This is a genomic window from Roseomonas elaeocarpi, from assembly GCF_042433915.1.
Lineage (GTDB): Bacteria > Pseudomonadota > Alphaproteobacteria > Acetobacterales > Acetobacteraceae > Roseomonas > Roseomonas elaeocarpi.
In genome coordinates, this window is sequence record NZ_JBHLUN010000002.1 from 1 (window position 1) to 55,919 (window position 55,919).

52 protein-coding genes, 1 tRNA gene and 1 pseudogene (1 of these 54 running past the window's edge) are annotated in these 55,919 nt (G+C 68.9%); 20 read left to right on the top strand and 34 right to left on the bottom strand.

All coding sequences use genetic code 11. From position 1 onward, the window contains the following. The 4 genes and pseudogenes from ACFFGY_RS01770 to ACFFGY_RS01785 form a co-directional block, all read right to left on the bottom strand. A pseudogene (locus tag ACFFGY_RS01770) lies at window positions 1-315 on the bottom strand (UDP-N-acetylglucosamine 1-carboxyvinyltransferase); the annotation flags it as partial. 17 nt (window positions 316-332) lie between these two features. Next, on the bottom strand, window positions 333-887 hold the full coding sequence (gene dcd / locus ACFFGY_RS01775; RefSeq protein ID WP_377042652.1) for a dCTP deaminase: 555 nt from the start codon (window positions 885-887) through the stop codon (window positions 333-335). A gap of 89 nt (window positions 888-976) precedes the next feature. Then, window positions 977-1,213, bottom strand: coding sequence for a hypothetical protein (locus tag ACFFGY_RS01780; RefSeq protein WP_377042653.1), 237 nt, complete (start codon window positions 1,211-1,213; stop codon window positions 977-979). Window positions 1,214-1,396: 183 nt separating this feature from the next. Then, window positions 1,397-2,008 carry a hypothetical protein gene (locus ACFFGY_RS01785; protein WP_377042654.1) on the bottom strand — a complete coding sequence of 204 codons (612 nt, stop codon included), beginning with the start codon at window positions 2,006-2,008 and terminating at the stop codon, window positions 1,397-1,399. Between the two features lie 86 nt (window positions 2,009-2,094). Here ACFFGY_RS01785 and ACFFGY_RS01790 point away from each other — a divergent pair, with 86 nt between their 5' ends. Next, window positions 2,095-2,367 (top strand): hypothetical protein, encoded by a 273-nt coding sequence (locus ACFFGY_RS01790; protein ID WP_377042655.1) that lies wholly within the window; start codon window positions 2,095-2,097, stop codon window positions 2,365-2,367. Window positions 2,368-2,376: 9 nt separating this feature from the next. Here ACFFGY_RS01790 and ACFFGY_RS01795 read toward each other — a convergent pair. Further along, window positions 2,377-2,451 (bottom strand) — tRNA-Thr (locus ACFFGY_RS01795). Between the two features lie 308 nt (window positions 2,452-2,759). Between ACFFGY_RS01795 and ACFFGY_RS01800 the strand changes: the two genes are divergently transcribed. Then, window positions 2,760-3,665 (top strand): aspartyl protease family protein, encoded by a 906-nt coding sequence (locus ACFFGY_RS01800; RefSeq protein ID WP_377042656.1) that lies wholly within the window; start codon window positions 2,760-2,762, stop codon window positions 3,663-3,665. A gap of 8 nt (window positions 3,666-3,673) precedes the next feature. Here the strand turns inward: ACFFGY_RS01800 and ACFFGY_RS01805 are convergent, their stop codons facing one another. Beyond that, the gene (locus ACFFGY_RS01805) at window positions 3,674-4,297 is read right to left on the bottom strand and encodes a CatB-related O-acetyltransferase (RefSeq protein ID WP_377042657.1); all 624 of its coding nucleotides are present in this window, start codon (window positions 4,295-4,297) and stop codon (window positions 3,674-3,676) included. A 302-nt stretch (window positions 4,298-4,599) separates the two neighbouring features. Between ACFFGY_RS01805 and ACFFGY_RS01810 the strand changes: the two genes are divergently transcribed. After that, window positions 4,600-5,439, top strand: coding sequence for a TrmH family RNA methyltransferase (locus ACFFGY_RS01810; RefSeq protein ID WP_377042658.1), 840 nt, complete (start codon window positions 4,600-4,602; stop codon window positions 5,437-5,439). A gap of 81 nt (window positions 5,440-5,520) precedes the next feature. On the opposite strand, the gene ACFFGY_RS01815 is transcribed toward ACFFGY_RS01810, so the two are convergent. The 8 genes from ACFFGY_RS01815 to ACFFGY_RS01850 all read right to left on the bottom strand — a co-directional run bounded on the left by ACFFGY_RS01815 (window position 5,521) and on the right by ACFFGY_RS01850 (window position 14,410). Then, window positions 5,521-6,402: a hypothetical protein gene (locus ACFFGY_RS01815; protein ID WP_377042659.1), complete on the bottom strand. Its 882-nt coding sequence runs from the start codon at window positions 6,400-6,402 to the stop codon at window positions 5,521-5,523. 13 nt (window positions 6,403-6,415) lie between these two features. Beyond that, entirely contained in the window at window positions 6,416-7,966 is a 1,551-nt protein-coding gene (locus ACFFGY_RS01820) for an acetolactate synthase large subunit (RefSeq protein ID WP_377042660.1), read from the bottom strand. A 1-nt stretch (window position 7,967) separates the two neighbouring features. Next, a complete protein-coding gene (locus ACFFGY_RS01825; RefSeq protein ID WP_377042661.1) occupies window positions 7,968-8,828 on the bottom strand; it encodes an HpcH/HpaI aldolase family protein in 861 nt (286 codons plus the stop codon). 97 nt (window positions 8,829-8,925) lie between these two features. After that, a complete protein-coding gene (locus ACFFGY_RS01830) occupies window positions 8,926-9,924 on the bottom strand; it encodes a VOC family protein (protein ID WP_377042662.1) in 999 nt (332 codons plus the stop codon). 20 nt (window positions 9,925-9,944) lie between these two features. Then, window positions 9,945-11,303: an MFS transporter gene (locus tag ACFFGY_RS01835; protein ID WP_377042663.1), complete on the bottom strand. Its 1,359-nt coding sequence runs from the start codon at window positions 11,301-11,303 to the stop codon at window positions 9,945-9,947. 12 nt (window positions 11,304-11,315) lie between these two features. Beyond that, window positions 11,316-12,170 (bottom strand): amidohydrolase family protein, encoded by an 855-nt coding sequence (locus ACFFGY_RS01840; protein ID WP_377042664.1) that lies wholly within the window; start codon window positions 12,168-12,170, stop codon window positions 11,316-11,318. Window positions 12,171-12,282: 112 nt separating this feature from the next. Then, window positions 12,283-13,308 (bottom strand): amidohydrolase family protein, encoded by a 1,026-nt coding sequence (locus ACFFGY_RS01845; RefSeq protein ID WP_377042665.1) that lies wholly within the window; start codon window positions 13,306-13,308, stop codon window positions 12,283-12,285. 115 nt (window positions 13,309-13,423) lie between these two features. Continuing rightward, the gene (locus ACFFGY_RS01850; protein WP_377042666.1) at window positions 13,424-14,410 is read right to left on the bottom strand and encodes an ABC transporter substrate-binding protein; all 987 of its coding nucleotides are present in this window, start codon (window positions 14,408-14,410) and stop codon (window positions 13,424-13,426) included. 500 nt (window positions 14,411-14,910) lie between these two features. Between ACFFGY_RS01850 and ACFFGY_RS01855 the strand changes: the two genes are divergently transcribed. After that, entirely contained in the window at window positions 14,911-16,149 is a 1,239-nt protein-coding gene (locus ACFFGY_RS01855; RefSeq protein ID WP_377042667.1) for a LysR family transcriptional regulator, read from the top strand. Between the two features lie 315 nt (window positions 16,150-16,464). Here the strand turns inward: ACFFGY_RS01855 and ACFFGY_RS01860 are convergent, their stop codons facing one another. Beyond that, window positions 16,465-17,202, bottom strand: coding sequence for a class I SAM-dependent methyltransferase (locus ACFFGY_RS01860; protein ID WP_377042668.1), 738 nt, complete (start codon window positions 17,200-17,202; stop codon window positions 16,465-16,467). 68 nt (window positions 17,203-17,270) lie between these two features. Here ACFFGY_RS01860 and mutM point away from each other — a divergent pair, with 68 nt between their 5' ends. From mutM to gyrB, 7 genes are all read left to right on the top strand, one after another. Continuing rightward, window positions 17,271-18,383 (top strand): bifunctional DNA-formamidopyrimidine glycosylase/DNA-(apurinic or apyrimidinic site) lyase, encoded by a 1,113-nt coding sequence (mutM, locus tag ACFFGY_RS01865; protein ID WP_456316140.1) that lies wholly within the window; start codon window positions 17,271-17,273, stop codon window positions 18,381-18,383. A 219-nt stretch (window positions 18,384-18,602) separates the two neighbouring features. Next, window positions 18,603-19,415 carry an enoyl-CoA hydratase gene (locus ACFFGY_RS01870; RefSeq protein WP_377042669.1) on the top strand — a complete coding sequence of 271 codons (813 nt, stop codon included), beginning with the start codon at window positions 18,603-18,605 and terminating at the stop codon, window positions 19,413-19,415. A 255-nt stretch (window positions 19,416-19,670) separates the two neighbouring features. After that, window positions 19,671-19,946: a 30S ribosomal protein S20 gene (gene rpsT, locus ACFFGY_RS01875; RefSeq protein WP_377042670.1), complete on the top strand. Its 276-nt coding sequence runs from the start codon at window positions 19,671-19,673 to the stop codon at window positions 19,944-19,946. A 426-nt stretch (window positions 19,947-20,372) separates the two neighbouring features. Beyond that, window positions 20,373-21,905, top strand: coding sequence for a chromosomal replication initiator protein DnaA (dnaA, locus tag ACFFGY_RS01880; protein WP_377042671.1), 1,533 nt, complete (start codon window positions 20,373-20,375; stop codon window positions 21,903-21,905). Window positions 21,906-22,064: 159 nt separating this feature from the next. Continuing rightward, window positions 22,065-23,204: a DNA polymerase III subunit beta gene (dnaN, locus tag ACFFGY_RS01885; protein WP_377042672.1), complete on the top strand. Its 1,140-nt coding sequence runs from the start codon at window positions 22,065-22,067 to the stop codon at window positions 23,202-23,204. 554 nt (window positions 23,205-23,758) lie between these two features. Further along, entirely contained in the window at window positions 23,759-24,925 is a 1,167-nt protein-coding gene (recF, locus tag ACFFGY_RS01890; protein WP_377043190.1) for a DNA replication/repair protein RecF, read from the top strand. A 54-nt stretch (window positions 24,926-24,979) separates the two neighbouring features. Then, window positions 24,980-27,451, top strand: a complete 2,472-nt coding sequence (gyrB, locus tag ACFFGY_RS01895) for a DNA topoisomerase (ATP-hydrolyzing) subunit B (protein ID WP_377042673.1) — start codon at window positions 24,980-24,982, stop codon at window positions 27,449-27,451. 218 nt (window positions 27,452-27,669) lie between these two features. Here the strand turns inward: gyrB and ACFFGY_RS01900 are convergent, their stop codons facing one another. The 8 genes from ACFFGY_RS01900 to ACFFGY_RS01935 form a co-directional block, all read right to left on the bottom strand. After that, entirely contained in the window at window positions 27,670-28,161 is a 492-nt protein-coding gene (locus ACFFGY_RS01900) for a hypothetical protein (RefSeq protein WP_377042675.1), read from the bottom strand. Between the two features lie 194 nt (window positions 28,162-28,355). After that, window positions 28,356-28,577, bottom strand: coding sequence for a hypothetical protein (locus tag ACFFGY_RS01905; protein WP_377042676.1), 222 nt, complete (start codon window positions 28,575-28,577; stop codon window positions 28,356-28,358). Between the two features lie 390 nt (window positions 28,578-28,967). Beyond that, entirely contained in the window at window positions 28,968-29,582 is a 615-nt protein-coding gene (locus ACFFGY_RS01910) for a YitT family protein (RefSeq protein WP_377042677.1), read from the bottom strand. A gap of 644 nt (window positions 29,583-30,226) precedes the next feature. Continuing rightward, window positions 30,227-32,095: an AAA family ATPase gene (locus ACFFGY_RS01915; protein WP_377042678.1), complete on the bottom strand. Its 1,869-nt coding sequence runs from the start codon at window positions 32,093-32,095 to the stop codon at window positions 30,227-30,229. Between the two features lie 238 nt (window positions 32,096-32,333). After that, window positions 32,334-32,960, bottom strand: a complete 627-nt coding sequence (locus ACFFGY_RS01920) for a class I SAM-dependent methyltransferase (RefSeq protein ID WP_377042679.1) — start codon at window positions 32,958-32,960, stop codon at window positions 32,334-32,336. A gap of 31 nt (window positions 32,961-32,991) precedes the next feature. Beyond that, window positions 32,992-33,882, bottom strand: coding sequence for an NYN domain-containing protein (locus tag ACFFGY_RS01925; protein ID WP_377042680.1), 891 nt, complete (start codon window positions 33,880-33,882; stop codon window positions 32,992-32,994). A 338-nt stretch (window positions 33,883-34,220) separates the two neighbouring features. Then, window positions 34,221-34,760: a GNAT family N-acetyltransferase gene (locus ACFFGY_RS01930; protein WP_377042681.1), complete on the bottom strand. Its 540-nt coding sequence runs from the start codon at window positions 34,758-34,760 to the stop codon at window positions 34,221-34,223. 390 nt (window positions 34,761-35,150) lie between these two features. After that, window positions 35,151-35,471, bottom strand: a complete 321-nt coding sequence (locus ACFFGY_RS01935; protein ID WP_377042682.1) for a hypothetical protein — start codon at window positions 35,469-35,471, stop codon at window positions 35,151-35,153. Window positions 35,472-35,705: 234 nt separating this feature from the next. Between ACFFGY_RS01935 and ACFFGY_RS01940 the strand changes: the two genes are divergently transcribed. Further along, window positions 35,706-36,242, top strand: coding sequence for a 2'-5' RNA ligase family protein (locus ACFFGY_RS01940; RefSeq protein WP_377042683.1), 537 nt, complete (start codon window positions 35,706-35,708; stop codon window positions 36,240-36,242). A 131-nt stretch (window positions 36,243-36,373) separates the two neighbouring features. Here ACFFGY_RS01940 and ACFFGY_RS01945 read toward each other — a convergent pair whose 3' ends face one another. Together ACFFGY_RS01945 and ACFFGY_RS01950 are read right to left on the bottom strand one after the other, a co-directional pair. Continuing rightward, a complete protein-coding gene (locus ACFFGY_RS01945; protein ID WP_377042684.1) occupies window positions 36,374-36,961 on the bottom strand; it encodes a GDSL-type esterase/lipase family protein in 588 nt (195 codons plus the stop codon). Between the two features lie 304 nt (window positions 36,962-37,265). Continuing rightward, window positions 37,266-38,159 (bottom strand): LysR family transcriptional regulator, encoded by an 894-nt coding sequence (locus tag ACFFGY_RS01950; protein ID WP_377042685.1) that lies wholly within the window; start codon window positions 38,157-38,159, stop codon window positions 37,266-37,268. A gap of 155 nt (window positions 38,160-38,314) precedes the next feature. On the opposite strand from ACFFGY_RS01950, the gene ACFFGY_RS01955 reads away from it, so the two are divergent. Beyond that, complete coding sequence (locus ACFFGY_RS01955) at window positions 38,315-39,187, top strand: isocitrate lyase/PEP mutase family protein (RefSeq protein ID WP_377042686.1); 873 nt, start codon at window positions 38,315-38,317, stop codon at window positions 39,185-39,187. Window positions 39,188-39,218: 31 nt separating this feature from the next. Further along, window positions 39,219-40,208 (top strand): quinone oxidoreductase family protein, encoded by a 990-nt coding sequence (locus ACFFGY_RS01960; protein WP_377042687.1) that lies wholly within the window; start codon window positions 39,219-39,221, stop codon window positions 40,206-40,208. 582 nt (window positions 40,209-40,790) lie between these two features. On the opposite strand, the gene phnF is transcribed toward ACFFGY_RS01960, so the two are convergent. After that, a complete protein-coding gene (gene phnF / locus ACFFGY_RS01965; protein ID WP_377042688.1) occupies window positions 40,791-41,531 on the bottom strand; it encodes a phosphonate metabolism transcriptional regulator PhnF in 741 nt (246 codons plus the stop codon). Between the two features lie 94 nt (window positions 41,532-41,625). On the opposite strand from phnF, the gene ACFFGY_RS01970 reads away from it, so the two are divergent. Together ACFFGY_RS01970 and ACFFGY_RS01975 are read left to right on the top strand one after the other, a co-directional pair. Beyond that, window positions 41,626-42,657, top strand: a complete 1,032-nt coding sequence (locus tag ACFFGY_RS01970) for a M14 family metallopeptidase (RefSeq protein WP_377042689.1) — start codon at window positions 41,626-41,628, stop codon at window positions 42,655-42,657. A gap of 440 nt (window positions 42,658-43,097) precedes the next feature. After that, window positions 43,098-44,261, top strand: a complete 1,164-nt coding sequence (locus tag ACFFGY_RS01975; RefSeq protein WP_377042690.1) for an MFS transporter — start codon at window positions 43,098-43,100, stop codon at window positions 44,259-44,261. Window positions 44,262-44,413: 152 nt separating this feature from the next. Here the strand turns inward: ACFFGY_RS01975 and ACFFGY_RS01980 are convergent, their stop codons facing one another. After that, complete coding sequence (locus tag ACFFGY_RS01980; protein WP_377042691.1) at window positions 44,414-44,620, bottom strand: hypothetical protein; 207 nt, start codon at window positions 44,618-44,620, stop codon at window positions 44,414-44,416. A 152-nt stretch (window positions 44,621-44,772) separates the two neighbouring features. Between ACFFGY_RS01980 and ACFFGY_RS01985 the strand changes: the two genes are divergently transcribed. Then, window positions 44,773-46,017 carry a DUF2325 domain-containing protein gene (locus ACFFGY_RS01985; RefSeq protein WP_377042692.1) on the top strand — a complete coding sequence of 415 codons (1,245 nt, stop codon included), beginning with the start codon at window positions 44,773-44,775 and terminating at the stop codon, window positions 46,015-46,017. 210 nt (window positions 46,018-46,227) lie between these two features. On the opposite strand, the gene ACFFGY_RS01990 is transcribed toward ACFFGY_RS01985, so the two are convergent. From ACFFGY_RS01990 to ACFFGY_RS02020, 7 genes are all read right to left on the bottom strand, one after another. After that, window positions 46,228-47,019, bottom strand: a complete 792-nt coding sequence (locus tag ACFFGY_RS01990) for an ABC transporter ATP-binding protein (protein WP_377042693.1) — start codon at window positions 47,017-47,019, stop codon at window positions 46,228-46,230. Then, window positions 47,016-48,029: a FecCD family ABC transporter permease gene (locus ACFFGY_RS01995; RefSeq protein WP_377042694.1), complete on the bottom strand. Its 1,014-nt coding sequence runs from the start codon at window positions 48,027-48,029 to the stop codon at window positions 47,016-47,018. The genes ACFFGY_RS01990 and ACFFGY_RS01995 overlap by 4 nt, the downstream gene beginning before the upstream one ends. A gap of 19 nt (window positions 48,030-48,048) precedes the next feature. Continuing rightward, on the bottom strand, window positions 48,049-49,122 hold the full coding sequence (locus tag ACFFGY_RS02000) for an ABC transporter substrate-binding protein (protein ID WP_377042695.1): 1,074 nt from the start codon (window positions 49,120-49,122) through the stop codon (window positions 48,049-48,051). Between the two features lie 77 nt (window positions 49,123-49,199). Further along, window positions 49,200-50,243 (bottom strand): ABC transporter substrate-binding protein, encoded by a 1,044-nt coding sequence (locus tag ACFFGY_RS02005; RefSeq protein ID WP_377042696.1) that lies wholly within the window; start codon window positions 50,241-50,243, stop codon window positions 49,200-49,202. Then, window positions 50,243-50,440, bottom strand: coding sequence for a TOBE domain-containing protein (locus ACFFGY_RS02010; RefSeq protein ID WP_377042697.1), 198 nt, complete (start codon window positions 50,438-50,440; stop codon window positions 50,243-50,245). The genes ACFFGY_RS02005 and ACFFGY_RS02010 overlap by 1 nt, the downstream gene beginning before the upstream one ends. Window positions 50,441-50,508: 68 nt before the next feature. Further along, window positions 50,509-51,273 (bottom strand): molybdate ABC transporter substrate-binding protein, encoded by a 765-nt coding sequence (locus ACFFGY_RS02015; RefSeq protein ID WP_377042698.1) that lies wholly within the window; start codon window positions 51,271-51,273, stop codon window positions 50,509-50,511. Between the two features lie 14 nt (window positions 51,274-51,287). After that, a complete protein-coding gene (locus ACFFGY_RS02020; protein ID WP_377042699.1) occupies window positions 51,288-51,461 on the bottom strand; it encodes a hypothetical protein in 174 nt (57 codons plus the stop codon). 914 nt (window positions 51,462-52,375) lie between these two features. Between ACFFGY_RS02020 and ACFFGY_RS02025 the strand changes: the two genes are divergently transcribed. The 3 genes in view from ACFFGY_RS02025 to ACFFGY_RS02035 are tightly spaced (at most 36 nt apart) and all read left to right on the top strand, a layout consistent with a single transcriptional unit that may run on beyond the window. Further along, entirely contained in the window at window positions 52,376-53,326 is a 951-nt protein-coding gene (locus tag ACFFGY_RS02025; RefSeq protein ID WP_377042700.1) for a LysR family transcriptional regulator, read from the top strand. Next, the gene (locus tag ACFFGY_RS02030) at window positions 53,323-54,765 is read left to right on the top strand and encodes an NAD(P)-binding domain-containing protein (protein ID WP_377042701.1); all 1,443 of its coding nucleotides are present in this window, start codon (window positions 53,323-53,325) and stop codon (window positions 54,763-54,765) included. Before ACFFGY_RS02025 ends, ACFFGY_RS02030 begins: the two co-directional genes overlap by 4 nt. A 36-nt stretch (window positions 54,766-54,801) precedes the next feature. After that, window positions 54,802-55,919, top strand: partial view of an ABC transporter substrate-binding protein gene (locus tag ACFFGY_RS02035; protein ID WP_377042702.1) — the 5' portion only. Its footprint extends 481 nt past the window's final position; only the first 1,118 of its 1,599 coding nucleotides appear in the window; the start codon lies at window positions 54,802-54,804; its stop codon lies off the right edge, out of view.

Genomic DNA, 55,919 nt, shown 5'->3' on the forward strand with positions numbered 1-55,919 from the left:
GCGCGCCACCAGCGGCCCCAGCACCAGCACCGAGGCGCGCATCTTGCGCACCAGGTCATAGGGCGCCTCGAGGTTGCTCGCCTCGCCACCCATGGTGAGGGTGCGCGCGCGCGTGTCGTGCTCCACGCTCAGCCCGTGCTGGGCCAGCAGCCGCGCCATGGTGCGCACGTCCTCCAGCGCAGGCGCGTTTTCCAGCACCAGCGGCGCCTCGCCCAGCAGGGATGCCGCCATCAGCGGCAGCGCCGCGTTCTTCGCACCCCCCACCGCAATCGTGCCGCGCAAAACGCGGCCACCCGTCAAACGTATCCGGTCCATGTGTCCAGCCCTTCCCGTCAGAGCCGCGGCAGCGCGACGCCGCGCTGGCGCATGTATTTCCCGGCGCGGTCGCGGTAGCTGACCTCCGGCGCGCCGGCGCCCTGGAGGAACAGGAACTGGCAGATGCCCTCGTTGGCGTAGATGCGTGCGGGCAGCGGCGTGGTGTTGCTGATCTCGATCGTCACCTGCCCTTCCCACTCTGGCTCCAGCGGGGTGACGTTCACGATCAGGCCGCAGCGGGCATAGGTGCTCTTGCCCAGGCAGATCACCAGCACGTCGCGGGGGATGCGGAAGTATTCCACCGTGTGCGCCAGGGCGAAGGAATTGGGCGGGATGATGCAGGTCGGCCCACGGCGGGTGACGAAGCTGTCCTCGGCGAAGTTCTTGGGGTCCACCAGAGCGTTGTCGACGTTGGTGAAGACCTTGAACTCATCCGCCACGCGGGCGTCGTAGCCGTAGGACGAAAGACCGAAGGAGATCACGCCCTCGCGCCGCTGCGCTTCCACGAAGGGCTCGATCATGCCCTGCTCGGCCGCCATGCGGCGGATCCAGGTGTCGGGCATGATGGGCATGGGCGGGGGCGGTCCGTTCGGGTCAGGCTTGTTCGGGCCGCCGGATTAGCCCGCCGGGCACCACCCCGTCCACCGCCGGCGCGCGGCGGTCAGCCCTGCTCATCCTTGGCGGGCTCGCCGGCGGCCGCCGCGTCCTCGCGCGCCCGGCCCTGCGCCTTGCGGCGGCGAAGGTTCTCGCGCAGCGCCCGGGCCAGCCGCGTTTCGCGCTCGGCGGCGGCGCGCTGCGCGGGGGTGGGCTGAGCGCGGGCGGGCGGCGGATCGGGGTCGTCGGGGCGCTGGGTCATGCGGTCGGGCAAGGGGAGGCAGGAACGGACGAAGCGGGGCATGACCGCGTTCGCCTTACTATCTTACCACCTTACTATCTTACTTCCTCGCCAGCCAATGCCGGCGGTGAGAGGGCGCCGGTGGCACCCGCCATCATGCCCGCGGAACTGAGCAATTTTCAAGCAAAATCAGCTTTCTGCAACCATCCCAGCGCAGGCGGCGCAGGGTTCCGCCGGCAGCACCGGTCAGGTGTTGGGCCTCAGCGCGGGCGCCGGGTCAGGCGCCGGCGCGGCCCCGCTCCCCGGAACGCCCTGCCCCGTTCCCCCGCTTCCGGGCTGGCCAGGCCTGGGCAGGCTGTTCAGCAGATCCAGCCCGGGAAGAAAGGGCGAGTCCGCGATGCCCTCGCAGGCGGCCCGCCCGTGGCCGGCGAATTCCTGCACGGCAGCCCCCTGCGCCCCCGCCGCGACGCCGCTGGCGAAGCTGAAGGCGCGCTCGACGAGGTCGCTCCGCCCGGCCGCCACGGACATCGCCTGCACCCGCCCCATCAGGATGACGTGGAACATGACCCGGGCGCGCCATTCCTCGCTCCGCAGGCCGCAGCTGACCGCCAGGGTCAGGACCCGCACCGCCGCGCCGGTGCCCTGCGTCCGGCCCACCATGGCGGCGGCGACGCGCACCGTGTCCGGATCGATCGGCCGCAGCGTGCCCGGCGGTTGGGCTGGGGCTTGGGCCGGGGGTTGGGCCGGGTCGGGGGCGGAGGGCCCGAGTGCCGCGCCGCGCGTGGGCGCCGTCGCCTCCGGTCCGGAGGCGCAGCCCAGCAGCGACATCAGAACCGTTGCGAGAACCAGCCAGCGCATGGCGGTGCCCTCCGTGGCAGGATTGTCATGCTGCATAGCGAGGGCGCGGCGGCCGGGGCAAGGTTCGGGGCGGCGCTCGGCGGATCGTGAAGGATGCGCAACGGCGGTGGCGGGCGCATCCGCGCACCCTGTTCGGGGAAGACGAGCCGGCAGAACACGCCGGGTGGTGGTCGCCAGGGGAACTGTCCGAGGAAGTTGCAGGCTTTCTCGGAAACACGGTCGCCATGGTGGAGAAGGTCTACGCCCACCACCATCCCGACTACCTCAGGAAGGCCGCGGACGCCTTGGTAGGTGTGGATAACTCGAAATCCTCGTCCATTGGACGAGAAATGCCGTTGTGGCGCTCACCGGAAACCTAACGAAAACAATGGTGCTGCTGGAGAGATTTGAACTCTCGACCTCTCCCTTACCAAGGGAGTGCTCTACCCCTGAGCTACAGCAGCGTGCTTGTCCCGGAGCGAGGCGGTTCCTAGCCCCTGCCCTTCCGGGTGGCAAGCCCCCTGCGCGCAGGCGATGCATCGTCTCGTGCGGAATGGCTGGGAGGGTGGCTCCGGGCCAGGGTCTGCGGCCTGCCCACGACCCGCTGCGCTGGCCCCGCCGGGAAAGGCGAGGGCCGGGATGCTTTTAAAACTTCGACCCTTAAGCTGCCGGCATGGTTCCCTTGCGCCGGCGGATTCGCGTCGCTTTCCTTTGCCTGCTTCCCGCCGCCTGCGCGGGCCCGGCGCCCTGCGGGCCGGAACAGGGCACGGTGGTGCCGGTCACCCTGAACGGCAGGACGCCGCTGGTGACCGTGCAGGTCGACGGCAAGCCGGCGGTGATGGTGCTCGAGACGGGTGCGGAGAGCACCGCCCTGACGGTTTCCGGTGCGCAGCGGCTCGGCATCGTGGCGGACCCGACGCGCACCTCCTTGTCGGGTGGGATCAGCGGACTGACGCGCGTGCCCACGGCGGCGGTCGGTCCGATTGCGCTGGGGCCGCTGTCGCTGGCTGAGAGCCGCCGCTTGGTGCTCGCGCTCCCCACCCTGGAAGCGCTGCGTCCTACCCCGGGCGACGGGCTGCTCGGCATCGACCTGCTGAGCCAGGCCGACGTCGACCTCGACCTGCCGCACGGGCGCATGACGCTTTATCCCGTGGGCCTGTGCCGAGCGGGGCTGCCGAACTGGAAGCGTCCCTACGCGGCCCTGCCGACCTGGCAAGCAACGAATCTGTGGCTGGGCACGCAGGTCGAGCTGGACGGGCGCAGCTTCCAGGCACTGCTCGACACGGGGTCCGCGGGCACCCTGATCGACAAGCGGGCCACGGCGCTGCTGGACCTGCCGGAGCCGCCGGCGAACATACGGCGCACGCAGGCCCACGGCATCGGGGACACGCCGCACGATATCTATCCCTACCGCTTTCGCGAGATGCGGATCGGCCCGACACGCTTCCCGAATCCCGTTCTGGGCGTGATCGACCGGCCGGGATACGGTTTCCAGGCGGCGCCGTTCCTGCTCGGCGCGCAATACACCAACACCCAGCACCTCTGGCTGAGCTACGCCGCGCGGCGGATCTTCGTGGAGCGTGCCGCTGCCCCGCCCTCGCCAAACAATCCTGCCCCAGGCAAGGCCGCCACGAACAGCGCCGCCCCGGGCGATGCAGCGCGCTCCGTAGCGCCGTAGCGCATTTCCTAGTGTCCGCCGGAACGCCGGAAAAAGCGCGGGAGCCAGCCATCGCCCTTCGCCCGGGCCGGCACCGCGTCCGGCGCGGGCCGGTCGCCGTCCGGGTTGCGGTACAGGTAGGCCACGCGCGCCCGCACCTCCTCCACCGGCCAGTTCCACCAGGCCTCGGCGAGGAGGCGCTCGATCGTGTCGGGGCGGAAGCGCAGGCGATGGACGCGGGCGGGGTTGCCCACCGCCACGGCGTAGGGCGGGATGCGCCCCGCCACCACGGCGCGCGCGCCGATCACTGCGCCGTGGCCGATCTCGGCGCCGGCCAGCACCACCGCCCCGGCGCCGAGCCACACGTCGTGGCCGATGCGCGTCGGGCGCGACGGCGCGGGATCGGGGCCCTCACCTTCCGCGAAGCCCAGGCCCACCAGCGGAAAGGTCGTGGCGCGGTCGAGCCGGTGGTTGCCGCCACCGTGGATCACCACGTCCTTGGCGATGGAGCAGTAGCGGCCGATCTCCACGCGCTCATCCTCGCGCCACAGGTTGAGCTCGATGCGCTGGTCGAAATAGGTCCATTCGCCGACCGTGACGCGCGGGTCGGTGTTGCACTCGCGCAGCCAGCGGGTCGGACCGGTGATCTCCATGGGAGGCGCTTGTGGGCGGCCGGCGCATCGCGGGCAAGGGCGGGCGCGGCGGGACGGGCCTGCCCGGAGCGGCCCGGAGCGGCGATGACGCGCCCGGCGCCGCCCGCTTCGCAAACGGTGCGGCAAGCCCCGGTCCCAGCCGGATGGCCTGACGCGCCCCGCCCTCGCCGTCGCGGCTCCGACGCCCTGGTCCCGCGCCTTCTGGTTCCGCGCCTCCTGGCCGCGCCGCGTCGGCCCTGCCCTCCCGGCCCCGGCACCCGTCGCTGGCCAGCGCCGCCGCAGGCTCTAGGATGGTGCCCGAGATGACACACGATCCGTTTCAGGCCGGCGCCACCCCAGGAACCACCCCGGCGGCCACGATCACCAGCGCCGCCAACGGGCGGATCAAGGCGCTGCGGCTGCTGCGCGAGCGCAAGGGGCGCGCGGCCACGGGGCTGTTCCTGGCAGAGGGCGAGGATGCGCTGCGCATGGCGCTGGACGCCGGGCGGACGGTGGCGAGCCTGGTGTTCGACCCGGGGCGCGCCGGCGCGGCGCTGCAGGCCATGGCGGAGCGCTGCGCCGCCGGGGGCGCGGAGATGATCCCGGCCGGCCCCGCGGTGCTGGCGGCGCTGTCGGGGCGCGACAACCCGCCGCGCGTGGTGGCCGCGCTGCCCCAGCCCTGGGTGGCGCTCGACGCGCTGCCGGTGGTGCGGCCCGCCGCCTTCGCGGTGCTGGAAGCGCCGCGCGACCCGCGCAACCTCGGCGCCGTGGCGCGCTCGGCCGAGGCGGCCGGCGTGGCCGGGCTGATCCTGCTGGGCGAGAGTTGCGACCCCTGGGGGCCGGACGCGGTGGCGGCCTCGGCCGGGGCGCTGCTGGTGCTGCCGGTGGCGCGCGCCGGGCTGGAGGAGTTCGCGCGGTGGCGGGCGCGGCACGGCGTGGCGCTGGCGGGCACGAGCCTGGCCGCCGAACTGGATTACCGGAGGGCGCCCTACGGCGAGGCGGTGGCGGTGGCGATGGGCACCGAGACGACGGGGCTGTCCGAGGAGCTGGCGGGTGCCTGCGACCTCCTGGTGAAGATCCCGATGCGCGGGCGGGTGGACAGCCTCAACCTCGCGGTGGCGGCGGGGCTGATGATCTTCGCGGTGACGGAAGCGCAGCGCTGAGGCGGCGGCCGGCGGAGGCCCCTGCCCCCGCCGCCCGCGTCGTTCAAGCGCGGAGGCTCCGGCCGCCGCCGGCCGTGCCGTTCAGGCGCCGAGGCTGGCCGTGGTCTCGTCGAACAGGGAGTCGACGCTCATCCGGTGCGGGATGATTTTCTGCTCGAGCGCCCAGTCGATCGCGAGCTGGATGCCCTTGCGGTTCGCCTCCATGCCGATCGGCGGGAAAGGCTCGGGCACGCCGCCCTCGGTCATCTCGCGGCTTTCCACCAGCATGCGGTAGATCTCGCGCACCACCTCGGGCTTGCTGCGCGAGATCTCCTCGTGGACCACGAAGACGTGGTTGATCGGCACCACGCCCTCGCGCGCGTACCAGGCCTTGGCGGCCGCGTGCGGGTCGGGGATCAGGCGCTTCACGCGCGGGTCCTTGGGCAGGTCGACGCCCTGCAGCGTCGCCACCAGCTCACCGTCCAGCATCATCTTGCCGATGTCGGAGCCCTTGGGCAGGCGCTCGCAGTTCGGCGGGTCGGAATACTCGGCGAGATGCCCCTCGCCCGTGGTGCACCAGGTGACCTTGTCGAGGTCGACGCCGAATTCGTGCTTGAGGATGCCGCGCACCCAGAGGCCGGTGGTCTGCGCGTAGGTGCGCACGCCGACGCGCTTGCCCTCGATGTCCTTGGGATGCAGGTCGAAGAGTTCGCCGTTGAAGCCGGCGCAATGGTGCTGGAAGCGGCCCGAGACCGGCACCGGCAGCATCACGTAGGGCTTGTTGTAGGCCTTGGCCTGCAGAAGCGTTACGATCGCGAGCTCGCCGCAGTCGTAGGCGTTCTCGCGCAGCATCGCCTTGAAGCCGTTATGCGCCTGCTCCGGCCCGCAGATGTCGAGCGTGACCGTGTCGGACCGCACGCGGCCGTCGCGGATCGCCTTGGTGACGGGATAGTCGGCGAGGTTGGTCTTGAGCGTGGTGGTCATCGGCTCCTGCTTCTCAGTACAGCTTCACTTCGATCAGCGACGGGCCGGGTTCCTGCGCGGAGCGCACCAGCGCGTCGTGGAACCCTTCCGCCGTGTCGACCTGCACGCCCGGCACGCCCATCGACTTCGCCATGGCGACCCAGTCGATCGTCGGGCGGTCGATGTCGATCATCGCCATGGCCTGCGGGCCCGGCGTGGTGCCGGCGCCCATGTTGGCGTACTCGGCCTTGAGGATGGCGTACTGGTTGTTGGCGAAGATCACGGTGGTGACCGGCAGGCCTTCGCGCGCCTGCGTCCAGAGCGACTGGATCGTGTACATGGCCGATCCGTCGCCCACCATGCAGATGGTCCGCCGGTCCGGACAGGCCAGCGCGGCGCCGGTGGCCACCGGCGTGCCGTAGCCGATCGAGCCGCCCAGGTTGTTGATCAGGTCGTGCGGCCGCGCGCCCATGGTGTAGCCCATGGTTTCGCGGCCGGTGGTCAGGGATTCGTCGACCACGATCGCGTTTTCCGGCGTCGCGGCGGCCAGCGCGTGGGCGATGCTGAGCGGGTTGAGCGCGCCGGTGGGACGCGGCGTCTCGATGCGTTCCTGCAGGCGCGGCGCGGTGCGGCGCAGGCCCAGGGCATCGGCCAGCATTTCCAGCGCGGCCTCGGCATCCTCCTCCATCTCGGCCAGCGCGTGGACCTGCGTGCCCGACGGCTTCAGCAGGCTCGGCTTGTCGGGATAGCTGAAGAAGGCCACCGGCTCCTTGGTTTGGAGCGTGACGAGGTGGCGGAAGGGGGCCAGGAAGGCGCTGCCCTGCGCCACGGCGTAGGGGATGCGCTCGATCGGCACGCGGCCCGCGCCGCGCTCGATGCGGGCGGTGAAGAACTGCGAGCCGAGGCGGCAGCCGGTGCCGGCGGCGATGCGTCCGGCGAGTTCCAGCGCGCGGCCGCGCGTGGCCTTGTTGGCCAGGATGATCAGCGCGGGCTCGCCCGAGCGCAGGACCTTCGCGATGGCCTCGATCCGGGCCGCGTCGGGCGTTTTGCGCGTGGGGGCCACGGCGGGGGGCAGGATCGCCTCGCCGGCATCCATCCAGGCGGTGTCGCCCGGCAGGATCAGCGTGGCGATCTGGCCCGGCAGCTCACGCGCCTTGGCCACGGCGGTCGCGGTGTCCCAGCCGATCGTGGCCGCGGATTCCGCGCGGCGCACCCAGTGCGACAGCGGCCGCGCCAGGCCCTCGATGTCGCTGGTGAGCGGCGGGTCGTATCGCAGGTGGCTGGCCGAATGCTCGCCGACGATGTTGACCATCCCCGACGAGGCGCGCTTGGCGTTGTGGATGTTGGCCAGCCCGTTCGCCAGCCCCGGCCCCAGGTGCAGCAGGGTCGAGGCCGGGGTGTCGCGCATGCGGTACCAGCCGTCCGCGGCGCCGGTGCAGACGCCCTCGAACAGGCACAGGACGCTGCGCATCCTGGGATTCTCGAGCGCCGACAGGAAGTGCATCTCGGACGTGCCGGGGTTGGCGAAGCAGACCTCCACCCCCCGGTCGACCAGCGTTGAAACGAGGCTGCCGGCGCCGTTCACCTCAGTAGCCCGCCAGCTCGCGGCCCTGGCCCACCACGCCGTAGCTGCGCGAGGGCGCGGCCATCAGGAAGGAGTAGCCTTCCTTGAGCAGGCGATCGACATTCTTGGCATTGGTGTGCGGGTTGCCGACGCGGACCTTGTGCTTGTGGCAGGTCTCGACGATGCGGCGCATGGCGTCGAGAACCTCGGGGTGCTCGTACTGGCGGGGGAAGCCCAGCGCCTGGCTGAGGTCGCCCTCGCCGATCAGGCAGAAGCCGATGCCGGGCACGTTGGCCAGCATGTCGTCGAGGTTCTCGATGGCCTCGGGGCTCTCGATCATCAGGCCCACCAGGATCTCGCCCTGGGGGGCCAGCGGCCAGACATCGGCCTTGGCGTAGTATTCCGCCTGGGTCAGGCCCCAGTAGCGCGCGGCGGTGGCCGGGCCGTCACCGCGGGCACCCTTGGGCTCGTACAGGGCGGCGCCCTTGGGGCGGGCGTAGCGGCAGGCGGCGACGGCGTTGTAGGCCTGCTCAACGGTCGCGACGTGCGGGGTGATCACGCCGTAAACGCCGCGGTCGAGCACCTGCTTGGCGAAGGACTGGTTCATCTCGATGCCGTTGGCCGGCACGCGCGCCAGCGGCGTCACCGACGGCGCCACGGAGCCAGAGCTCGCGATGGTCTTGCGGTTGAGCATGTATTGCAGCGCGTCGCCCAGCGCCGACACGTCGTAGGGGTTGTGCTCCATCTCGAAGACGACGCCGTCGTAGGGCGCGTCGCTCATCTCCTGCGCGGTCAGCTTGTCGACCTTGGCGAAGCAGGTGAAGGCGGGCTTGTTCTGTTCCCAGGCGCGGATGATGCCGTTGAGGCGGGTGCTGCCGGACATGGTGATTTCCCCTTGCTGCGTGATGGACTGCGTCGTGGTGGATGCTGCGTGGCCGGCGCGCCCAGAACGGATGCCGGGCCCGGGCGCGCGGCGGGCCTCAGCCCGTCTTGTTGGTGAGCGAGGTCCAGCGCGCGAGCGGCCCGCCGCCCGGCTCGATCCCGGCGAAGTGGGTCATCTCCTCGCGCCAGCGCTGCGGCGGGCCCGAGCCCCAGGGCACCAGCGACACGCTGTCGGTGGAGTTCCAGGTGTTGGGCATGTCCTCCGGGTCCATGAACTGCATGGGCGGCAGGATGAACTCGATGCGGTTGCCGTCGGGATCGCGGAAGTAGATGAAGATGCCGTTCGGCGGGCCGTGGCGGCCGGGCCCGTGCTCCACGTCGCGGCCCCAGCCGAGATTGGCGGCGATGTCGGCGGCGCGGATGATCGCCTGCAGGTCCGACACCACGAAGGCCACGTGATGCAGGCGGGGGCCGGCGGCCTGCGCCAGCACGATGTCGTGCGGGTTGTTCTTGCGGGTGAGGAAGATCGACAGCACCTGCCCGCTGTCGACGTCGGTGGTGTATTTCGACGGGCGGAAGCCCAGGCCGAGGAAGCGGTTCACCGCGGTGGGCAGGTCGGGCACCACGCACTGGTAGTGGTCGAGGCGCAGCACGCGGCCGCCCTTCTGCGCCGGGAAGTTGTTGAGCAGGCGCGGCAGCACCGGCATGGAGGAACACAGCTCGATCGGCGGCGTGCCGGGCGCCATTGTCGTCAGCAGCGTCGGGCCCTGGTGCGGACGCTCGATGAACTCGGCGCTGCCGCCGGTGGCGGTGATGTGCTCACGCGCGCGGTGCAGGTCGTCCTCGGAGGCGACGCGCATGCCGATGCACTCGGCGACGCGGCCGCCCTCGTCGGACTGGATCAGCACGACGCTGTGGTGGCAGGCCTCCTCGATGCCGCGAAGGTAGGCGACGCCCCCCTCGCGGTCGCTCAGCACGAAGCCCAGAACCTCGGTGTAGAAGACGAGGCTCCGATCGAGGTCCTTCACGCGGTAGCGGACGTGGCTGGCGCGGGTGATGTTGAAGGGGGGATTTTTCTCGACGTTCGGAACGAACACGTTTGCCTCCTGTGCCACGCTCAAGCCTCCGTCTCGACGACGCGGGGCGCCCATTGCGGCCGCAGCACCAGCGCTGTCGTGAAGGCGCCGATGATCAGGAACACGAAGATCACCTGCATGGGGAGGTTGTAGCTGCCGCTGACCTGGAGCAGCCAGCCCGACAGGATGGGTGCCACGATGCCGGCCAGCGCGGTGGCGACCTGCTGGAAGCCGGTGACCAGGCCCACGATCGACTTCGGGATCAGCGTCAGGCGGCACAGCGCGAGGTGGTTCGCGGTGGTCAGGCCCAGGCCCGAAAGCGAGGCGACGTTCCAGAACAGCGCCTCGTTCACCGTGTCGGCAAAGGCGCCCAGCACCACGGTCGAGGCGAACAGGAAGCCCGCGATGGTGAAGACCTTGCGCACCAGGATCGGGTCGTAGCCGCGCTCGATCAGCCGGTCCGCGACCCAGCCTGCCGCCAGCGCCACGATGGCGATGCCGATGAAGCTGAAGAAGGAGTAGAGCCCCATCTGCTGCAGCGGCAGTCCCCGCTGCTCGACCAGGTAGGACGGCATCCAGGTCATGCAGTAGAAGGTGAAGTAGTTGTAGCAGAAGTTCGTCACCATGCTGCCCCAGACCATGGGGCTGGCCAGGATCACGCGGACCTGCTTGCCCGAGGCCATGGGCGGGGCGGCCGCGGCCTTTTCCGCGCGCCCCGGCTCCACGCGCCCTGGCTCCACACGCCCTGGCTCCACACGCTTGGGCAGGTCGTTCTTCACCAGCAGGTTCCAGGGGATCAGCCACAGCAGGCCGACGATGCCCAGGAGCACGAACATCGCGCGCCAGTCGAAGGCGACGATCAGCCAGGCGGCGACCGGCGCGCCGATGGCAGGCCCCACCTTGGTGCCCAGCATGTAGATGCCCACCGCCGTGCCGCTCTGGTCCTCGCGGAAGTTGCGGCGGATCCAGGCCCAGCTGGCCGGCACCACGATGGCCTCCGCCGCCCCCACGATCAGCCGCATGACGATCAGCGCGGACAGCGTCGTCGTCAGCCCCGTCAGCGCCGTCGCCACGCACCAGACGAAGAAGCAGACCGTATAGGGCCGCTTCACGCCGTAGCGGTCGGTGGCCCAGCCCAGCGGCACCTGCAGCACGGCGTAGGACCAGAAGAAGGCCGAGTTGACCCAGCCGCGATCGATGTCGGACAGCTGGAAATGCGCCTTGAACGACGGCACCGTGAGGGCCGCCGAGATGCTGGTGCGATCCACGAAGGACACCAGCGCGCCGAGGGCCAGCAGCCCCAGGATGACCCATTGCAGGGTCGAGGTGGCGACCACGGGCGCCGCCGGAGCCGCCGGCTTCTCCATGACGGCGAGGTCGGCGCTCTTGCTCATCGGCATGGCGGCGTGCCCTCAGTCCGCCAGCCGGCGGTAGAGCTTCTGCGCGGTCTTGCCGAAGACCCACTCGCGATCCGCTTCCGACAGGCTGGCCAGGCGCTTCTCGGCGGTGGCCTTGATCTCGGCCAGCGTGCCGGGCGAGGTCGGGAAGTTCGAGCCCCAGGCCATGCGCTGCGCCCCGAATTCCGCCGCCAGCTTCGGGAAGAAGGTTTCCGGCGTGGCGGCGCCCTTGGTGCTGTCGCTCATGATGCGGGGCGACAGCTTCAGGTAGATCGAGGGGTACGCCGCCAGGGCGAAGAGCGACTTCGCCGCGGCGTAGGGCGGGCCGTCGGTCACGTCCGGGCGGGCCAGGTGATCGAGGATGATCGGCACCTGCGGGAAGCGCTTGGCCAGCGAGGTCACCGCGTCGAGGCCCACCGCCCCGGTCTGGATGCACATCGGCTGGCCCAGCTCGCCCAGCAGTTCCCAGGCCGGGTAGGCGCGGGGGTCGTCGAGCTCGCTGGCGTCGAATTCCTTGGTGGAGCCGCCGGTGAAGACGCGCAGGCCCGCCAGGCCCTTGCCCACCCATTCGCGGATCGTGCCGACCGCGTCGGGATCCAGCACGTCCACCGAGCCGACCGGCACCAGGCGGTCGGGATACGCGTTGCAGGCATCCACCACGTAGCTGTTGTCGAAGCCGTAGGTGGTGGAGGAATGCACCACCGCCGCCTTGGCCACCCCGGCCTCGTCCATGGCCGCGATCAGCGTCTCGACGGTGCAGGGACGTTCCTGCGACCAGTCGGAGCGCTTGCCGAACAGCGGTGCCGGCGGGTAGCGGCCCTCGTCGTCGGAGATGACGTGCGGGTGGATGTCGATAAAGCGCAGAACCATCAGATCTTTCCTCTCCGGCAAGGGATCGAGCGTCCCCATTTCCCGTATCGATCGCCTTCCCCGCGCCCGGGCACCAGTTCAATCCATGCGCGGGGTTATAACTTCCGCCGCCTCAGAGGCCCTTCGCCTTGAGCCGCGCGTCGAGGCGCGGATAAACGCGGCGGGCATTGCCCTCGTAGATCTTGTGGCGGTCTTCCGCGCTCAGATCCGGCAGGGCGTCGACGTAGCGCTTGGTGTCATCGAAGTAATGCCCGGTGCGCGGATCGACGCCGCGCACCGCGCCGATCATTTCCGAGCCGAACATCACGTTGTCGACCGGCACGACCTCGGCCAGCAGCGCGACGCCGGGGCGGTGGTACACGCAGGTGTCGAAGAAGATGTTCGACATCAGCTCTTCCAGCGGACGCCCGGCGATCTCCAGCGACATGCCGCGGTAGCGGCCCCAGTGATAGGGCACCGCGCCGCCGCCGTGCGGGATCACGAAGCGCAGCGTGGGGAAGTCCTTGAACAGGTCGGACTGCAGCACCTGCATGAACACCGAGGTGTCGGCGTTGAGGTAGTGCGCGCCGGTGCCGTGGAAGTTCGGGTTGCAGGAGGCCGCGACGTGGATCATCGCCGGCACGTCGAGCTCGCACAGCGCCTCGTAGAACGGGTACCACTCGCGGTCGGTCACGGGCTTGCCGGTCCAGTAGCCGCCGGTCGGGTCCGGGTTCAGGTTGCAACCGACGAAGCCCAGCTCCTCGACGCAGCGGCGCAGCTCGGGGATGGAGTTCGCGATCGGCGCGCCGGGCGACTGCGGCAGCATGCAGACCGGCGCGAAGTTGTCCGGGTACATCTCGGTGACGCGGTGCACGAGGTCGTTGGACACGCGCGCCCATTCGAGGCTGGTGCGCTCGTTGCCGAGGTGATGGCTCATCAGCCCGGCGATGGGCGAGAACAGCGTGAGGTCGCTGCCGCGCTCGCGCTGGAGCTTGAGCTGGCCGCCCTCGATGCCCTCGCGGATCTGGTCGTCGGAAACATGGGCGCCGTCGACGGAGGGTGCGTTGGCGGGATCGTTGGCCGCCTCGACCTGCTTCGCGCGCCAGTCGCGGAAGTTCTTGGGAACGGTGGTGTAGTGGCCGTGGCAGTCGATGATCATCACGTAGCTCCAGGATACTCGGCGCCCGTGCCGCGACGGGGGGGCCTCGACGAGGGGACCTCGACGGGGGGCGACGGCTCCGGCGGGGCGGCGAAACCCCGCCGGGCGGGGCGGATCAGGCGGGCTGCGACACCTTGGCCGGGTCGACGAAGAGCTCGTCGAGGCGCATCCGCCGCGGCGTCAGGCCCTGCTCGAAGGCCGTCTTTTCCAGCGCCTCGATGGTGGGCAGGTTTTCCTGGATGCCGTAGGGCAGCGGATCGCGGCCGACGATGTCGCGCAGCTTGGCGTACTTCGCCTCGGTGGGGTTCTTCGGCCCCTCGGCCTCCAGCTTCGCCAGCCACTCGTTCTTGGCGCGCTCGAAGGCGTCGAAGATCGACTTCGCGACCCAGGGGTGCTCGCGCAGCACGGAGTCCTTGACCACGATCGTGCCGTGCATCGGGTACACGCCGGTGCGGCGGAAGTAGTCCGCTTCGAGCTCCGCGGCATTGGGCAGCAGGTCGGGGTAGTTGGCCTCGACCTCCTGCCAGCCGCCCGTGGGGGCGCCGGTGCGGCCGATGCCGGCGGCACCCTCGACGCCCGCCGCGAGCTCGCCATCGGCCATCATGTCGGCGAGCGAGCGGCCCTCGGGCGCGTGGATGACGTTGGCGGGCAGCTTGAGCTGCTGCACGTGTTCCTCGTCATCCACCACCCAGGTCACCTTGGAGGCGTCGAGGCCGCAATCGTCCATCAGCGCCTGACGCAGCCACACGCCGGTGGTGACGGAGTAGGCGCGCACGCCGACCTTCTTGCCTTCCAGGTCCTTGACCGTGGTGATCCCGCTGTCGGGGCGCACCAGCAGGCCGGAATGGTGGAAGCGGCGCACCACGAAGATCGGCAGCGCCACGAAAGGGGCGCCGTAGGCGCGCGCGATGATGTAGGTGGTCGGCGCCAGCTCGCACACGTCGAACTCCACGTCGCGCACCATGCGACGGAAGGCGCCGATCTGCGGCTTGACGGTGATGATCTCGGGCTCGACGCCCTCGATCGGGATCGAGCCGTTGCGGATCGCCGAGGTGTGCGGGTGCTCCGCGATCGCCATCTTCAGCCGCAGTTTCTCGCCCACGTTTTCTCTCCTGCCGCGCATCGTCCGGTTGTTCCGCCCCCGAAGGTCGGTCCGCTGGGTTGGCTCAGCGGGGTCGACCCGGAGGCGATGACGTGACGGGAGGAAGCGGCGGCAGGGTGGGGGGTGTCAACGCGAGGGCGACCGAACCGTGCGCCCGAAGCGGATTACTTATACCCCCGTGGTGGACCGGGCGGCGCGGCGCAGGTGTCGGGTGCGGCCCGATAAGAATGTTGTTGCGTGACCCTGCCCCACGGCGATCGGGGCGGCGCGTCGACTTTTCCCGCTGCCCTGCCCTTCCCAGTGGTGCCGTGCTGCGAAGAAGCCCATCGCCGGCACGGGGCGCGGCCCGCTCCGTACGGGCACCCGGATGTTACCGGGCTGTTTCAGCTTGCCTTTTCATTGCCGTTGCGGGATGGAGAACGGCAGCGTGGGCAACCGGAGATTTTGTCCGCCGCGCGATAAGAACCGTGGCCCGGGCGGCCACTGGAGGATGATAAGAAATGAGCGGCTCGAGGGGGGCGGAGAGGGCCTCCGCCATCAGCTTCCGGCAGCTGCGGCTGTTCACCATGGTGGGCGATCTGCGCAGCGCCCGGCGCGCGTCCGAGGAATGCGGCCTGTCGCAGCCGGCGGTGACCCAGGCGCTGAGCAAGTTCGAGCAGCAGGTCGGCGCCAGGCTGATCGACCGCCGGGCCAGCGGCAGCTACCTCAACGAGCTCGGCAGCATCTTCCATGCCCGTGCGGTGCGCTGCTTCGCCCAGATCGAGCAGGCGCTGGCCGAGAGCGGGGCGGCGGCGTCGCGCGAGGCCGCGCGGAGCGTCAGCAACCGCCTCACGCGCACGCAGCTGCGCGTGCTGATCGGCGTGGTCGAGCACGGCTCCTTCGAGCGCGCGGCGGAAGCGCTGGACCTGTCGGTGTCCTCGCTGCACCGCGCGGCGCGCGGGCTGGAAAGCAATCTGCGCGTGTCGCTCTTCTACCGCACCGCGGCCGGGATGCTGGTCAGCCCCGCGGGCGCGGTGTTCGGGCGGCGGATGAAGCTGGCGCTGCAGGAGATCGAGCTGGGCATCGACGAGGTGGAGGTGGCCGGCGGCGGCACGAGCCGGCCCATCGTCATCGGCGCCATGCCCTTCGGCGGCAGCGTGCTGCTGGCCTCCGCGCTCGACAACCTGCTGGCGCTCCATCCCAGGGCCGATATCCGCATCATCAACGATACCGCGCCGGCCATGGGGCGGAGCCTACGCGACGGCAATGTCGACCTCGTGGTGGGCCTGCTGCACGAGCGGGAAGAGGACGAGGAGGTGGTCGCCCTGCCGCTGGCGCCGACGCCCTATTCCGTGGTGGCGCGGCGCGGCCACGCGCTGATGCGCCGGGGCAAGGTCGAGCTGGCCGATCTCGCCGGCTGCGACTGGGTGGTGGGCACCCGGGGGTCGAGCCGCAGGGCCTGCTTCGAGCAGATGTTCCCCCATGGCGCGAAGCCCAGGACGCAGATCGAGACCTGCGCGCTCACGGTTCTCCATCACCTGCTGCGGAGCAGCGACCGACTGACGCTGATGACCTCCTACGAGCTGGAGCACAGCGACGACGCGCTGCGCGCCATCCCTTTCGGGCCGATCTCGCCGGTGCCCTCGATCGGGATCACCATGCGCGCCGGCTGGCTGCCGACCAGGCTCCATGCCGACTTCATCGAGATCGTCCGGACCAAGGCCGCCGCCGCGGCCGCGCCGATGCGCCAGGCCGGCTGAGCGCTGCGGCGGCGCGTCGCCGGTCCGGGGCGGCGCGACGGGGTTCGGGGTGACCAGCCGGCGATCGGGCTGTTGCGGACGGCGACTGGTACGGGACGGCCCGCCGGGTTTCGAGGCGCCCTGCTGACGGCCGGGCGGCCTTGCGGGCGGCAGAGTACCCGGCCGGCGGCCGCCATGCCCGGATGGCGGCAGGATTGCCTTGCCGGCGGCCGACACGCCCCGCCGGGGCAGCCGGGACCGGCGGCAAGGGGCCGGGACAGGAACGCTCCGGGGTTCCTCCCGAGCGGTTCCCGGCCCGCGCGCCTCAGCCCGGAGTCAGAGGCGCCAGCCGGTGTGGATCGCCACGATGCCGCCCGACAGGTTCTGGTGGCGCACCCGCTCCAGCCCGGCGTCGCGGAACATCCCTTCCAGCGTTTCCTGGTCGGGGAACTGGCGGATGCTTTCGGCCAGGTACTGGTAGCTGTCGGCATCGCCCGCCACCTTGGCGCCGATCGCGGGCAGGGCCCGGAAGCTCCAGGCGTCGTAGAGGCCGCGCAGGGCGTCGATGCGCAGGCGCGAGAATTCCAGCACGTGGAAGCGGCCGCCCGGGCGCAGCACGCGCCGTGCCTCGCGGATCACGGCGTCCTTGTCGGTGCAGTTGCGCAGCCCGAAGGCCATCGACACCTTTTCCACGCTGCGGTCGGGCAGCGGGATGTGCTCGGCGTCCGAGCAGACGTAGGAGAGCCCCTCGGTCAGCCCGCGGTTGAGCGCCCGCCCCTGCCCCACCGACAGCATGGCGGCATTGATGTCGCTCAGGATCACCCGCCCCGCGCCGCGCTCCTTGGCCAGGAAGGCCACGTCGCCGGTGCCGGCCGCGAGGTCGAGCAGGGTTTCGCGCGGGGACGCGCCGATGGCGGCCACGAAGGCGCGCTTCCACAGCCGGTGGATGCCCAGCGACATCAGGTCGTTCATCACGTCGTAGCGCGGGGCCACGCTATCGAAGACCTCGCGCACCAGGGCGGCCTTCTGGTTGCGGGGAACCTGGCGGAACCCGAAATCGGTCTGATCGGACATGCGACCCTATCTAATGCAAGCGCGCGCGGTCGGGTAGGAACCGGCCGCTCGCTTTACGGAGATGTAGAGTGCCGGAACTTCCCGAGGTCGAAACCGTGATGCGGGGCCTGTCGGCGGTGCTGACGGGGCAGGTGATCGCCCGGGCCGAGACGCGCCGCGCCGGGCTGCGCTGGCCCTTTCCCGACAACCTGGCCGAGCGGCTGCAGGGCAACAGGGTGGAGGGCTTCCGCCGGCGGGGCAAGTACATGCTGATGCGGCTGAGCTCGGGCCAGTCGATGCTGATCCACCTCGGCATGTCGGGGCGGATGGTGGCGCGGATGGCGGAAGCGGCGCCGGGCGAGGCGCTGGTGCTGGATGCCACGGAGGGCGTGCTGGCTGGCGGCGGGGTGGGTGCCGCGGGTGACGCGCCAGCGGGCCATGGCGCGAACGGGCAGGCCGTTCCCCAGGCCGGCGGGGGTGGGGACAGCGAGGATTCGACCGGAATGGCGGAGGCCGGCGGTCTGGCCAGGGGCGGCGCGGGCGGGCTGCCCGCCGATCCCGCGGGTGACGCCGCGGCGGGCGGGAGCCTCGGGCCGCAGGGCCGCGCCTCCGACGCGCGCGGTTCCACGGGCGAGAAGCACGAGCACCTGATCCTCGAGACCGGGGATGGCTGGCGCGTCGGCTTCTGCGACCCGCGCCGCTTCGGGGTGGTGGACCTGGTGCCGACCGAGGCGGAGGACCGGCACCGGCTGCTCGCCGGCATGGGGCCGGAGCCTCTGGAGGATGACTTTACGCCCGCGGTGCTGTCGGCGGCGCTCCGGGGGCGCAACACGCCGATCAAGGCGGCGCTGCTCGACCAGAAGGTGGTGGCGGGCCTGGGCAACATCTACGTGGCCGAGGCGCTGTTCCGCGCCGGGATCTCGCCGGAGCGGCTGGCCGCCACCGTGGTGGGTGCCAGGGCGAAGCGGCTGGTGCCGGCGATCAAGGCGGTGCTGCTCGACTCGATCGAGGCGGGCGGGTCCTCCCTGCGCGACTACGTGCGGGCGGATGGGGAGGTCGGGTTCTTCCAGGATCGCTTCGGCGTGTACGACCGCGAGGGGGTGGCCTGCCCCGCCTGCCCGGGGCCGCCGAAATGCTCAGGGGTCGCGCGCATCGTGCAGGCGGGGCGCTCGACCTTCTTCTGCCCTCGGACGCAGCGCTAGCCGGGAGACAGCAGCCCAAGGGGATACCAGCGCGGCGGTGGGGCGACCGCGCTGCCGCGAACGGGAGGAACCGGCCTCGGCGCGGAGGCGGCCGGCGCCTCACGCCGGAGCCGGGCAGCGCCGCCCGGTCGGGTATCGCCGCACGATCGCGGGGATGCGGGCTCACCCGGGGCAGGAAATCGCCTAGCCTGACGTCTCCCTGGATACGGAGGCACGCGCATGGCGCCGGAAATGATCGTGGTGGAGCGGCACGGGGCGGTGGGGCTGATCCGACTGAACCGGCCCAAGGCGCTCAACGCCCTGTGCGACGCGATGATGGCGGAGTTGGCCGAGGCGCTGCGCGACTTCGACCGCGACCCGGAGGTGGGCGCCGTCGTGCTGACCGGCAGCGAGCGTGCCTTCGCCGCCGGGGCCGATATCCGCGAGATGCAGGACCGGCGCTTCCCGGACACGGCGCTGGCGGACTTCATCGCGCCCTGGGAGGCGGTGCTGACGGTCCGCAAGCCGGTGATCGCCGCGGTGGCGGGCTTCGCGCTGGGCGGGGGCTGCGAGCTGGCGATGATGTGCGACACCATCGTGGCGGCCGAGACGGCGAAGTTCGGGCAGCCGGAGATCAACCTCGGCATCATTCCCGGCGCCGGCGGCTCGCAGCGGCTGGCGCGCGCCGTGGGCAAGGCGGTAGCGATGGACATGATCCTGACCGGCCGCAACATGGACGCGGCCGAGGCCCTGCGCGCCGGGCTGGTGTCGCGCGTGGTGCCGGCGGAGCGCCTCCTGGAGGAAGCGCTGGCGATGGGGGCGAAGATCGCCGAGCTCTCGCCCGCCGCCGTCGCCATGGCCAAGGCCGCGGTGAACGCCGCCTTCGAGACCACGCTGCGCGAGGGCGTCCGGCTGGAGCGCACCATGTTCCTGAGCCTGTTCGGCACGGCGGGGCAGCGGGAAGGCATGGCGGCCTTCGTGGAGAAGCGGCCGGCCCGCTTCCCGGACGCGGCGGGCGGGGTGAAGGCAGCGGGAGACAGGGGCGAGGGTTGAGGGGAAGCGGCCCGGCGAACGGGGCGGTTCACCCGGTCGTGCCACCCATGGCTGACCGCCGCGGCTCGCTCTTGCGGACAGGCGGCGGCGGCTCGGAGCCCCCGGTGGCCGGGGCGTCGCCCCGCCGCCGCGCGGCCGTGGCGGGCGCTTCTCGGTTGACTCGTCCGGAAGGGCGGCGCTAGAAGCCCCGACCTACCTGCTGCGCCCCTGGGGGTGGCGGCATCCCACAGACATGATCGGCAGTTAGTTCAAGCCATGGCGAACACGGATTCCGCGCGCAAGCGCATCCGCCAGAACGAGAAGCGCAACGCGCGCAACACCGCCCGCCGTTCGCGCGTGCGCACCTTCATGCGCAAGCTCGAGGACGCGCTGACGGGTGGCGACAAGGCCCAGGCCCAGGCCGCCTTCCAGGCCCTGCAGCCCGAGATGCAGAGCGCCGTGACCAAGGGCGTTCTGCACGCCAACACCGTGGCTCGCAAGCTGTCGCGCATGTCCGCGCGCGTGAAGTCGCTGGGCAGCGCCCAGGCTTGACCCGGGGCTCCGCACGGAGCCTCGATCACGCTTGCTTGAGTGTTCTTGCGCGGCCCGGATCGCTTGGTTCGGGCCTTATTTTTTCCAATGTTTTCAATACCTCTGCCGAGCGTCGCTCAAGTGGCATCCCAATGCCGCAACGCAAATCGCGACTTCGTGGCAACAGTGTGACTCCGGAGTCGAATCGATCCACGGACTCCGCTTGATTCGGGATCGCCCTTCGCGCTCATGTCTGGCCCACGAGCCCGGCCTGACTCATGCGAGGCAGCCGTCGCGGGCCACGCCGGAGCTGGCGATGCCAGCCTGGCCGGTCCCGGATCTGTCGGGGCTGGCCCGCCCGCCGGAGCGTGGACGTGGCGCACCGCTTCCGGGTGGTGCTGTGGCAGGGAGAGCGGCGCTCGATCGCCGGCAGGGGAGAGGATGCGGATGCTGATGCAGGAAGAGCGTGGTGCATTTCCGGCCCTTCCCGCCAACGGCTCCGACTCCGCTGGCGTGACGGAGAACCGCGTCCTGGAAGCCTGGGCGCGGATCCGCGGCCGCCTGCGCGAGGAAGTGGGCGAGGTCGAGTACCGCACCTGGATGCGCCAGATGACGCTGGCCGCGGTCGAGGGCGAGGAAGCGGTGGTGCTGGTGCCCACGCGCTTCCTGCGCGACTGGGTCCGGGGCCAGTACGGCGACCGCTTGCGCGCGCTTTGGCAGAACGAGAACCTTGGCGTGCGCCGGGTGGACATCCGCGTGGCCGCGAGCGCGGCGCCCGCCGACGGGGCTCCCGACGGCGAGGCGCGTCGCGAGGGCGGACTGGCGGAGCCGCTGGCCGGCCGCATGGCCGCCGAGGCGCGTGACGCGGAGCGCGGCGCCCCCGACCGTAACAGCCTCGACCGCACGGGCACGGACCGGAGCGGTTCCGACCGGAACGCCCCGGACAGGAATGATTGGGCGGCGCCGCTCGACCCGCGCTTCACCTTCGACAGCTTCGTGGTGGGCAAGCCCAACGAGTTCGCCCATGCCTGCGCGCGCCGCGTGTCGGAAAAGCCGGCGAGCCCGGGCTTCAACCCCTTGTTCCTGTACGGCGGCGTCGGGCTGGGCAAGACGCACCTGATGCACTCGATCGCCTGGGCGCTGCGCGAGCCGGGGCTCGACCGCTCGGTGGCCTACATGTCGGCCGAGAAGTTCATGTACCGCTTCATCGCGGCGCTGCGCTCGCAGTCGACGATGGAGTTCAAGGAATCCTTGCGCTCCGTCGACGTGCTGATGATCGACGACCTGCAGTTCCTGATCGGCAAGGACAACACGCAGGAAGAGTTCTTCCACACCTTCAACGCGCTGGTGGATGCCGGCAAGCAGATCGTGGTGTCGGCCGACAAGAGCCCGTCCGACCTGTCGGGGCTGGAGGACCGGCTTCGCACGCGTCTGGGCTGCGGCATGGTGGCCGATATCCACGCCACGACCTACGAGCTGCGGATCTCGATCCTGGAAGCCAAGGCGCAGGTGGCGGGCATTCCGGTGCCGGCGCGGGTGCTGGAATACCTGGCGCACAAGATCACCTCCAACGTGCGCGAGCTGGAAGGCGCGCTGAACCGGCTGATCGCCCATTCCGGCCTGTTCGGCCGCCCGGTGACGCTGGAGAGCTGCCAGGAGGTGTTGCACGACATCCTGCGCGCCCACGACCGCCGCGTGACGATCGAGGAAATCCAGAAGCGGGTCGCCGAGCACTACAACATGCGGCTGACCGACATGAGCTCCGCGCGCCGGGCGCGCAACGTGGCGCGGCCGCGGCAGGTGGCGATGTACCTGGCCAAGCAGCTCACCTCGCGCTCCCTGCCCGAGATCGGGCGCAAGTTCGGCAACCGCGACCACACCACGGTGATGCACGCGGTTTCCAAGGTGGCGGAGCTGATGCAGGGCGATGCCGGCTTCGCCGAGGACGTGGAACTGCTCCGGCGCATGCTGGAAACCTGAGGGCGCCGCGCGGGCGCCCGGTTCCGCGCCGTCCCGGCCGGCCCTCCGGCCTCTCCCGGGCAGTGCCCGCCCGGCATCGGCGACTCACCTCCCCCTTCTAGGCAGGCCCATCCTGCGCTATTGCCTCGCTCTACGGTTTCGGATGGCGGGGAGCGCGCGATGAAGTTCACGGTGGACCGGGCGGTGCTGCTCAAGGCGCTCGCGCACGTCCAGAGCGTGGTGGAGCGCCGCAACACCATCCCCATCCTGGCCAACGTCCTGCTCGACGCCAGCGAGGACCGGCTGACGCTGACCGCCACCGACATGGAGATCGCGGTGGTCGAGGAGATCACCACCGGCGTGCAGGTGACCCAGCCGGGCCGCTGCACCGCCCCGGCGGCGACGCTCTACGAGATCGCGCGGCGCCTGGGCGACGGTTTGAAGGTGGAGTTCGACCAGGCCGGGGGCGACGCGCCGCTGGGCCTGCGGGCCGGGCGCTACGTCACCTCGCTGATGGTGCTGCCGGTGGACGACTTCCCGGCCATGACCGAGGGCAAGCTGCCGCACCGCTTCCAGCTGCCCGCCAGCCTGCTGCGGGACTTGGTGGACCGCACGCGCTTCGCGATCTCCACCGAGGAAACCCGCTACTACCTGAACGGCATCTTCCTCCATGTGGCCGAGGCCGACAGCGGCAAGGTGATGCGCGCGGTCGCCACCGACGGGCACCGGCTGGCGCGCGTCGAGGCGCCGGTGCCGGAAGGCGCGTCGGGGATGCCGGGCATCATCGTGCCGCGCAAGACGGTCAACGAGGTCCGCAAGCTGGCCGACGAGGCGTCCGGCGAGGACAGCCAGGTCGAGGTGCGGCTGTCGGACACCAAGATCCAGTTCCGCTTGGGCAGCGTGACGCTGACCTCGAAGCTGATCGACGGCACCTTCCCCGAGTACGAGCGCGTCATTCCCAAGTCCAACGACAAGGAGATGACGGTGGACCGCGCCCTGTTCGCGCAGGCGGTGGACCGCGTGGCCGCCATCTCCTCCGAGCGGTCGCGCCCGGTGAAGCTGGCGCTGTCGCAGAACGCCCTGGTGCTCACCGCTTCCTCGCCCGAGCAGGGGCAGGCGCGCGAGGAACTGGACGCCGGCGCCGTGTCCTACGGCTCCACCCCGCTCGAGATCGGCTTCCAGGCGCGCTACCTGAAGGACATCACCGACCAGGTGCAGGGACAGCTGGTGTTCCGCTTCTCGGACGGCTCGGCCCCCACCATCGTGCAGGACGTGGACAAGAGCAGCGCGCTCTACGTCCTGATGCCGATGCGCGTCTGACGGGTTTAGGGCGGCGCCGTTTCCGGGGGAGAGAAGGAATTCTCTCCCCCGGACCCCCGCTCATCTTTTTCCGGGACGCTGCCGCGAGGCGGTGGGAGCCGGTCGCGGAACGGCAGCGGCCGGTTCTGCTGAAAATGAATCAAGCTTCCTGTCAGCCTTGGCTGACCCGCCCCTCGCTCCGGCTCCATGAGCCGGAGCGCACGGACCTGACCACGTTCCTGCGGCAGCGTCTGAGAAAAAGATGAGGGCGGAGGGGTCCGGGGAGGGGGAGAACACCTTCTCCTCCTCCCCGGGGCCAGCCTTGCGGCGAGCGGATAACCCTCCGGCATTGCCCAGGGCCCGGCGCGACGCCATCTTCCGGGTTGCGCTATCCCGCGGCGCGGCGGCCTGCCGTCCCGTTCCCCTCCCCTCGCGCCATCCTCCCGGACCTGTTGCTGGAAGAACCGTGCTTGACCCTGTCGCTGCTGCCTGAGGAACGTGCCGCCGGGGGAGATGCTGGCGAGGTCGCGGGCGGCCCCCTGCCCGCCGTGCCTTCACTGCGGCTGACGCGGCTGATGCTGCAGGACTTCCGCAACCACGCGGCGGCGGAGCTGCGCTGCGAGTCCGCGATCGTGGTGGTGGCGGGCGAGAACGGTTCGGGCAAGACGAACCTGCTGGAAGCCGTCAGCCTGCTGGGGCCCGGGCGGGGGTTGCGCGGGGCGCGCAATGCCGAGTTCTGCCGCCACACGGCGGCGGGTCCCCTGCCCTGGGCCGTACACGGGCGCTTCGAGGGTCCTTTCGGCCCCTTCGAGGTCGGCACCGGCACGCCGCCGGACGGGGCAGTGGACAAGCGGGCGCTGCGGCTCGACGGGATGCCGGTGCGCTCGCAGGCGGAGCTTGCGGCCCAGGTCGCGGCGGTATGGCTGACGCCGCAGATGGATCGGCTGTTCCAGGAGGGCGCCTCGGGCCGCCGGCGCTTCCTGGACCGGCTCGTCTGGGCGCTGGAGCCGACCCATGCGCGCGAGGTCGCATCCCACGACAACGCCATGGCGCAGCGCAACCGGCTGCTGAGCCAGGGCGGGCACGACCCGGGCTGGTTGTCGAGCCTGGAGGATGCCATGGCGCGGCACGGCGTGGCGGCCTCGGCCGCGCGGCTGGCCATGGTGAACCGCCTCAACGCGGCGCTGGAAGCGGGCACCGCCGGTGCCTTCCCGGCGGCGCGCTGCGCGCTGAGCTGCGAGGTGGCGCGGATGCTGGAGGAACAGCCGGCGCTGGCCGCCGAGGACGCCTTGCGGGCGAAGCTGCTGGCCAACCGGGGGCGCGACGCGGCGGCGGGGCTGGCGACCGCCGGGGCGCATCGCTGCGACCTGCTGATGCGCCACATCCCCAAGGACTTGCCGGCCGAGATGTGTTCCACCGGCGAGCAGAAGGCGCTGCTGGTGTCGGTGGTGCTGGCCCATGCCGCGCTGATCGCCGCGGCGCGCGGATTCGCCCCGATCCTGCTGCTGGACGAGGTCGCGGCGCATCTCGACGTGCCGCGGCGCGAGGCGCTGTTCGCGGCGCTGCGCGCCCTGCCCGCCCAGGTCTTCCTCACGGGCACGGAGATGGCGGTGTTCGACGGGCTGGGAGGTGCAGCCCAGCGCTTCGGCACCGGCGAGAACGGAAGCGGGGTGCGGGCGCTTCCGCCACTCGGCGCGGAGCTGCCGCGAAATGCGGATTACCCCGTGCGGGAAGGGCTCTGAATCCCTATATTGTCAGGCAGTTCGACTAAGACTTCCGAAAGGTTGCACCGCCTGATGTCCGATCCTGCCCGCCCCGACCTTGTTGCCCCTGTTGCGGAGGGTGGGGAGGCCTACGACAGCGCATCCATCACCGTGCTGCGCGGCCTCGATGCCGTGCGCAAGCGGCCGGGCATGTATATCGGCGACACCGATGACGGCTCGGGCCTGCATCACATGGTGTTCGAGATCGTCGACAACTCCGTCGACGAGGCGCAGGCGGGTTATGCCTCGCGCGTGGACGTGTCGATCAACGCCGACGGCTCGGTGACCGTCACCGATGACGGGCGCGGCATCCCGGTGGACATGCATGCCGAGGAAGGCATCTCGGCCGCCGAGGTGGTGCTGACGCGCCTCCACGCGGGCGGCAAGTTCAACCAGAACTCCTACAAGGTTTCGGGCGGCCTGCACGGCGTGGGCGCGGCGGTGGTGAACGCGCTGAGCGAGACCATGAGCGCGCGCATCTGGAAGAACGGACGCGAGCACCTCATCCGCTTCGAGCATGGCAACACCGTGTCGCCGCTGGCGGATGTGGGCGCCTCCGACCACGCCACCGGCACCGAGGTGACCTTCAAGCCGAGCAGCGCGACCTTCTCCAAGACCGAGTTCGAGTTCGAGCGGCTGGAAAAGCGCCTGCGCGAGCTGGCCTTCCTCAACTCCGGCCTGCGCATCACGCTGCGCGACGACCGGGCGGTGGAAGGCCAGGAGGGGCCGCGCGTGTCGGAGTTCTTCTACGAGGGCGGGCTCTCGGCCTTCGTGGAATACATCGACCGTTCCAACAAGCCGATCTTCTCGCCGCCCGCCGCCGCCACCGGCTCCCAGACCGTGGAGCGCAATGGCGAGCACAAGGAGATCCGCGTCGAGTTCGCGCTGCGCTGGACCGACAGCTTCCACGAGTCGATGCACTGCTTCACCAACAACATCCCGCAGCGCGACGGCGGTGCGCACCTGGCGGGCTTCCGGCAGGCGCTGACGCGCGTGCTGGGCAAGGTGGCCGAGGCGGCGGCGAAGAAGGACAAGACGGCCCTGTCGGGCGAGGACATGCGCGAGGGCCTGACCGCGGTGCTGTCGGTGAAGGTGCCGGACCCGAAGTTCTCCTCGCAGACCAAGGAGAAGCTGGTGTCCTCCGAGGTGCAGCCGGTGGTGCAGGCCGTCGTGTCCGACGCGCTGGAGCACTGGTTCGAGACGCATCCCAAGGAAGCCAACGAGATCGTCCGCAAGTGCCTGGACGCGGCCGCGGCGCGCGAGGCGGCGCGCAAGGCGCGGGATCTCACCCGGCGCAAGGGCGTGCTCGACATCTCCTCGCTGCCGGGCAAGCTGGCGGACTGCCAGGAGCGCGACGCCTCCAAGGCCGAGATCTTTATCGTCGAGGGTGATTCGGCCGGCGGGTCCGCCAAGCAGGGCCGCGACCGCGCCTTTCAGGCGATCCTGCCGCTGCGCGGCAAGGTGCTGAACGTGGAGCGCGCGCGCTTCGACAAGATGCTGGGCTCGGACCAGATCGGCACGCTGATCACCGCGCTGGGTGCCGGCATCGGCCCCGACCCGGCCAATGGCGGCTTCGACGCGAGCAAGCTGCGCTACCACCGCATCTGCATCATGACCGACGCCGACGTGGACGGGTCGCACATCCGCACGCTGCTGCTGACCTTCTTCTTCCGGCAGATGCCGGAGCTGATCGAGCGCGGGCACCTGTTCATCGCGCAGGCGCCGCTCTACCGCGCCAAGCGCGGGTCGGAGGAGCGCTACCTCAAGGACGACGCGGCGCTCGAGGAGTACCTGGTCGAGAAGGCGCTGATCAACACGAGCCTGCGCTTCAGCGACGACAGCACGGCCGAGGGCGAAGCGCTGCTGGCGGTGGTGAACGAGCTGCGCGAGGTGGCGCGCCGCGTCCGCCGCGTGGCCGGCAGCGTGCCGCACTGGATCGTGGAGCAGGCTGCGTTGGCGGGTGCGCTGGCGATCGCCAATGACGGCGTGGCGGCGCAGGAGCTGGCCTCGCGTCTCGACGCGCTGTCGCTGCCCACCGAGCGCGGCTGGGTGGTGACGCTGGACGATGGGGGCCTGCGGATGGGCCGCACCGTGCGCGGCGTGGCGGAGCGCTACTCCATCGAGGCCGCGGTGCTGCGCGGCGCCGATGCGGCCTGGCTGGAAGCGCATCGCCAGGAGCTGGCGCGGCACTACGGCAACGGCGCGAGCTTCCGCTTCGACGGGCGCGAGGACCGCGTGAACGGCCCGCTGGGTGCCTTCGACCGCGTGCTGCAGCAGGGCCGCAAGGGGCTGACGATCCAGCGCTTCAAGGGGTTGGGCGAGATGAACCCGGACCAGCTGTGGAAGACCACGCTGGACCCGGCGGCGCGCACGCTGCTGCGGGTCAAGGTCGACGACGCGGACGAGGCCGGGCAGATCTTCGCGACGCTGATGGGCGACGTGGTGGAGCCGCGGCGCGAGTTCATCGTGGGCAATGCGCTGAAGGTCGCGAACCTCGACGTGTGATGTTGTGATGTGAGGTGCCAGTCAACTTGTCCCTGTGCCACAAGTTGTCACTGGCCCTCATAGCGGTATGTTGTTGATTTCATGAGACAAATTCTTTCGCCCCTTGCCTACCGGAGGGACCGGCGCGCTGAGGCGGCGCACGCTTCATGCGGTGACAACATTGATGGCACAGGTGTTTGCCCCTCCTGGAGCGCCCGCCTCCGCACGGTGAACAGGGCCTACGATGGCCCACCACGTGGCATCTTCGGTGGCCGCTCCATGACGCTCTCCTCCACGTTGAGGCGGTCCGCAGGGTCGAGTGCGAGGAGGAAGTCCGCGCACTCACGGGCCTCCCGCTCCAGTCCGCGGCGATTGAGCGTTCGCCCGTAGGCCGACACCGCGGCCATGAAGACGCGGGTTTCGGGGTCATCGAACCAGCGGACCGGCACCTCATCCGTGAGTTCCGGACCCCACAGCCGCTGGCCGATGCGGACGGCGTCGCGGAGCAGCGCCTCGGTCTCTGCCGGGGTCGGAGCGAGTTCCGCCAGGATCATGCGTCCGAGGATGCTGTCGGGATTGGTCTCGAGGAGGTGCCTTGCGAAGCGACCGCGGACCTCCGGGTCCCGGCGGTCGCTTCGCAAGGCAGCCCGCTGAACGGGGTCGAGGCCACTCAGGGGGTTACGCTCGCCCCGGACGGCCACAGGGCTCAGGGGAGGATCGAGAGGTAGCATCGCAGGCTCCTTGGGATGTCGTCCCAAGATGTCACCGATCCACGCAAGCGAGGTTGGATCGAAGACGGCGTCCGCCTGCGAGCAGGGCCGACCGCACATGGATGGGAGGGCCGACACTCTCCGGAGCCACCTGTGACAGGCTTCGGTTCGCTCTACCGCACGCAGGTTGATCGCTGGGCTTACTCGTTGCCTCCTCAGCGCCCTCCCATCTCCAGCCAGGAGAGCAGCGTGTGCAGGGACTGAGTGACCTGGATCATGCGCCCGCCGGGCAGAAGAAGGACGGCTCCGGCATCAGTCTCGCAGGCGGCGATCACCGCTGTGGCAGACACGGCATGCAAGGTGCCTTCGACGTCGTGCATGAGCACGAAGCGTCCGATCCGCTGGCCTTCCTCGAAGACGGCGACATGATCTCCCATACCGCACGCATAGAGACTTGCACCTAGTCCGGTCCAATCATGCTTTTGCCGACAATATAGCAGTCTCGAACCTACCTACACGGCACTGCCAGGTGACCTGCGGCATGTATCCGGCTGACATGGCGGCCGCGCGGAGTCCCGAAGCATTCACCTGGAGAGCAAGCCGGACGAGACGTGCTGGTTTGATGGCGGCAACTGGTGGCTCTCAACTGCCGCCAACTAGGTGCGCTTTGGGTCACCTGCCGCGTTAGCCCTTTTTGGCCATGGCTAGTGCCGGGTGCAATGGTACGCGGAAGTCCGCCAACTGGACCGGCGCGGCGGACTTCCCAGCCGGGCACGGACGCTCAACAAAGCACATCCGTGACACGACACACGCCACCTGCGCCCTCGTTAAGCGGTGCCCAGGTAACGACCCGGTCTGTGGTTGAGTGCGATGATGACGTTGAGAACCGCCACACCGACCATGGAAAGTGCCACCTGCCCAACCGGAAGGATGAAGCACGCTCCCAGCAGGATGGCCGCGTCGATACTCAAGAGGACGTACCCGGCTCGAAAGCCATGGCGATCCTGAAGATGCATTGCCAGAATGTTGGTGCCGCCCAGCCCCGTCTGATGCCGAAACAGCACGAGCAAGCCGACGCCCATGAGCACGCCACCGGTCACTGCTGCGTAGACGCGATCAAGATGGTCGAAGTGAACGACGCGTGCGGTCATCCATGTGAAGCCCCACAGAAGCGCAAGGGCGACCAAGGTTCGGGCCAAGCGGCTCCAACCCATGTGACGCCAGGCGAAGACACAGAAGGGCAGATTGATTGCCGCAAAAACGGGGCCGAAGCTTAGGCCAGTAGCGTACTGGATCAGCAGCGCCAGACCAGCCATGCTCCCCGTGACAAGCTTCGCTTGATTATAAAATGCCAGGCCGAGCGCCACCAACAGCGTGCCAAGCAGGATAGCAAGCGAGTCCTCGTAGGGGCGATGGCGGATGGGATTGCTGGGCTGCGGCAAGTCAGGCTCCTGGTCCATGAAGGATCACCACGGTTCGGGGAGCGCCATGCGTAAGTCGTGCCAAGGGGAGGCTGGCATCTCGGAGGCAGTGGCTGCGGTGCTCTTTGAGAGCGGTGAACGAGGCCTGCTTGGCCAGCGAAGCCGACGCCAATGGGCAGGAAAACTTCGGTTAACCGCGAGACACTGGGCGGTCAAACCAAGTGCGGCGATCGCACCCTGCAAGGTGAGTTTTGGAGGATGACCCCGCCTCTTTGGTAAACCCACTCAGATAGCTACTGGCCTCTGGCAAGCAGAGAAATGCTCCTGCGTAGCTCCATTCACCTCGAGCCGACGCGCGAACAAGTGGGCATAGACTTGCGAACAAACGCACCTGACCCACGTCTAGCCGCCGATCAGACAGGCAGGAACAGCCGTCCGCTTTCAACATTGAACATGTCGCTAGCTGAACCAAACGTCCGACCAAGGGGAGCGAACCTTGCCAGCCTTCCGCTCGCGATGGGCGGCGTAGCAGGAGGCGTTGGTTTCCAGCATCCTTCCGTCGTATCACTTCGCTGGAACGGCCGGTTGCTCACCTCGCTGCCAGTTGTCGAACGCTTCTACGTTCATAACCGCAGCCCACTGCTCCGCATCCGACTGCCGGGAACTCAGGGGCGCTCAGGCGGTGCCGCTGCCTGCACGATGGCCTCGACTTCGACGCCGGTCAGCACCTCCCGCTCAAGCAGCGCCACCGCGACCGCCTCCAGCGCCGCCCGATGCTCACGCAGCAGGCTGGCAACCTCCCCGTAGGCGGCGTTGAGGCGTGCCTCGACGCTATGCGCCACCGCAGGCCGCGTCAGGAGCAACGTCGCCAGATCCCGGTCATCCCAGAAGCCCAGCCAGAGCAGCGGCCGCTGCGATAGGCCCATTGCCGTCTCGGCATTGGCCGCCAGGCGGGTGGCTCTGGCCAGGTCACTGTGGATGCCCCCACCGGCGCCGCCGGAAGCCTGCCCGAACACCCCCTCCTCGGCGGCCCGCCCGGCGAGTAACCGCCGCAGGTGCAGGCTCAGCCAGGTTTCCGTCAGCGCGTTGACTGGCATGTCGTAGACGGTGTGGCCGCCACTTTGGCCGTCCTCGCGGATGGAGACGTACCGCAAGGTCCCGGGCTGCTCGAGCACCTGCACCAGCGCGTGCCCGGCCTCATGGACCGCCGGGATGCGGCGCTCGCCAGCGGGACGCACATCCACCTCACCCCGGATCTCCGCTAGCAGGTCAGCCAGCATCACGGGGCGGCCATTGCTCCGCGCCCTTCGCCGGGCACCGCGGACCCACTTCTCGCAATCCGCTCCGGTGCCACCCTGGGCGAGCACGGCGGCCTGCGACAAGTCAGCCTCGGCCAAGTTTGCTCCCAGGTGCACCCTGAGGATGGCGGCCAGCGCCTGCTGGTCCGGCAGCGGGATGGTGATGGTGCGATCCAGGCGGCCTGCCCGCAGGATGGCCGGGTCGATCATCTGCGGGTGGTTGGTGGCGCCCACGACGACCACGCCCTCGCCGCTCTCCAGCCCATCCAGGTGTTCCAGCAGTCCGCCGATGACGGCTGCCCACCAGTCACCATGCTGACCTGCCGTCTCACGCGTATGCAGGCTGTCGAGCTCATCGATGAACAGGATGCAGGGGGCAGCCTTGCGGGCTGCGTCGAACGAGGCCGCCATGGCGTGCAGCAGGTCGCCCAGGTGTCCTTCCTTGGAGGACTGCCAGCGCGAGTACGAGGCAGCGACCAGCGGCACACCGCAGGAGGCGGCCAGGGCCCTGGCGAAGCTCGTCTTGCCGGTGCCGGGCGGACCAGCGAGCAGGCAGCCGCGGTCGACGTCGCGCCAGGCCAGGCGACCGGCGCCGTAGTCCCGCAGGTCGCGCGCCAGGTCACGTCCCCAGGCGACCGCCTCCTCCATCCCGGGCAGGCTGTCGAGGGACATACCCGGGTCGACCGCCGACCTCTTGCCCCGCGTGACGATACGGGCGGCGCGCTGGAGGAAGTCGTCCGCCGACTGCCCAGGGCGGCGCGCCAGCCGCAGGGTCACCGGGGAAATGGGTGCGCAAGTGTCCGCCGGAGGCAGCGATGTCGGCTGCTCATCCGTGACCCGCTGGGCCACCGCGCGCAGTCCTTCGGCATCCAAGGGCTCCACCGTCAGCCGTAGGTCGGCGGCGCGGAGCAGGTGTGGCGGCAGGTGGCGCTCAGGCGCCTGGGAGACGCCAACGAGGTTGTGCCCCTGCCACAAGCTGATCGGGATCTGCTCGTTCTCGTAGGCGGCCCCGTGGCGCTGGCTGGGGCCGGTGGCGTCGAACACCAGCCACTCGCCCGGCCGCAACTCCAGGTCACCAGACCTGCTCTTGGACGCCCGTCTGCTCGGCACGCTCACCATGCTGCGCCAGGCACCGCTGACGGCCTCCACCCAATCCGCACCCGGAACCTCCAAGACCACGGCGCCCTGGATCGTGGTGGCATCGACTTGATGCGCAGCCAGGGTGCGGTGGAGCACAACCACTGAAGCCCAAGCCCTCTGCTCCGCGGCGGTTGCCGGGCGCCTGAGGAAGGTTTGCCTCGGTAAGCGGCAGGTAGAGCCGAAGCCAGTTCAGGGCGACGAGACCCAACGGCAGGCGGACGTGCTCGTCGCCATGTTCCTCGACTAGGCCCGCTGAGCCATCAGCAGCCCGGCACAAGGCTCGAAGTAGGCCCAGCTTGTAGGTCGCGCTCTTGGCGTCTTGCAGAATCAGGTGTCACAGGAGCGGCAGGGCACCTGTTCCATCGTCCGGGAGACGGAGGACGACCGCGGTCCAGGAGATGTCGGGTCGACCCTGGAGGTCCGGGGAGGCTACGGCCCTGACCACCTCCATGCCGTGGGCCCTGGCCAAGGTCTCCACCTCGACGAGGCTGACGGGGTGCCCGCCACGGCCGTCATCGGGACCGTGGCGCAGCGTCATGACCAGCAGCCCGCCCGAGCGCAGCAGGGCCACCAGCTTGCAGAACGCTCTCGGCCTGTCCGCCGGGGCGACGTGCTGCCAGACGGCGCTGAGCGAGACGACATCCGCCGCGACACCGGCTCGGGACGCCGTAGCCAGGCTCGGCAGGCTGTCGGCGAGCCAACGGATCCGGGGTGATGGATGGCGCTGTACGGCTTCGGTCCGCATGCCGGAGGACGGCTCGATGGCGATGACCTCGTAGCCAGCCTCGGCAAAGGCACCGGCATCCCGCCCGGTGCCCGCACCGACGTCGATGACCAGGGCTGGTGGGCGGGGCAGAAGGTCGGTCAGCCAATCCCGGCTGACCGTCGGCGGGACTGCCTCGTAGACGGCTGCCAGGCCGGAGGCATGCGAATCGTACCAGGAGACGATGGCGGGCTGCACGGTGCGATCATAGCAAGCGTGGGCCACTGGCTCACTGCGGCTTCTCCGGCGAACTGGTCACGCCGTTTGCCACGGCGCCCGGCTCAGAGGCCGCGCTCGCGTCCGATATTGCTGGTGAGGGCCGAGGCGCTATCACGCGCACAGCTTGACCGGCTGCCATCAAACCGAACTCGAAGCACCCGGCCGATGTCAGAACCTCACCGAGCTTCTTGCTTCCGAGTGAGATGCCCGACTGGGCAACGGCCACACCCAGGTCGGCCATCATTACCCAGCCGTCCGTATCGACCTTGCATTTCGCCATCGCCAAGGTGATCTCTCGTGCCTGCCTGGCATGCTCCAGTGTTTTGAAGGTGACGTGGGCCAGAGAAACCGCAGCAGGCGCAGTCACGACTGGGGCTGTTCGCGTCCTGAGGTCAGCCGGAAGAGGCGCCAGAAGCGCAAGAGTCGCTGCGTCTGCCAGTTTGCATCCATAGGTTCCGGAGCCGCAGGGAATGACGGCGTAAACCGCCACTCCGGCGTCGCGCAGTTGCTTCGCCACCAGGGCGAGCCCGTCGTCCCCACTGACGATCGCCACCTCCTTAATGGTCCCGCGCGCCGCCAATTCGCCTGCATGGAAGGCCAGCATGAAGTCAGCGGAGTTCTTGGCGCGGTAGGCAAAGCCACCATCGGTGAGGTGAACCTCCTCGTGTTGCGACCATCCCACGTCGTCGCCGCAGAAGAAGGCTTGGGGTCGCATCGGGCGCCCTTGGGTGACGAGCGCCAGAATCTCCTGAACACGTGGCCAAAGGCAGGCTGGCACATTCTCAGCGTCAATGAGAACCAGCAGTGGCTCGGCTTGGGCCCGCCGGGAGCGTACCCTCGTGCCCTGAGCAGCTTTTCCTGGCAGCCGCGCTTTTGTCGGAGAATGGGCACCGTCGGGCATGAAAGGATCCTGGATGCGTCGCACGCAACCCGACACTATTCTAAGCTCGTTGCGAAGTACCGAATGCGCTTTGCCCGAAACCAATCGTCGTCGAGGTGGCCGCGAGGTCTTCCGGCCCAGTTCTACCTCAGTGCCCCACGCCAGATGAAGCTGGCTCAGGGTCCCCGCAGCGAAATCCGCGCGCTCGCAGGAAGTACCGCAGTCAAGATGGCGAGGCGAGAGCCAGAACGCAGGCTCTGCTCTTCTGCTACCTGGGCCATAACTTGCTCTTTTCCTCACCTTGACCTGCAGAAGGATGCCTTGCCGCAAGACCGATAGAGGCACATGCCTGCACGGGATCAAAGGCTATCTGAGCCGCCTTCTCGGAGGCCGGGGCCGCTGGTGGGGATTTCTGCTGCCGAAACTGAACACGCCTGAAGGTCACGCCTCATGAGCACGACGGGCGTGCCTTTGTGCTGAATGACCTCCACCGCCTTCCAGCCCGCCCGCGCGTAGATGCGCTCCGCTGTGTTCGTGTAGAGCCAGAGCGTCGAGATACCCATGGCAGCCGCTGCCTGCTCGACCGCAGCAACCAGCAGTCCTGCGTAACCCTGCCCCCGTGCGTCCGGCGCCACGTAGACACCGGCCAACCAGGGTGTCAGGTCCGGTCGCTCGTCCAGATCATGTGCGGTGAGGCTGGCGGTGCCCACAGGTGCTCCATCCACGAGGAGCACGAGGGTTCGCGGCATCGGCTGCGCCCGGTCGGCGGTTTGCTGAGCCCTGGCAAGGACGGCGTCGAAGCTCTCGCCGCTGTCCTCGTAGAAGGCATCATAGCGCCAGCGCGCGGTCACGCTGACGAACTCCGGGCGCTCTGCGGTGGAGACGATGGTGACGCTCATCGGGCCTTCGGCAGCAAGTGTCGCTAAAGCTTGGAACGCTGGGCTGGCGCGGGTCAACGTCGAGTGCAGTGGAGTTCGGCCTCAGCCCCACCGCTTTGCCATTCAAATCCGGTCCTGCCCGGGAGGGTGTCACGACGGCGGCCAATCTCGGCGTGACCCGTCTTCTCGCGGGAGCCGACGGCCTGGAACATTGAGGTGGTGCGTTGCGCACCGATGGCGCCGTGGGCAGCCGGGACTACGATGATGTTTCAAGATCGGTCTGCGGAACTACTCGGGGAAAGCAGTGACCCGGTCCATCAACCTACTGGCCGCCTCTGATCGAGCAGCAGTTGGCCTGACGTCCCATCGACACGAAGGGTTTTGGACCTACAGCCGAAAGTTTGGGCTGGCTCAACTTCTGCTGAATGGCATTGCATGGCGTGAAGTAGCCATTGGCGACGGGTGCAACACCGGTATCGCGATCAGCAGCGCGAGCACCACGAAGCCGAACACCGCAAGCGGGATCACGAGAAACCTGAGCACGGCAGGAACAGTGCCGCGGAGCGTCCTGACCAATGCAATGTGTCCAACGATGAAGGCGCCCAGGAAGTAGACCGTGCCGAGAAGATAACAAAGGAGCGGTAAGGCCTCACAAAGGACACCTGCCGCTCCCCAGGCGAGGTCGCGCAGAAGCTCGCGGCCTGGAGAGGGAGCTTTCTTCTCCTCGGACATCGGAAGGCGCGAGCATCCTCCTGTGGAGCTTCCGTATGTGCTCGGATCCGTCAACGATGCGGTAACGGGGCTCATCCAGTGATGGAACGGGCTCCTCCCAAATCCCGGCTATCCGGATTGCTACCGGGAAGGTCCGCTTTGGGTCGGGGGCGGCGCGAGCCTCCTGACCGGAGTAAGCACCGGGCGGTGTGGAAACCGAACCAAAGTTTTGGAACCCGATGATGGGTTGACGTGATGCCATACGCCATTTCCTTGCTATTCGATGATACTGCTGCGGCCCATGTGCGGAGGATGTGGTGTGCACTGGCTGAACAGGTTGGTTCAGATGACGCAATCCGCCTCGGCTACCCGCCACATATGACCCTTGCTGTCCTGCCGGACACGGCGCCTATCGCTGACGTTGAGGAGGCAGCTTTCCGTGTGACAGGAAAGTGGACGACTCTCTCCGTCGTCCTGGCTGGACTAGGTGTATTCCCTCGAACGCGACCGGTTATCTGGGCAGCGCCGGTCGTAACGTCGGAACTGCTGGCCAGGCATGCCGACCTTCATGCGGCACTCATGCCGTTCGGGGTTCACCCGCACTACAGGCCAGGCTCTTGGGTTCCGCACGTCACCCTCAGTCAGGAAGGAGCCGTATCGGCTGACCGCGCCATTGAGGCCGCTGGTTCGGCGTGGAGCGGTCCAGTTAGTGCTGAGTGCAGGCAGGTGGAACTTGTGCGGTTCCGCCCGGTGGACGTTCTGCGAAGCCAAGCTCTCCTTGAGGTGCAGTGAAGGAGCGATGGGTTAGGTGCTGCGATAGCCTGCTTGGCCCGGGGTTACCGCGGGACCGGGCGGCAAGCTGCCCTTCGCTGTCTCAAGCTGATCGAAACAACAGCTTGTTCTCCGTGGGGTGATCAGCAGGCCTAGGCCAACCACTCGCGCCAGGGCTGCCAGTGAAGGATAGCGTCATAGATCAACGCGTAGCCGCCCCGGTTAGGGTGAACGCCATCACCCCGCTGCGCCTCATCACGCCAGACGTCCACGCCCGTCAGTCGAGGGAAGATCGGTAGGAAGGGTACGGATAGCTCATGGCAGATCGGTCCCAGGCGGTCGGATAATCGCTTCACCCTCTCGTCTAACGATGCTTCGCCCGTCCAGGGCGGGCCGATCATCAGGGTCGGCCGCGTTGCGCGGGCTCGTGCCAGGATCGCCCGCGTGTTTGCCAGTGCTTCTTCCTCGGGAACCCGGGGATGGCCCTCTTCCAGCACACAGTCGTTCACTCCGAAGGAGAAGACCAAGCGGCCGTCGTGCTCGGGTGGGCATCGTGCTGCGGCTTCACCTTCCCAGCGAGCGGCTACATCGCCGGAAGTGTTCCGCCGGATGCCGAGATTGTACATCGTGACGTCGTGACCACGCGACCGTGCCTCGGCGCAGAGACGGCCCGGCCAACCAAGGCAGTCATCATCGCCCGTGCCGTTCACAAAGCTATCGCCGAAGAAGCAGATCCTCATGGATGGATCATGATCGCTAGGTTGCGCGTGGCAAGTCTAAGGACCGCTAAGGGTCGCTTGCAGCGATGAACTGCATTGCCGGGCGCCAGCAGAGCCTGGATTGGTAAGGCGAGTTGGGCGCAACCTGGACCTAACCGCACGGGAGCGTATCGGGTGGATTGTCCCCGCCTCAACACCGCATCCTCTGACTGACTCTCATCCATGGTCTGCTTGCAGTCGGTGGTCGCGCTAGCCTCTTCGCCGGTGCTAGCGCGGGCTTGAGTGCGAGGCAGACCTCAAGTTGAGGTGCAGGCAAAGCGGTCGTTCAGCCTCTCGGATCCGCTTGGGTTGCTGTGTCGATGAGGTGACGCACCGTCCTTGAACGATCGTCCCGTCTCCAGGCGAGGCCGAACTCGGCCTTCAGCGCCGCATCTTGAAGCGTCACGTAGCGCACGCTGTCGGGACGCAGTTGCCGCATGCAGTCAGGCACGATGGCAATTCCTATCGCGGCCGCCACGAGGTTGACGGTTGAGGCAAGCTGCGGCGTCTGCTGAGCCACCTTCGGCGTGAACCCGGCCCGCTGGCAGGCAGCGACCACATTCTCGGACAGACCCGGCCCGTTCGCACGCGGGTAGAGGATGAACGGCTCGTCGCGCAGTTCCTCCAGCTTCAAGGCGCTACGTCCCTGATGGCGGTGGCCGACCGGGAGAGCCGCCACCATCGGCTCCGTCGCGACCAGTTCAAAGCCGAGCCGCTCGGTCGAGCGCAGCGGCGGCCGCAGGAACGCAGCATCCAGCGTGCCCTGCTCAAGAGCCGCCTCCAGCAGGCTGGAGCGCCCCTCTTCCAAGATCAGTTCCACGCCCGGCCAGGTCTGACGATAGGCCTTCAGCGCTTCCGTCACCGCTGGGTTGAAGCAGGTCGAGGCCGTGAAGCCGACCCGCAGCCGACCGACCTCACCCCGGCCTGCCTGCCGGGCCAGGGACGCGGCGCCGTCCACCCGGACCAGCACGTCGCGCACCTCTTCCAAGAACAGGCGCCCGGCCTCGTTCAGCGCCAAGCCGCGGCCGACACGGTCGAACAGCGGTACGCCGAGCTCCTCCTCAAGGTTCCTGATCTGCTGACTGAGGGCAGGTTGGGCGATGCCAAGCCGCTCGGCGGCCCGCGTCATGTGGCCGTCCTCGGCCACGGCACGGAAGTACCGGAGGTGACGCAGTTCCATTTGATAAGTAGAACCTATCGAAGTGCATTAATCAATATATTGGACGTGCAGCCTGGCATCAACGATGCCTGGGAACGTCGCGAGCAGCCAGCGAGAGGGCGCCGCCCAATTCCTGCCGCCGACAAGCGTCCTGACCCGCCGATCGGAGCCGCCTCTTGCCAGCATCCCACATCAGCCGCCTGACTGAACTTCTGGCCGAACGTCGCGCGATCCTGACACCAGGTGTCGCAAACGCCCTCACCGCGCGCGTCGTCGACACCCTGGGGTTCGAAGCCGCCTACCTGACCGGTGCTGGGCTGACCAACACGTTCCTGGGCATGCCCGACCTGGGCTTCATGGACCTCACCCAGTTGTCGCAGCACATGCTGGCCATCCGGGAGGCGACGGACCTGCCAGTGGTGGTGGACGCCGATACCGGCTTTGGCAACGCGCTCAATGTCGGTCATGCCGTCCGAGCCCTGGAGCGCGTCGGCGCCAGCGCCATTCAGCTTGAGGACCAGCTAAGCCCGAAGCGCTGCGGCCACTTCACCGGCAAGGCCCTCGTTCCCGCGCAGGAGATGGTGGGGAAGATCCGTGCAGCAGTCGACGCACGCCAGGGTGGCGTGCTCATCGTCGCCCGCACTGACGCCATCGCAGTCGAGGGTTTCCAGGCAGCCATCGGCCGCGCGGAACAATATGCCGCAGCCGGTGCCGACATCCTCTTCGTCGAGGCGCCGACCAGCAGCGACGAACTGCGCCGCATTCCGAAGCTCCTCTCCAAGCCGCAGATGCTGAACCTCGTTGTCGGTGGGGTGACGCCGATGGTCGGTCAGGCCGAGGCAGGCGCAATGGGGTTCGGGCTGCTGCTCTACGCCAACGTTGCGTTGCAGGGAGCCATACGTGGCATGCGGGAGGCGCTGGCAGCACTCCAACGGGATGGGCTTCTGGAGGAGGCCAGCGGGCTGACCGCGAGCTTCGCCGAACGCCAGGCTCTGGTGCGTAAGCCCTGGTTCGATGAGCAGGAGCGCCGCTACGGCAGCGGCGCCTGATGCCCAGCACCCGGATACCGAGGAGGAGCCTGTGAGAGCAATCCAGATCGACCACTATGGCGGCCCGGAGGTGATCGTCCGCCGCGAGATCCCGGTGCCTCAGCCTGGGCCGGGCGAGGTTCTCATCCGTCTGCGGCATTCCGGCATCAACTTCATGGACGTACACACGCGACAGGGGAAGTATGCCGGTTCACGGACCTATCCGGTCTCGATCCCAACCACCCTCGGCATCGAGGGCGCGGGAGAGGTCGCGGCGCTGGGGAACGGCGTCACCGAGTTCGCGCCAAGCGATCGGGTCGCTTATTGCCTGACCTGGGGCAGCTACGCCGAATATGCGGTGGTGCCTGCCTGGCGCGTGGTGCCAGTGCCTGATGCGCTGCCGCTCGACCGGGCGGCGGCGGCCATGTTCCATGGCCTCACGGCGCATTACCTTGTAAATGACATCGGGCAGTTGAAACCGGGAGTGACTTGCCTCGTCCACTCCGCCTCCGGCGGCATCGGGCAACTCTTGGTGCAACTCGGCACCCGGCTCGGCGCCACGGTTTTCGCCACCACCAGCACGGAGGCCAAGGCGGAAGTCGCCCGGCAGCGCGGGGCCGCTGCGGCCTTCCTTTACGATGATGGCCGCTTTGCCGAGACTGTACGTGACCTCACCGGCGGACAGGGCGTCGACGTGGTGTTCGACCCCATTGGCAAACCCACCCTGCGCGACAGCTTTCGTGCCACCCGGAGGCGCGGGCTGGTCGTCAGCTTCGGCAGCGTCGGCGGCCCGGTGCGGGACCTAGACCCCATCGAACTCGGCGAGGCCGGGTCGCTGTTTCTGACGCGACCGCGTTTGGCCGATCACCTGCTGGATGCGCCCACCATCCGGCGGCGGGCGGCCGACATCTTCGGCGCGCTGCTGGAGGGCACCCTCTCCATTAAGATTGCCGGGCGATACTCGCTCGACACCGTTGAAGAGGCCCATGCGGCCCTTGAGGAGCGACGGGTGGTCGGCAAGCCGATCCTCGACCTGCCCTGACCAGCGTGGCGGGCAACAGAGCCGTCGCGGCCGCGAGCATCCCCATGTACGGCATAAGCAATCGCCAACCTTCTCGGCAAGGTGGCTGAGAAGGCTCGTGGTGATCTCTTCAGCCTCGGGCGGGCTCGCACCTTCATGTGAGTCTATCCGCGCGACGTCCTCATCTGCGACGCCCTGGCACGACGTCCTACCGCATCCGGTAACTCGCATATGCCGCCGCAGTCGCTCCCAGGATTCCTCCTGCTGCCCTGACCCACTCCTTGCGGGAGAACCACCGGCACGGGAGGTATCCCACGACACCTCCGGCTGCGATGGATATCACCGGGTAGCTGCGTGCGAGGGCGTGCAGAGCGTTGGGGTAGTGGACCATAGCTGCTCAGGAAGCCCGAGCAGTCGGATTCCGGTTAACGCGGGTGAAAGGGTGGGAAGCGCCTCGACTGCCTGCCTAGTCCACCCACGCGCGGTCAGGCTCCAGACATCACAATGATCGTGCCAACGATCTGGGCGGCCCTTCCAGGCGGCTTTGGTGCCCAGCCATCACTCGGTCAAGGTGAGACCCTCTGACCGAAGCGCACCATCGTTCTAGGATGCTTTGTCCAAGTCGAGGACGAGCTGCACGCGCTCACCAACAAGCAATGCCACACCGAAGTCTAATGGGGTGCCGTTCACATCCACCTTCAGCGACTCCCAGATCAGCAATGGCGAGCCTGGAGTGAGTCTAAGCTCCGCGGCCTCGGTTCGTGTCGAGGGGCGCGTACTGATTGTGCTGTCCCGCCGCCGTAGGCCACGTACGCCAAGAACCTCCAGGGCGCGCGAGATGCTTTGACTTTCCTCGAAGTGCGCAGCGATTTTCGGGACAATGGCGGCGGGAAACCAGTGCTCGGACCGGATCAGCGGTACGCCGTCCACCTCTCGCAGGATGTCGAGGCGCACAACATCGATCCCCGGCGCGATCGCCAACGCTCCGGCCACGTGTGCAGGCGCAGGCAGCGTCACGGATGCGAGCAGGCGCCCGCCGGGATCACGGCTCAATGCCGCGATGTTCCGCCGGAACCGGGTCTGTGCCCCGACGCGGTAGGGGATTGGGGCCGCTCGTACGAACGTGCCGCGCCCATGCCGTACGTCCAGCAATCCACGTTCGGCCAAGTCAGCAACAGCACGGCGCAGCGTGTGCCGGTGCACCTCGTAGCGCTCGGCCAACATGCGCTCATTGGCCAGCCGTTCCCCAGGCTTGAAGACTCCGGCCGAGATCTCCCCGGCGAGCCGGTCGGCCACGGCACGCCAGACGCTCCGGCCTGCATCCATGCCCTCCAGGTCACTCATGCCTCAGCCATGTGCTCCTTGACTCTGGTACAGAGGTCTATACCACTTTGCCTGCTCCTGATCCATGTGAGACGGTCAGCAGGGAACGGCATCGATGAACACCTCCGCGGTCCGCGCGCAAGCGCAACCCGTGATAGACTATCCTGTCGAGATCGAGCCGCCAGACATCACGCGGTGGCGAGACGGCAACACGGGAACACCCTTTGTCCACCGTTTCTCTTCCGGCCGACCTGGTCCGCACCTGCTGATCACTGCCCTGATCCACGGCAACGAGCCCGCGGGGGCAATCGCCCTTGATTGGTTGCTTGCGCGCGCGGTGCTCCCGCGCCGCGGCACCCTCACTCTCGCCTTCGCCAACACTGACGCCTATGCCCGCTTCGATCCGGCCGACCCACGCGCGAGCCGCTGGGCGGACGAGGACATGAACCGCCTGTGGTCGCCGGATATCCTGGGAATGCAGCCACCTCGCAGCGCGGACGCAGCGCGGGCGGCGGCGCTGCTGCCCTTCGTGGAGGATGCGGACTTCCTGCTTGACCTCCATACGACCCAGCACCCGAACGAGCCCCTGGTCCTGGCCGGGCCTCTGGAACGCAGCCGTCAACTCGCGCGTGCCCTGGGGCTGGCCGATCTGGTGATGGTGGACCGCGGTCATGCTCAGGGCGCACGCATGCGCGACCACCGCGGCTTCGGTGACCCGCAGTCACACCAGACCGCGTTACTGCTCGAGTGCGGTCAGCATTGGGCCGCCACCAGCCCTGCCGTCGCCATCGGTGCCTGCCTGCGTATGCTGGACCGTCTGGACATGCTGCCAAGCAGCTTCGAAGCCGGTGGGGAGGCTGCACCTCTGCCGGACCAGGCCAGCCGCTTCGTCGAGATCACCATGCCGGTTACCGTGAAGCGTGAGTTCACCTTCGCTCTGCCGCTACGCGGCGGCGAGGTGATCGCGAAAGCAGGTACCCTGATCGGTTATGATGGCGGCGAGCCGGTGGTGACCCCGCACGACGACTGCGTGGCGATCATGCCGTCGCAGCGCTTGTGGGCCGGGCTGACCGCGGTGCGCTTGGGACGCATCGTGGCATCTCCTGAGCCCATGGTCCTGCCGCCCGAGGTACCTGCGCATGTCTGATGCGTTCCTGACCGAGGCCGTGAAGGTAAATGGCCGGGCGTACCGGTGCCCGCCGCGGCCGGTGGTGGTGTGCTTGGAAGGCTCCGACCCGGTTCACCCGGGACTGGTACTGGCCGATGATATCCTGTCCATCTCGGCGCACGTTCAGGCCCGAGGCTTCTCCGCGCTGGCCGCGGCCGTCGTGCCCGGTTTCGCCACCCAAACAACACCTCCGGCGTCACCGGCGTACGGCCCGCTGGGCGCAGCATCTCCGGCAACGACTACTTCGACCGCCCAACGACCGAGGAGGTCATGGTCACGGACGCGCGGCTACTTTGCTGTGAGACCATCCTCGGCCGCATGTCGCATGCGGACGTTCGGAGGCCGGTCAGATTAGCGGCTCCGACAATGCCAGCGGCCGCAAAGCGCCTGCACAGGCCTCGTGGAACGCCAAGCGCACCTTGGTCATCACCGGACTGGCGCATGCATTCCATGATGGTCTTACATCCAGCATCTACCTGCTGATGCCGCTCTGGCAGGCACAACTCGGCCTGAACTACAGCGCGCTGGCGCTGCTCAGGGCGCTCTATATCGGCACTCTAGCGGGGCTACAGATCCCCTCCGGTCGGCTGGGACGCCGGATGGGCATCCCGGCCGTGCTAGGAATTGGCACTGTGCTGAGCGGCTGTGCTTTTGCCCTCAGCGGCCTTTCGGGCGGCGTGCTCAGCTTGGGTGCCACGCTCGTACTGGCTGGCGCTGGTGGGAGTACGCAGCACCCGCTCGCTTCCGCGGCCGTGTCGCGTGCTTACGGCAGCGCGGCGCGAGGCCCACTCGGGCTGTACAACTTCGCTGGCGATCTCGGGAAGGCGTCACTTCCACCCCTGCTCGCCGTAGCAATGGGGCCGCAGGGTTGGCACCCAGTTTTCTGGGCCGTGGCAGTCCTCGGCGCTGTGGTTGCGTTCGTGATCCTACGGCTGATGCCCCGGTCCAGCGGCGACCCGATCAGTGTTGCCCCAGCGGTAGCCGCGACGGCGAAGGCACCGGGCTACAAGGGGCGCGGCCGCGGGTTCGTTCTCCTGATCGCGATTGCTCTATTTGACGGCTGCGCCGGTGTCGCCCTTCTCCTTTTCCTCCCTGCTCTGATGCAGATGAAGGGCGGAACCCCAGCCACCCTCGGCCTAGCCTTGTCCTTGATCTTCGTCGGGGGCGCCTGTGGTAAGGCTGTCTGTGGTTGGCTGGGTAACCACCTGGGCTTGGTGATGACCGTGATCGTGACCGAGATTGGCACAACCGCGGCGGTCATGGCCTTACTCGCCTTACCACTCGTTCCGGCATTGGCGCTGCTGCCGATCCTTGGGATCATGCTCAACGGCACCTCCTCCGTGCTTTACGGCACCGTTCCAGAACTCGCGCCGCCTGGGCGGATCGAGCACGCCTTCGCGCTGTTCTACTCCTGCACGCTGGGTTCGAGTGCCCTGGCCCCCGTGCTTTACGGCTGGTTGGGCGACACTGCGGGACCACGATGGGCAGTCATAGTGGCGGGCGCGACGGCATTGGCGGTCGTGCCGCTCATGATTTTGCTGGCCCCCATACTTAAATCACTCGAACCCACCGCACGGTCCTGAGCCCCCCTATTCCAGCCCCGCCCGACACCATAACGTCTCTGCCGACGGCGGCGTTCACGGTGTCTGCCGCCCGCGGCAGGGAAGCACCGGCACCTTTCCCCCTGAGCATCATCGGCAGGCGCCCCGCTCTCCTTCCGAGCCAGGTTGGACATTCATGACCCGCGATCAGGTGGCGGTGCCACGGCCTGCACGATGGCCTCGACATCGACGCCGGTCAGCACCTCCCGCTCGAGGAGCGCCGCCGCGACCGCGTCCAGTGCCGTCCGATGCTCACGCAGCAGGCTGCCAGCCTCCCCGTAGCGGCGTTGAGGCGTAGAGGCCACTCCGGACGACGACATGCTCATCGTCGCCAGGAGCAAGCGAAAGGATCCTGGCGACGCTGTCACCGCGTAACCTGCGCCGTAGCGGCACCCGTGCCTTGCGCAATCAAGCCTGGTCTGGCAGCCTCGCTGTATCCGTTTGGATATAGCGCGCGATGGGACAGGATTGCTGCGGGAATAAAGCACTGGGCATGGAGAACTGGCGTGCTGGCTCGACCCAGCGCCTCCTCGAGGGGCGGCAGGCAGCCACACCGCTGCCGATCCGAGCACAGGATGCTTACCACTTTGCTCATCGACGTCGGAAACTCTGGGAGTTATCGGATCAGTTCCATTGCTCCATCATCGGCACATGTCTCTCGGCGGCTGAACTCCGGAAGCTCCTGTGCAAGCTGAACCCGGCGCATGCACGGGAGACTGACCACGTCCTGCATGGCGCGGCGGTTGGCCTGGCGGAGCGACACGACACCGCGGGCAAAATGCTGCACAAAGCACTCGACGCGCGACATGCAGCCGCCACCAACCGCTTTGCCCGCGCCCGGACGTTGGAGGACGTGCGTAGCCTCTGGATGGAGGCACTCGCCGTCGGCGACATTCCCGGCCCCTATTGGGCGGTCATGACCCATCCCGATACCTCCTCGGAACTTCAGCGGGAGGCATTCGGGGAGGTTCACATGCTTTCGCACCTCGTCGGCGCCGCAAACCGGGCAGACATCCGGCGTCTGGCTCAACTCGAGGTGGAGAATGCGGCTCTCCTGGATAAGGTCGCCAAGCAACAGTTCCGCCTCAAGAACATGGCGACCGAACGCGACGCTACCATCCGGGAGCTTTCCCAGCGCTTACAGGAACACGCCAGGCCAGCGGCAAGCAATGCGGCGCCGTTGTCCGACCTGGAAACCCACGCTTCGCTGGAAAACATGCGTCGCCGTTTGGGGAGCGAGGTTGAGCACCGCGTCACCCTGCAACGCCGTTTGGACGAGATGCGTGCTTGTCTGGAGGCAGAACAACGCAGGAGCGCGGAGGCTCGGGGACAGGTGGACGTGCTGCAAACCGAGGTCGCGGCGCTGGAGGCCACCCTCTCGCCCGAGGAGACGGGCGGCACTCGAATTGACCTCGACCTCCACGGCATGACCCTGCTCTACGTCGGCGGGCGACCGAGCCAAGCATCCCGGTTGCGTATCATCGCCGAGGCAACGGGCGCTGCGCTTCTGCTGCACGATGGCGGTCTGGAAAATGCAGAAGCCCAGCTTGATGGTCTCGCCAGCCGCGCCGATGCTGTCCTCTTTCCTGTCGACTGCGTCAGTCATGACGCGGCTTTGACGGTGAAGCGTCATTGCCGCCGGGTGGGAAAGCCCTTCATCCCCTTGCGCAGTACGGGAAGCACCGCGTTCCTTGCCGCGCTTCATAGCCTCGCGACTCATCCTGAACGACGAGCATGAAGTAAACCCAGATCGGTCTGGGACGCCTTTGAGCCACACGGCAGCGCGTTGAGGTGGACCTCCACAGCCCACTGCGTGATCGCCGCCAGCATCTGTGTTTGGCCCGGTCTGAGGGACGGATGCCGAAGTTGAGCCGAAGCAGTCTCGGGGCGTGACGACATCATCGTCGCCCGGCTGCCGCGGCGCCAGCAGTTTGATTTGGTGCCGAGGCTAATGGGGCATGCCGAAGTCGGGTACCGCCACGTCCCTGCCCAACGGCGTCCGCAGGATGTCAATCGGCAGGCCATAGGCCTCCCGCAACAGCGCCGGGGTGATGACTTCGTCCGCGGGCCCAGCCACGGCCCGGGTGTGTCCCAGCACCAGCACATCGCCGCCGCAGGCCAGGGCATGGCTTGGGTCGTGGCTGCTCATGCCCACGGCAAAGCCTTCAGCCGCGAGTGATCGGACGGTGTCCAGCACCTGTCGCTGGTTGGCGAGATCCAGGTGCGCCGTCGGCTCGTCCAGCAACAGCACTGGGCTGTTCTGAGCCAGGGCGCGTGCCATGCGGACCATCTGCTGCTCGCCGCCGCTCAACGCCTGCATGGGACGATGTGCCAGGTGGGCGATGCCCAGGCGTTGCAGCGCCCGCGCGGCGCTCTCGCGATCCGCCGCACGGGGACGGTCGAACAGCGTGAGATGCGCGGCCCGGCCGGTCAGCACGATGTCGGTCACAGTGAAGGAAAATGCCTCCACCGCGCTCTGCGCCATGAAGGCAATACGGCGTGCCCGCTGTGCGTCGTTCAGCACCTGGAGCGAAGTTCCTTCGAAGAGCGCGGTCCCGGTGCTGGGACGGGCAAGACCTGCCAGGCAGCGCAGCAGGGTGGATTTGCCCACCCCGTTCGGCCCCAGGATCGTCAGCACCCGCCCGGCATGCATCGCCACGTCCAACCCCTCGAAGACCGGCCGCCGCCCGCCAGGATGGGTGAAGGCGAGGCCCTGCGCCGCCAGCAGCGGTGCGCTCACGACCAGGAGCTTTCGCCGCGCAGCAGCATCGCGGCGAAGACCGGTGCGCCCACCAGCGAGGTGACGATGCCCAGAGGGATCTCGGCGGAAGACAGCGACCGCGCCACGGTGTCCACCAGCAGCAGGAAGGTGCCCCCCATCAGCAAGGTCGTGGGCAGCAGCCGGTCATGGTCGGCGCCCACCAGCAGCCGTGCGAGGTGCGGCACCACCAGCCCGATCCAGCCCACCAGCCCGCAGACGGCAACCGCACTCGAGGCCAGCGCGGTCGCCAGCCCGAGTTGGATGGCTCGCTCCAGCGCCACGCGCACGCCCAGGGCACGGGCGGTCTCGTCACCCATGGCCAGCAGGTTCAGCCGCCACCGCAGGGCGAGCAGGAGAGCCAGCAACGGTGCGTTGATCGCCAGCAGGCCCCAGAAGGTCGGCGCCCGCACGCCGGACAGGGAGCCGAGCAGCCAGTACTCGATCACCGGCAGCTTGTTCTCGGGATCGGCACCGTATTTCAGCAGGCCCAGCAGAGCCGTGAAGACCGAGCCCACGATGATGCCCGACAGCACCAGCACCAGCGTGCGGTTGCCGCGATAGGCACGTCCCAGCAGCGTGGTGCCGAAGGCCGCCAGCGCCGCGAAGCCGAAGGCGGTGACCTGTACCGCCAGCGCCCCGCCGTCGAGCAGGATGGCCAGCGCCGCGCCGAACCCGGCACCGGCCGAGACGCCGAGCACGAAGGGGCTGACCAGCGGGTTGCGGAACACGCCCTGGTAGGTGGCGCCGCCGATGGCCAGCGACGCGCCCACCAGCACGGCCACGCCCACGCGCGGCAGCCGCACCTGCATCAGCGCGATCTCGGCCGTGCGGGGCCAGTCCGCGTCGAGGGGCAGGATGTGCGACAACAGGATGCGGATCACCGTGCCCGGCGGCAGGCTGAAGCGCCCGACCCCGAGGGAAAGCAGCACCGATGCCACGACCAGCAGCGTCAGCCAGAGCAGGTGACGCTGGCCGGGACGCGGGAGCATCGCCGTGACCGCGGCGTCCTCACGCGCCTTCATAGGGCATGCCGTAGAAGCGCCGGTAGAAGCTGTCGGCACGGGCGCGCAGGTCGATATCGGCGAAGAGCTCGGGATGCAGGGCCTTGGCCATCCACGCCTCGCCCAGCGCCAGGCTTTCCGGCACCGGGTTGCCCCAGGGCTTGACGTATTCCGGCGTGACGGTGACGCGGTTCGCGGCCACCGCCCGCACCGGTGTCCAGGCCGGATCCTGGCGGATCTGGTCGGCCACCGCGGCGTAGCGGTCCTGCACGATCACCGCCTCGGGGTTCCAGGCCAGCACCTGTTCCATGGTCACCTTGCCGAAGCCCTGGATGCCGCGCGCCACGTTCAGCCCGCCCGCCAGTTCCATGACCACGCCGGTGTACTTGCCGCTGCCGTAGGTCGTGAGATCCGGGTTGGCCATGTACATGCTGGTGCGGCCAGCCTCCGGCAGCGCAGCGGTACGCTCGTCCACGAGACGGCGCCCGGCGAGCGCCGCCTCCACCAGTTCCGCGGCACGTTCCTGCCGCCCGGTGATCTCGCCCAGCAGCCGGATGGCGTCGATCAGACCATCCGTGTAGGCCTGCTTCTCGTTTTCCAGCACCGGGTTCAGCTTGCCGCGCTCGCTCTCGGGAACCCGGAAGAACGCCATCTGCACCACGGGCATCCCGGCGGCCTCGATGGCCTGCACCATCTGCGCCGGCGCGTAGTAGGTCAGGATGACGACGTCGGGCGACAGCGAGAGCAGTTCCTCGACGTTGGCGCTGGTCAGGGTGCCCGGTGCTGGCATCGTCGCGAAGCTGGGTGCGAGGCGGGCGAAGCCGGGGCCAAGCTGCTGGCGCCAGTCGCGCAGTACGCCGACCACCTGCCCGGTCGCGCCGAGTTGGGTCAGCACGTCCATGCTGTGGTGCTGCAACACCACCATGCGCGTTACCTTCTCCGGCAGGGGAACGCGGCGGCCGTTCTGATCCACGATCTCGCGCGTGGCGGCGGCCTGCGCCGCGCGGCCTACGCCGCCCGTGACCGCCGCGATGGCAGGAAGCGCCAGTCCGGCACGGACAAGCAGGCGGCGAGAGATCATGGCGGCATCCTCGACGTGATGGTCGGTGGCATAGAACGTGTCAGACGGCTCGCCCGGCACGTGCGCTGCGGGTGCTCCTAGGGCGATGCGGTGCGCAGCAAGGCCCCGAGTTGCGCGTCGTCCGGTCGCCGGTGGTAGAGCATGTCGGACAGCGCGCCGATCCGGGCGGGGAGTTCATCGCGTGGGCGGACACCGAACAGGATCGGCAGCCAGGCCAGTCCGAGCAGGCGGTTGACCGAGGGTGGGCTGTCCACCCAGCCGAAGGGCAGAACAGGCGCGACCGCGATCCGGCCTTCCCGCACAGCCCGCAGAGTGCTCCAGATCGGATGCTTTGGCATGGTGGCAGCCAGTGCAGCCTCGGGCGTGATGATCCAGTCGGGATCCCAGACCACGACCTGCTCCGCGGAAACCTGCGCCAGGTTGCCCACGCCTGCCTGTGCGGCCGCGACATTCTCGGCGCCGCAGAACTCCAGGATCTCGGTGTTGATGGAGCCTGCCACCCCGGTTTCCAGGCCCTGCGGACCACGTGCGTAGAACACGCGAGGCCGTCCCCGCTGGGCGAGCAGCGCCGCGGCCGCGCGTGCCTCGTCCAGCAGCCGGGCGGAGGTTTCGATCAGTGGCTTTGCGGCGGCTTGGCGGCCCAGCAGTTCGCCCAGCAACTGAAATGTATCCGGGATCTTCGAGAGCGTGCCGTCCAGCAGCAGCGCGGGCACCCGGGTCTGCGACTGGATCCGGTCCATCTGGGCCGCGTAGGAGGGCGTGACGGAGCCGTAGTCGAGGATCATGTCGGCGTGGCTGGCGACCACGGCCTCGACGCTGGCCGTGTCGCTCCCGCCGCCGGTGAGGCGACCGGTTTCCGGCAGGGCGGCCGCTTCGGGCGGCAGGAAGGCCAGTTCCGGGCCACGTGGAGCACGCGCCCAACCCGCCAGCAGGTCGGGCGCGAGGCTCCAGATCGGCAGGGCTGCTGGCAGTCCCGCGGCCACGACGCGCGTCACCCGCTGCGGCAGGGTGGCAAGGCGCCCCGCCGCGTCACGCACGGGGCGGCTGTCCTGTGCCCGGGCGGCCCAGGGCCATGCGGCCATGGCCCCCAGCAGCGCGCGGCGGCCGGAGGCGGCGGGCATCAGGCCTTGCCCACGATGACGTCGGACGCCTTGATCACTGCCGCCGCCTGATCGCCGAGCTCATCCACGGCCTCGTTGGTGATGGAGGCGGTGATCACCGAGCCGCCTGGCAAGGCGATCTTCACGTGGGCAGTGGTCTGCCCCTTTGTGACGTCGGTGACCGTGCCGGACAGCACGTTGCGGGCGGATAGCTTCATGGCTGGATGTCTTCGGTCTGGCCTGGTGGAGGTTGAGGGAACGGCTCGGGCATGCCGTTGCGGCACGATCATCCCCGGCGAGCGCTCCTGGCTTCGGTCACCGTGACGAAGCCGTGCCGGTCGAGGATGGCTTGTCCCTCCGGTGAAAGGATGAAGAAGGCCAGCCGTGCCGCGCCGGGATGGTCCGACAGCAGCGCCAGCGCGTAGTCCGCGCCCACGGCCAGGTCCTGCGGCAGGCTCAGAACCTGGGTGCCAGGAGAGTCGCGCAGGACGGCTGCGGCGGTGGTCCTGTAGCTGAGGAAGATGTCGGCACGGCCTTCGGCCATGTGCCAGCCGACGGCGTGGCGACCGGGTGGCGCGGGTGCCACGTCGCGCCCGCCCACGAGCTTCAGCGCCTTCGTCTCCAGCACAGTGCGCGCGCCAGGGCGGATCGTCCCGGCCCGGGCGAACAGGTCCCAGGCGTAGTCACCCGACGGGTCGGCGCCCGGCGTGGAGGTGCCGAGACGGACGGCCGGATCGAGCAACCTGTCGAGCAGGGTGTCCGGCGTCACCGCGAGCCCCGGCCGAACCAGGGCGCAAAGGGCATTGCGCGCGAAAATCACCGGCGCAGCCGACCGCCCGGCCCTTGCCAGGATTTGTGCGTGCTCCAGGCTGGCGGAGGCGAAGAGGTCTGCTGCCTCGCCCTCCTCGATCCGCTCCCGCAGCAGTCCGGCCGGTCCGAAGGTTGCCTCGACGACGACACCTTGCTGGCCCGTGAACGCCTGGATCAGATCCCGGGCTGCTGCGGACAGGCTCCCGGCGGAGAGCAGTCGAACCGGAACTAGCGTCGCCACTGAGTTCCCCGGCCTCACTGCACGCGCAGGCCGAAGCGGCGGCTGGACCCACCCAGCGCCTTCATGGCGTTCGCCACGCCAGCGGCCGCGAAGACAATCGCACCCTGCCTGTCCTGCGCCCGCGCCGTGCCTGAGCCAACCAGCACGGCTGCGCCGAAGGCGAAGGCAGCGATATGGCGACGACGCATTGTGACCCGCCTCGTTATATTTTTCCGTATATACCGACCTGCTCCTGGATCGACAACACGGATGCCGAGGAGCCCCTTGTTGTTCTTCGAAACGGCACTCGCATTGCCTATGGCTGCCGTTGGTCGGTGCCGTGCTAGCAGACCGCCTCGTCTGCTACCCTGCATCTCTGGGGATACATCGATTGAGCACCGCTCAGCCCGGAAGCCCGTGGCCAGCGCATTCCTTTCACACCCGCCCTGCAATGGCCGGGTTGGGAGCGGTCGCACCCATCAGAACCGATCTGCTTCGATCCTACGGCGAGCTGACACCTCTGGTGTTCGTCGTTTCCAGGGGTAGGCACGCGTCGTCGTTCGCCGTGCAGGCGCTTTGCTCGATGTAGAGGTGTTCGGGTGAGGAGGCGGGTGACGAGCGACGGTTGACCCAGCTCTGATGCTTGGGTTGGACACCGCATGACCCTGATCGTCGCGGGGCTGCCGCTGTCTGGCGGTGGGATCGGGAGGCCGACGTGGCGCGCGGTCTGGCGCAACGCAGCCGGGCCTGAGTGAGCGGCAGGTGCAGGTGCCGACCACGTCGCCCCCGTTCCAGCGGGTGGTACCAACAACGTGCTGCCATCCTTCGGGCTGGATGGCGATCTTTCCGGCATGACCGGCCGAGTGGAACTGGGCGAAGGCGTGCCGCCGCTCCATACGCGTGTCGGTGCCCTGTGCAGCCCGGCCAGTCCGTTAAAATGACCGGAGTGGCAGGTGGCGGTTAGAGCGCCCCAAGCTGCGGGACCGGGAACCGGTGCGGCGTGATCTGCGAAGGGACCGCATTGCGGACAAAGCCGCGCGAGACTCTACGGGCCGCAGGTAATCCGCTTGGAATCGCAAAATGATCCTTGAATGATGCGGCGTGTGCATGATGAACTTGGGCTGTGGACCTCAGACAGCTCGAGATCTTCTGCGCCGTCATCGCCGCCGGCAGCCTGACTCTCGCCGCCCGGCAGACCGGACGGTCGCAGTCGGCCGTCACGCGAATGGTGCAGGAGCTGGAAGCCCAACTCGGCTTTGCCTTGTTCGACCGCAACGGTCCTCGGATTACGCCCACTGAGCGCGCCCTGCTCTTCCATGACGAGGTCGAGCGCTCGCTCGCCGGGCTGCGCGCCATCGAGGAGCGCGCCGCCGCCCTGGCCCGGGAGGAGGGTGCCCGGCTGGACATCGTGGCCGCCCCTGCCCTGGCCTCCGGGTTGGTCCCGGCGGCGCTGGGGCGGCTGGGCACGTGCCTGCCCCATCGCATCAGCCTGACCAGCCAGCCGGCGGGCGAGGTGGTGCGGGCACTGCTGGACCGCCGGGCGCATCTGGGCTTCGCCAGCCTGCCGCTGGAGCACCGCGGCCTGGACCTGCACTGGATCGGTGAGTCCCATTGCGTCGCCGTGCTGCCCGCCGGGCACCCGCTGGCGGCGCAGGAGCGCGTGGCTCTGCGCGACCTCGCCGGACAGCGGCTGATCACGCTGGCCGACCCGCATCGCCAGTTCCGCCGGCACATCGATGCCGCCCTGGCCGGCGCCGGTAGCCGCCCACCCTCGCTGATGGTGGTCAATGCCTCGCTGAACGCCATCATGGCGGCGCGGACCGGCCTGGGCGTGGCGCTCATCGACCCGGTGACCGCCGTGGGCGTGCCGGTAGAGGGCGTCATGGCACGGCCGATCGACGTGACCATCCCGTACTTCTGGGGCGTGGCGACCCCGGCGGCCCACCCCCCTTCGCCCGCCGCCCAGGCGGTGATCACCGCCGCTGCCGAGGCTGCCGCGATGCTGCCCGGCTTCATCCAGCATCCACCGCAGGCCCTGGCCCGGTTGATGGCCCCCGAGGACCTGGCCCCATGAACGACGTGACCCCCACCGGCCTGCTGGCGCTGGAAGCGCGGCTGCGCCAGGACCTCGACTGGCTGGAACTGCCCGGCAAGCCCTGGGTGCCGCGCCGGGAGGCCGAGGGGCAGCCCGTCACCGACGTGGTGGTGATGGGTGCCGGCATGTGCGGGCTGGCGGCGCAGGCGGCACTGCGGCTGATGGGCATCGACAATGTCCGCGTGCTGGACCGTGCTCCCGCCGGGCAGGAAGGCCCCTGGGTAACCTACGCGCGGATGGAAACCCTGCGCTCGCCCAAGACGCTGGCCGGCCCCGCGCTGGGCCTGCCGGCCCTGACCTTCCGTGCCTGGTTCACCGCGCAGTTCGGCACGCAGGCCTGGGAACGGCTTGGCAAGATCCCGCGCGGGCAGTGGATGGACTATCTCGGCTGGTACCGCCGCGTCATGGGCGTGCCGGTGGAGAACGGCGTCGCCGTCACCCTGCTGCGCCCGCGCGAGGACGGGCTGCTGGCGGTGGAAACGGACACCGCCGGCACGCTGCTGGCCCGCCGCGTGGTGCTGGCCAGCGGCCGTGACGGGTTGGGCGGCAGCTACGTGCCGGAGATGGCGGAAGGCATCGACCGGCGCTTCTGGGCGCATTCGCGCGATCCCGTCGACTTCGCCGCACTGCGCGGCAAGCGGGTGGCGGTGGTGGGTGCCGGCGCCTCGGCCATGGACAATGCGGCAACGGCGCTGGAGGCTGGCTGCGCGCGCCTGGACATGCTGGTGCGGCGCGCCAGGCTGCCCGCCATCAACAAGTTCACCGGCATCGCCAGCCAGGGCGTGGTGCACGGCTTCGCCGCACTGCCGGACGAGTGGAAGTGGCGATTCCTGCACCACGTCTTCGGTGAGCAGACGCCACCGCCGCGCGACAGCACCCTGCGCGTGTCCCGCCACCCCCACGCGCACCTGCACCTCGCCTGCCCCGTGCTGGGGCTGGAACAGCACGGCGATGCCCTGCGGGTGGAAACGCCGGAGGGCGTGCTGGAGGTGGATTTCCTGATCTTCGGCACCGGCTTCCGCGTCGACCTGGCGGAGCGGCCGGAACTGGCGCTGGTGGCGGAGCATATCCGCTTCTGGTGCGACCGCTTCGCCCCGCCCGACGGGCTCGCGCAGGCGGAGCTGGAAGCCTCGCCCGACCTCGCGCCCGACTTCGCCTTTCAGGAGAAGGTCCCCGGTGCCTGCCCGGCGCTGTCGCGCATCCACTGCTTCAACTATCCCTCGACGCTCAGCCACGGCAAGCTGACGGGCGACATCCCCGCGGTCAGCGCCGGGGCGCAGCGGTTGGCACGCGCCATCACCCGGCACTTCTTCGTGGAGGATCGGGAGCAACATTTCGCCAGTCTTCAGGCCTTCGCCACGCCTGAGCTTCAGGGCGACGAATGGCCCGCCTGCAGGGTGGCCGTCGCCGCTGCCTGACCACAGCCTGCCGGCCCGAACCAGAAGGACACTCCGATGCAGCGTCGCACTCTGCTTTCCGGCTTAGCCGGCATGGGGCTCACCGTTCCTGCCCTTGAGCCCGCGCGGGGGCAGGCCCAGCCCGCAGCGCCGAAGAAGCGCCTGACCATCGCCTTCGCCGACCCGGTCTCCTCGCTGGACCCGCAGCTCAACAACTTCGCCGGCGACCGCTCGGTAGACCTACATTTCTTTGACCTGTTGATCGAGAACCGTGACGGTGGCCTGCAGCCCGGCCTCGCCACCTCCTGGAAGCCCGTGGGCGACCGCGGCTGGGAGTTCAAGCTGCGCCCGGACGTGAAATGGTCCGACGGAAGCGCCTTCACGGCGGACGACGTCGTCTTCTCCTACGACCGCGCTCCCAAGGTGCCCGGCAGCACCGCCAGCTTCGCCGGCTATCTGCGCACGGTGGAGAAGATGGAGGTGGTGGACCCGCTGACGCTGCGCATCACCACCAAGGAGCCCAACCCGCTGCTGCCGCTGAACCTCGCCTCCGTGCACGTGGTGGCGCGGCGGACCACGGAGGGTGCCACCAGCAACGACTTCAACACCGGCAAGGCGCTGAACGGCACCGGCCCCTACGGCCTCGTGTCCTACACCCCCGGTGACCGCATCATCATGCGCCGCAACCCGAACTACTGGCGCGAGCCGCCGGTCTGGGAGGAAGTGGACTACCGCTACGTCGCCAATGCCGCTTCCCGGACCGCGGCGCTGCTGGCCGGCGACGTGGACGTGATCGACAAGGTGTCGGTGTCCGACCTCGCGCAGCTCCGGGCGCGGAGCGACGTGAAGCTCTTCGCCTACCCGGGTCTGCGCATGCTGCTGCTGCAGCCCAGCTTCTCCGACAAGCCCGGTCCCTTCCTGAAGGCCGCCGACGGCAGGCCGCTGGACCGGAACCCGCTGCTGGACGTGCGGGTGCGCCGGGCGCTGACGATGGCCATCAACCGGGACGCGCTGTGCGACCGGCTGATGCAGGGCACCGCCACCGCCACGGGCCAGTGGATGCCCGAGGGCAGCTTCGGCTACGATCCCACGGTCAAGCCGCCGGCCTTCGAACCGGATCGCGCCAAAACCCTGCTGGCCGAAGCAGGCTACCCGGACGGCTTCCAGGTCGCTAT

What these genes read in the sequence shown, in the direction of transcription:
- dcd (WP_377042652.1), bottom strand. Translation starts at nt 887, where the DNA reads ATGCCCATCATGCCCGACACCTGGATCCGCCGCATGGCGGCCGAGCAG.
- ACFFGY_RS01780 (WP_377042653.1), bottom strand. Translation starts at nt 1,213, where the DNA reads ATGCCCCGCTTCGTCCGTTCCTGCCTCCCCTTGCCCGACCGCATGACC.
- ACFFGY_RS01785 (WP_377042654.1), bottom strand. Translation starts at nt 2,008, where the DNA reads ATGCGCTGGCTGGTTCTCGCAACGGTTCTGATGTCGCTGCTGGGCTGC.
- ACFFGY_RS01805 (WP_377042657.1), bottom strand. Translation starts at nt 4,297, where the DNA reads ATGGAGATCACCGGTCCGACCCGCTGGCTGCGCGAGTGCAACACCGAC.
- ACFFGY_RS01810 (WP_377042658.1), top strand. Translation starts at nt 4,600, where the DNA reads ATGACACACGATCCGTTTCAGGCCGGCGCCACCCCAGGAACCACCCCG.
- ACFFGY_RS01815 (WP_377042659.1), bottom strand. Translation starts at nt 6,402, where the DNA reads ATGACCACCACGCTCAAGACCAACCTCGCCGACTATCCCGTCACCAAG.
- ACFFGY_RS01825 (WP_377042661.1), bottom strand. Translation starts at nt 8,828, where the DNA reads ATGTCCGGCAGCACCCGCCTCAACGGCATCATCCGCGCCTGGGAACAG.
- ACFFGY_RS01835 (WP_377042663.1), bottom strand. Translation starts at nt 11,303, where the DNA reads ATGCCGATGAGCAAGAGCGCCGACCTCGCCGTCATGGAGAAGCCGGCG.
- ACFFGY_RS01840 (WP_377042664.1), bottom strand. Translation starts at nt 12,170, where the DNA reads ATGGTTCTGCGCTTTATCGACATCCACCCGCACGTCATCTCCGACGAC.
- ACFFGY_RS01845 (WP_377042665.1), bottom strand. Translation starts at nt 13,308, where the DNA reads ATGATCATCGACTGCCACGGCCACTACACCACCGTTCCCAAGAACTTC.
- ACFFGY_RS01855 (WP_377042667.1), top strand. Translation starts at nt 14,911, where the DNA reads ATGAGCGGCTCGAGGGGGGCGGAGAGGGCCTCCGCCATCAGCTTCCGG.
- ACFFGY_RS01860 (WP_377042668.1), bottom strand. Translation starts at nt 17,202, where the DNA reads ATGTCCGATCAGACCGATTTCGGGTTCCGCCAGGTTCCCCGCAACCAG.
- ACFFGY_RS01870 (WP_377042669.1), top strand. Translation starts at nt 18,603, where the DNA reads ATGGCGCCGGAAATGATCGTGGTGGAGCGGCACGGGGCGGTGGGGCTG.
- rpsT (WP_377042670.1), top strand. Translation starts at nt 19,671, where the DNA reads ATGGCGAACACGGATTCCGCGCGCAAGCGCATCCGCCAGAACGAGAAG.
- dnaA (WP_377042671.1), top strand. Translation starts at nt 20,373, where the DNA reads ATGCTGATGCAGGAAGAGCGTGGTGCATTTCCGGCCCTTCCCGCCAAC.
- dnaN (WP_377042672.1), top strand. Translation starts at nt 22,065, where the DNA reads ATGAAGTTCACGGTGGACCGGGCGGTGCTGCTCAAGGCGCTCGCGCAC.
- recF (WP_377043190.1), top strand. Translation starts at nt 23,759, where the DNA reads ATGCTGCAGGACTTCCGCAACCACGCGGCGGCGGAGCTGCGCTGCGAG.
- gyrB (WP_377042673.1), top strand. Translation starts at nt 24,980, where the DNA reads ATGTCCGATCCTGCCCGCCCCGACCTTGTTGCCCCTGTTGCGGAGGGT.
- ACFFGY_RS01900 (WP_377042675.1), bottom strand. Translation starts at nt 28,161, where the DNA reads ATGCTACCTCTCGATCCTCCCCTGAGCCCTGTGGCCGTCCGGGGCGAG.
- ACFFGY_RS01905 (WP_377042676.1), bottom strand. Translation starts at nt 28,577, where the DNA reads ATGGGAGATCATGTCGCCGTCTTCGAGGAAGGCCAGCGGATCGGACGC.
- ACFFGY_RS01925 (WP_377042680.1), bottom strand. Translation starts at nt 33,882, where the DNA reads ATGCCCGACGGTGCCCATTCTCCGACAAAAGCGCGGCTGCCAGGAAAA.
- ACFFGY_RS01930 (WP_377042681.1), bottom strand. Translation starts at nt 34,760, where the DNA reads ATGAGCGTCACCATCGTCTCCACCGCAGAGCGCCCGGAGTTCGTCAGC.
- ACFFGY_RS01935 (WP_377042682.1), bottom strand. Translation starts at nt 35,471, where the DNA reads ATGTCCGAGGAGAAGAAAGCTCCCTCTCCAGGCCGCGAGCTTCTGCGC.
- ACFFGY_RS01940 (WP_377042683.1), top strand. Translation starts at nt 35,706, where the DNA reads ATGCCATACGCCATTTCCTTGCTATTCGATGATACTGCTGCGGCCCAT.
- ACFFGY_RS01945 (WP_377042684.1), bottom strand. Translation starts at nt 36,961, where the DNA reads ATGAGGATCTGCTTCTTCGGCGATAGCTTTGTGAACGGCACGGGCGAT.
- ACFFGY_RS01950 (WP_377042685.1), bottom strand. Translation starts at nt 38,159, where the DNA reads ATGGAACTGCGTCACCTCCGGTACTTCCGTGCCGTGGCCGAGGACGGC.
- phnF (WP_377042688.1), bottom strand. Translation starts at nt 41,531, where the DNA reads ATGAGTGACCTGGAGGGCATGGATGCAGGCCGGAGCGTCTGGCGTGCC.
- ACFFGY_RS01970 (WP_377042689.1), top strand. Translation starts at nt 41,626, where the DNA reads ATGAACACCTCCGCGGTCCGCGCGCAAGCGCAACCCGTGATAGACTAT.
- ACFFGY_RS01985 (WP_377042692.1), top strand. Translation starts at nt 44,773, where the DNA reads ATGGAGAACTGGCGTGCTGGCTCGACCCAGCGCCTCCTCGAGGGGCGG.
- ACFFGY_RS01995 (WP_377042694.1), bottom strand. Translation starts at nt 48,029, where the DNA reads ATGCTCCCGCGTCCCGGCCAGCGTCACCTGCTCTGGCTGACGCTGCTG.
- ACFFGY_RS02000 (WP_377042695.1), bottom strand. Translation starts at nt 49,122, where the DNA reads ATGATCTCTCGCCGCCTGCTTGTCCGTGCCGGACTGGCGCTTCCTGCC.
- ACFFGY_RS02005 (WP_377042696.1), bottom strand. Translation starts at nt 50,243, where the DNA reads ATGCCCGCCGCCTCCGGCCGCCGCGCGCTGCTGGGGGCCATGGCCGCA.
- ACFFGY_RS02010 (WP_377042697.1), bottom strand. Translation starts at nt 50,440, where the DNA reads ATGAAGCTATCCGCCCGCAACGTGCTGTCCGGCACGGTCACCGACGTC.
- ACFFGY_RS02020 (WP_377042699.1), bottom strand. Translation starts at nt 51,461, where the DNA reads ATGCGTCGTCGCCATATCGCTGCCTTCGCCTTCGGCGCAGCCGTGCTG.
- ACFFGY_RS02030 (WP_377042701.1), top strand. Translation starts at nt 53,323, where the DNA reads ATGAACGACGTGACCCCCACCGGCCTGCTGGCGCTGGAAGCGCGGCTG.